Raw genomic sequence first — 57,671 nt, forward strand, 5'->3', positions numbered from 1 at the left:
AGTTATAGGATTCCCTTTAGGTGCAAATACTTCAAAGGTTAAAGCATTTGAAACAGAAGATGCAATAGCAAATGGTGCTCATGAAGTGGATATGGTTATAAACATAGGAAAGTTAAAAGATAAGGACTATGACTACGTTAGAGAAGATATAAAAGCAGTTGTAAATGCAGCTAAAGGTAAAGCGCTTACAAAAGTTATAATAGAAACTTGCTTACTTACAGATGAAGAGAAAGTAAAAGCTTGTGAACTTGCAAAAGAAGCTGGAGCAGATTTTGTAAAAACTTCTACAGGATTTTCTACAGGTGGAGCAACACCTGCTGATATAAAGCTTATGAGAGAAACAGTAGGACCAGAGATGGGAGTTAAAGCATCAGGTGGAGTTAGAAATATAGATGATGCAGAAGCTGTTATAAAAAATGGTGCTACAAGAATAGGGGCATCATCATCAATTGATATAGTTGAAGGAAGAACATCAAAAACCAATTACTAAAATAAAAGAAGTACTCTTAAAGAATATGCATCTTTAGAGTACTTTTTTATTATTTTAATTGAAAAAAACTATTCCTAAAATTGGCTAATAAGAATATTTATATATTAAACAATTAATTAAGGAGGAAACTACTCTACCTTAAGAAGAGTGGTAAATTTTATGAAAAGAGAGTTAACTCCAAAAGAAGTAATTTACAATATTGATTTAAATCAAGCCTTTCCCTTTAATAATAGGAATAATGTACAACAATACTCAGATGTTTATAAAAAAATTCAGTTAGCCTTTGGAATTAATAAGGAAGGATATAATGTTTATGTTGTAGATACTTTTTCAAAAGATAAAATAGATGATATAACAAACTTTATTAAAGATATTCTAAAGAAAAGAGAAAAACCTAAGGATATTTGTTACGTGATTTATGAAGATCCTAGATATCCAACAGGTTTATTTTTAAGTAATGGCAATGGATTAAAAATGAAAAAGGTAGTTGAAGAGATAAAAGAATTATATTATGATTCTATAATTGATTTTTATAACTCATCTAATAATAAAGATAAAGAGGATATATTAGATGAGGTATACAAAAAAAGAAGCGAGCATATTGGAACTTTAGTAGATATGGCTAAGGAGGAAGGTTTTGATTTAAAGGCAACCACTCAAGGATTTGTGTTTATCCCACTTAAAGAGGGGGAGGCCATGAGTGAGAAGGACTATGACAATCTTATACAAAATGATAAAGATAATATTATTACAAGAGCAAGTAAACTCAAGACTGGGGCAGAAGAAATTCTAGAAGAACTTAAAGAGCTAGAACTAGATTCTATAGAAAAGATCAGAGATATTTTAGGAAAATATCTAGAAGATGTTATGAAAAATAACAGAGAAAGGTATTGTAATATATTTAAAGAAGATGAAGCTGCCTTAGAGTATTTAGAGTTTATTTATAAACATGTAGAAGAATCTATAATAAATAGCTATACAATTAACTTAGAAGATGATGAGGGAAAGATAGGAGAAATTCTTAATAAGTTTCAAGTAAATGTTATAGTTGATAACAGCGAAAATGAATATCCACAAGTAATATTTGAAGAAGATCCAACCGTAAATAATCTTCTAGGAAATATAGAGTATGAAAACCATAATGGTGTATATTCTACCGATGTATCATTAATAACTTCAGGTTCTATTTTAAGAGCAAATGAAGGTTGCCTTATAATAAGGATGAGTTCATTAATTAATAGTCCAGGTAGTTATTTTTATCTTAAAAAAGCACTTCTAAATAAAAAGGTATCCTATGATTATAACAGAGGATACTTTGAATTTCTTTCATTAAATGGATTAAAGCCACTACCAATAAATATGAATTTAAAGGTGATATTAATAGGGGATTTTGAAATCTATGATTTGTTATATTCAAATGATGAAGATTTTAAAAATATATTTCCTATAAGAGCTCATATGAAATCAACAATAGATGTTGATAATGATGTAATAGCTCAAGTTGTAAATTTAATATTTAAAATAGTAGATAACAACAAACTGCTTAAGATAACTGAAGATGGTATAAAGGAAATATTTAAGTTTTTAGCTAGAAAAGCATCTTCGAAATCAGAAGTCTTGGTAGATGAGTTGGAAATAGAAAAACTTTTGTTTTTGGCAAATAATTCAGCAGTTTTAGATGGGGAGATTAATGCTAAACATATAATAAAAGCTTATTATAATGAAGAGCATATAGAAGAAGAGATTTTTAAGATGTATAAAAGTAAAAAGATGATAATAAACGTAAAAGATAAGATTGTAGGTTCAATTAATGGGCTTGCAGTAATAGATTTAGGATATTTGAGTTTTGGAAAACCTATGAGGATTACTTGTGTATGTACAAAAGGTGAAGGCAGAATCATTGACGCTCAAAGAGAAAGTAATTTAAGTGGTAAAATTCATGGTAAATCTTTAGGAATACTGAAGGCGGTTTTAAATAAATTTTTCTCACCTTATGAAAGAATACCTGTAAATTTTCACTTGAGTTTTGAGCAAACTTATGGAATGGTTGAGGGAGATTCGGCATCGGTAGCTGAGATAATAGCTATAATATCATCACTAAGCAAAAGAGGAATAAAACAATCTATAGCTGTTACAGGCTCTATAAATCAATTTGGAGAGATTCAGCCTATTGGCGGTGTAAATGAAAAGATAGAAGGATTTTTTAAGGTATGTGAGATTCTAGATACTGTAAAAGGTAAGGGTGTTGTTATACCAGCTGCTAATAAAGATGAACTAGTTTTAAGTCCTAAAGTTGAAGAAGCTGTAACTCGGGGAGAGTTTAAAATTTATACAATGGATGATTTAACGGATGCTATAAAAATCCTTATTCAAGAAGAAGGAGAAACATTAGAAGAGTTATTAGCATTTATGAAACAGGAATTGAATAAGTATGGAAAGTAATGATTTAGAGGGCGTAAGGCCCTCTATTTTTATAAAAGAGTAAAAAAAATAATAAATTTATGTAAAACCTTTGACTATTCAAGTAAATTTATGGTAATATTATGGAAAAAGAAGGAAATATTCCTGCTGCTAGAGTAGAGGAGGTGAAGTACTCTAAGGTGATTGCTTTAGAGTAATGATTATGTACTTAAAATTTAACAGGGATGAAGATAAATTAATAGTAACATTAAACGGGGAATTAGATCATCATAGCGCTGAGGAAGTGCGTGTGAAAATTGATGACAGACTTGATAGAGATAATGTTAGAAAGCTAATATTAAATTTTTCAGGTGTGACATTTATGGACAGCTCTGGAATAGGTGTGGTTATTGGAAGGTATAAAAAGCTTATAACTAAAGATGGAAAGGTAGTTATAGCGGAACCAAAAGGAAGTGTTAAAAGAGTATTTGAACTTTCAGGCTTATTTAAAATTGTTAAGGCGTATGATAGTATAGAGGAAGCTATAAACTGCCATTAATAGGGGGATAGAGGTATGGTTGATAATAAGATTAAATTAGAATTTTTAAGTAAATCAAAAAATGAGGGTTTTGCTAGAGTAGCTGTGGCAGCCTTTATTTCTCAGTTAGATCCAACTGTAGAGGAACTTACTGATGTAAAAACTGCGGTATCTGAGGCAGTTACAAATTCTATTATACATGGATATGAGAACAGAGAAGATAAAATGGTTAAAATTGAAGCGTCTATAGAGAAAACTGAAGTAACTATAGTAATAGCTGATGAGGGTTTAGGAATTGAGGATGTTGATCAAGCTATGGAACCTTTATATACTTCTAGACCAGATTTAGAAAGAAGCGGTATGGGTTTTACCGTTATGGAAAGTTTTATGGACTCTCTTCAAGTTGAAAGTGAAAAAGGTAAGGGTACAAGAATTATTTTAAAGAAAAAATTCAACTCAATATAGGCCAGGTGATGAATTTATATGGATAAAGGGAATTTGAGAAGAGAGGAATATAATTATGAGGATAACTCAGAATTAATTAGAAGAGTCAAAGCCGGAGATAAAGAAGCCATGAATAGGCTTATAGAATTAAATACACCTCTGGTTTCTTCATTAAGCAAAAAGTTTATAAATAGAGGATATGATTATGAAGATATAATGCAGATAGGTTCTATTGGACTAGTTAAAGCGATTAATAACTTTGATGATTCATATAATGTAAAATTTTCTACCTATGCTGTACCGATGATAGTAGGTGAAATAAAAAGGTTTTTAAGAGATGATGGAATGATAAAGGTTAGTAGAAATACTAAAACTTTAGCTAAAAAGCTCCATTATTTCAGGGAAGAACTAACAAAAAAGCTAAATAGAGATCCAACTATAGATGAACTTGCAGAATACTCAGGGTTTAATAAGGAAGATATAGTTTTTGCCTTAGAGTCAGCATCATCTATGCAGTATCTATATGACACCATACATCAAGATGATGGAGCACCTGTTTTGTTAATAGATAAGCTCAGTGAAACTGGTGAAGAAGATACAAGTATGATAGATAAAATTGCATTAAAAGAAGCCCTTAGGGCACTTGACATAAAGGCAAGGCAGATTATAGTACTTAGATATTTTAAGGATAAAACACAGGTTCAAGTTGCAAAACTTTTGGGAATATCTCAAGTACAGGTATCTAGGATAGAGAAGAAAGTTCTTCTAGAAATGAGAAAAAGACTTAGTGATTAATACCTAAGTTCTATGAAAAATTCATAGAACTTATTTTTTTTGGAATAATATAAGTAAATAACTATGAAAAGGTGATGAATAGATGAAAAAAAAGGAAGAACAAATAAAGCAAAAGTTTAATACTTTATCAAAAGAAATAGAGCCTAAACCTAAACTTTTAAAAAATTGCATACATGCTTTTTGGGTTGGTGGATTAATTTGTGTAATAGGTCAGATGATATATAACTTTTTTACATCTTATGGATTACCAGAAGAACAGGTATCAGGTATTACTAGTATAATATTAATTTTCCTAGGAGCACTGCTTACTGGGTTAGGGATATACGATAAGATTGCATCCTTTGCTGGAGCTGGTACTGTTGTGCCTATTACAGGTTTCTCTAATGCCATAGTTTCTCCAGCTATAGAATTTAAAAAAGAAGGGTTTGTATTTGGAGTTGCGGCAAAAATGTTCACTATAGCAGGACCTGTTTTAGTTTATGGAATTGGAACATCTGTAATAATTGGAGTTATACATTATATTGTAATTATGATTTGGTAGAATTGGAGGATTATTTATGTATTTACATGACAAAAGAAGAGGGGAACAAACAGTTGAGTTTACAAATCCCCCAAAAATAATTGCTACAACTTCTGTGGTAGGGCCAAAGGAAGGACAGGGTCCACTGATGGATTATTTCGACATTATTTTAGAGGATGATATAAATGGAAAAGATAGTTTTGAAAAAGCAGAAAGTTCTATGATGTATACTGCAATAACAGAAACTATAAAGAAAGCTAAACTTAAAGAAGAGGATATACATTACTTATTTGCTGGAGATCTATTAAATCAGCTTACTTCTTCAAGCTTTGTAGCTAGAGACTTGAATATACCTTTCTATGGGCTTTTTGGTGCATGTTCTACTATGACAGAGTCCTTATCTTTAGCATCTTTACTTATGGATGGAGGTTTTGGTGACTATATAGTTGCAAGTACATCTTCACATTTTTCAGCGGCGGAAAGGCAGTTTAGATTTCCCTTAGAATATGGCTCTCAGAGAAAAGAAACTGCTCAGTGGACAGTTACAGGATCTGGAGCTATGCTTCTTGCAAAAGAGGGGAATTTCCCTAAGGTTACTCACGTAACTACAGGTATAGTAAAAGATTATGGGATATTAAGTGCAGATAATATGGGAGCAGCTATGGCTCCAGCAGCAGTAGATACAATATATAGGCATTTTAAAGATTTAAATAGAAGACCAGATGATTATGATTTAATTGTTACAGGAGATTTAGGGAAGGTAGGAAGAGAACTTACTCAAAAACTTCTTTTAGAATATGGATATGACGTAAGTAAATGTTATATAGATTGTGGTGAAATTATTTTTGATAATGAAAAGCAAAAAACCAATTCAGGTGGAAGCGGATGTGGATGTTCAGCAGTGGTGTCTTGTGGATATCTATATAAGAGGATGATGGCAGGAGAATTACATAGAATACTGTTGGTTTCAACTGGTGCTTTAATGAGTACAACTTCTTCACTTCAAGGGGAAAGCATACCAGGAATAGCACATGGAGTAGTAATTGAATTTAATAAAGAAGGAGATAAATAAATGGGTGATTATATAAGTTCATTTATAGTAGGAGGAATTTTTTGTGTAATAGCACAAATACTTATGGATAAAACCAAACTTACTCCTGCTCGTATATTAGTAATTTATGTAACAGCAGGTGCGATATTAACATACTTTAACATATATCAAAAGATAGTTGACATAGGGCATGCAGGAGCTACAGTGCCATTACCAGGCTTTGGTTATTCATTAGCTAAGTCTACAATAAAGGAAGTAACAGAAAAAGGTCTTATAGGTGCTTTTACTGGAGGAATTAAAGGAACTGCAGGTGGTATAGAAGCTGCTATATTTTTTGGATATGTAATGGCTCTAATATTTAATCCTAAAACAAAATCCTAAAGCTGGGGCTTTAGGATTTCTTTGTTTTATGCGATAATATATATTATTGATTTATATTTAGCAAGAATTGTGAATTCTTTAGAGGAGATATTAGTGTGATTAATTGGTATTTAAACACTTGGAGTAAAGTTGTTGAATTTTTAGAAAGTAATAGTGAAGAAGGTTTATCACCAAATGAAATAGATGAAAGAAGAAAAAAATGGGGAGAAAATAAAATAAGGATTCTTTATGATACAAAAGTTCTTAATACTTCTTTAAAGTATTTTTTGAATCGTTGGTTTTTGTTGCCTCTAATCTTGTTCTTATATGGAGTGTACATAGGTAGATATTTTTCTTCCATAATACTTATAATAGTTCCCTTAGCTGTTGTTTATTTTAAAATAAACAAATTACAGTTAAAGAAAAAAGAGCTTAAGGCACTTTCAGACATTAGTTATGGACAGGCGGTTGTAATAAGAGATGGATTTCCTTCAAGAATTAATTCGGAGGAATTAGTTATAGGAGACATTGTTGATATTAGACCAGGGGTTACGGTTCCGGCCGATATAAGATTAATAAAGTCTGAAAATCTTAAGGTTAATGAAAAAAGTTTAACTGGGGAAGATTTTATATCTGATAAGTATGAAACTAAGCTAGATTATGAGGTTTCAAATTTAGCAGAAATAAAAAACGTAGTATTTAAAGGAACAGTAACTGTTTCTGGAAGAGCAAAAGGAATAGTTGTATCTACAGGAAACTATACTCAACTTGGTAGAATTATGAACATGCTTACATCAACTAATATTAGAAAAGAAACCATTGATGAGAAAGCAGAGCTTTATTGGAACAAAACTTTATCATATAGTTTTTTAGTGGGAGCTGTTTTGTCCTTAACAGGAGTAATTATAAAAGGAGTAAACTATGAATTTATATATAATGTACTTCTAAGCTCATTATCTTTTGGCGGAATAATTATTTTCCTATTATTCTTTAGACATATAAAGAAGATAACCTTACAGAATGATGTGCATATATTAAATCATTCTTGGTTTGATGAGGTTAATGAGATAGAGATTTTATTTATAGATAAAACAGGGTCCATATCTAAAAATGAAATGCACGCAAAAAAGATATACACCGATGAAAAGCTGTACGATATAGATGACATTCATAAAGAAAACCTAAACTTTAATAGAATGATGGAGATAGGTCTTATAGCAAATAATGCAACCTATAATACTTCAGAGGATAAAGGAACAGGGGATATACGTGAAATAGCATTGTTAAAACTTGCAGCTATAAAGAAGGTTTATAAAGGGAGTATTGATTCACAAAATAGAAGAATATTCGATATGCCCATGGACTTTAATAAAAGAATATATACATCTGTAAATAAGATGCCCAAAGGGTATAGAGCTAATGTAACAGGTAATGTAGACGAACTTTTAGATTATTGTACTTTTATAATGAAAGATGGCATAGAAGTAGAATTTTCAGAAGAAGATAAGACACTAATAAGAGAAAGAGACTATGAGTTATCTAAAGATGGATTAGTAACTATGGGAATAGGTTATAGAAGTTTTAACTATGAACCATCAGCTAAGGAAAATATAGAAAGTAACATGGTTTTTGTAGGAATAATTGGTCTTGAAAATCCTATTGTAGACGGTATAGAGGAACTTATTACTAGACTTAGAAAGGAAAAAATTCTTCCTATATTAATAACAGAAGATAATAAGATTGCAGCAACCACTGTAGCTAAAAAAGTTGGAATCATAGATGATGATTCAGAAGTTATTTCAGGAATTGAACTTCTGAATGCTACCAAAGAAGAAAAGATAGAGGTACTTTCTAAAACTAGAGTATTCTCTAAAATTGCACCTGAACTTAAGAATTTTATTTTTACAATATTTAAAGAGGATAACTACAAAATCTCTTCAACAGGAGAGGAGATAGTTGATCTACCTTTACTTACATTATCAAACTTATCAATAGCTAAAGGCAAGGCTTCATCTTTAGTAAAGAAGGTAGCAGATTTATATATAAAAGAAGATTGTTTAGAGAAGTTAATATACTTAAAAAACTTAAGTAGAACTATTAATCTATTAGTAGATAGAGGAATCGGTTTATATTGGATGTTTATATTATCACAAGGAATATCATTAAGTTTAGGATATATAATTTTTAATCGAATTTTATTAGATGAGTTTAGTTTGTTAATATTAAATATAATCATATTGCCTCTTATAGTATTTTATTCAATAGTAAAGAGTGAGACTAGAGAGTTAACACAAGAATCAATAGCAGTTAGAATAAGTATAGTTGTTTTTGTACTTTTAGTTAGCAGTTTTGTTATTGGAGATATGGAGTATAACTCTGTTATATTAGCACTAATTTCAGCTGTGACTATGTTTTTAGTTTCTTTGGAATATACTATTCCTAAAATTTTCATTAGAAAGTGAATTAACAGCACCTCCCAGGGTAAGAATTCTATAGGGAGGTGCTATTTTTATGAAAAATGAACAAATATTATTAAAGAAACCTCTAGTAATTATATTTTTATCTGTTTTATTAGGAAGTGTTTTATATTATTTAGGATTTAATGTGTATAGCTTGATTTTAGTTGGGTTATTTATTTCGAGTTTATATGTTTTTGGAGGAAGAAAAGAGATTTTACTTTTCTCATTTTTTATAGTAATGAGTTTAGGAATAAATCATTTATATTATAAAGTTCAAACTAAAGATATTAGTAATTTTAAGGTTAGGATAAGAGAAAGTTATTACAATGAATATCTAGCTACCTATAAGGGTAGAAAAATATATATTAAAGGAAGCAAGCTTAAGTTAGATAAGGGAAGAGAGTATGTTATAAATGGTTATTTTAAACCAGAAGTTGATAAAAATAAAGGAATAGTTGGTACCCTTGAAGGAAAATATGTTTATGGAGAAAAAGAAGATGTAGTAACTAAGTTATATGAATATAGAGAATATCTATATAACAGAATGAAGTCGGTTTTAAGCGAAGAAAATGCTGCTCTTGTTTCTGCAACCTCCTTTGGATATGTTGAAGGACTTACTTCGGAGCAAAAAGACTATATGAAGTATTATGGACTAATACACATAATTTCAGTATCAGGCTTTCATATGGCACTTATATATAAGATTTTAAACAAGATCTTTGACTACAGAATAACTTTATTGATTTGTGTAGTTTATGCAGTTTTTACAGGAGCTTCAGCAGCGACTTTAAGATCTCTTTTTATGATTATTGTATTAAAGCTTGGAGAAGCATTATATAAGGAGTATGATGCCTTATCGGCTCTTTGCTTTTCAGGTATAATTCTTTGTTTAATAAGTCCCTATAATGCTTTGGATTTAGGATTTCAGTTATCATATTTAGCAACCTTAGGGATAATATTATTTAATAGTAAATTAGATAGATTTTTTTATAAATTCCCTAAATATCTGAGAGAAGCAGTGGCTATAAGTATATCTCCGCAGATTTTAACTTATCCAATTTTAGGAGTAACTATTGGATACTTTTCTTTAAATGTAGTAGTAAGTAATATAATATTGATGCCCTTCTTTACACTTATAGTTATACTTGGAAATCTTCTGCTTTTATTAAGTGTTTGGGATAAATTATTTATAATAACTTTAAAAGTTTGCGAATTCATAAGTGTAATAATAGATGGACTAATAAATCTATTAAACCATGTTTCTATTCCTCTTATTCCATTAGAGAGAGAAGTGATGTTTTATTATATAATATGTTTTGGGAGTTTTATATTTGTTAAAAAAGGAATAAAGGCATTTAGAAAAATTCCTTTAGTTTTTTTTATTCCTGTTGCTATAAGTATTTACTCTCCTTTTCCAAAGATAGATATAGATAAAAATAAGGAAATAAGAGTAAGTTATAGAGGAGAAATTTCTAAATATATAGTTGAAGATAATAAGATAAAAGAAAAAGATGCATTAACTGGGATAAACAAAAGATACATAGATAAAATACCCTTAGCTAAAGGAGAAAGTTATATAATATTATCAAAAGGATTACTTGGAATAAAGACTCCATCTAAAGAAATATATTGCTTTTCAATAAATCAAAATAATCCTAACTATGATATAATACAATTGAATAACAATGAGAGATTTTTAGTAGTTAAGAATAAAATTATAAGATTTTGATAGTTAAGGAGATATATAGAGTTGATAAAACTTCAAGAGTTAGAGAAACAGATAAAAGATGGCAAACTTAATAATTCTTATTTATTAGCTGGAACAGATGAAGCTTTAATGAAGAGTTTAATAGATAATATTACTGATAAAGTTCTTCCAAAGGATTTGAGAGATTTAAATTATATAAAACTAGATGGATTTAAAGTGAGTTATGAAGATATAGTTAATGCTTGTGAAACTCTGCCCTTTATGAGTGAAGTAAAGGTAGTTGTAATTTATAGAGCAAACTTCTTTAAAAGTCAGAAAGAGTTTTCTGAAAGTGAATTTAAAAAGGTATTAGATTACTACAACAACACACCTTCTCACATAGTATTACTTTCTTATGTACTTTTAGATGATAAAAGAGATAAACCTCTTAAGCATAAAGGGATTTTAAATATAGATAAAAAAGCTACTGTAGTACATATAGATAGACAAAAAGAAGATAGATTAATAAGGGAAGCTGAAAATATATTTAAAACTTATAATAAAGAAATAGGAAAAGTAGAACTTAGATATTTTATAAATAAAGTTGAGAAAAACTTTGAAATAATAAGAAATGAAATAGGGAAGTTAGTTAACTACACAGAAGGTAGAGAAATAAAAAGAGAAGATATAGATGCACTTCTTCCTAGTAAAAGTGAAGAAGATATATTTGATTTAATAGACTTTATTTCAGATAAGAAACCTGAAAAAGCAATAGTTCTTATGAATGACTTAGTTTTTAAAGGTGAGAACTTAAACAAACTACTTACACTTATAGAAGGTCAGTTTAAGAAATTATATGAAATCAAGTTTCAAGCAGAAAAAAACTTAAACCCGCAAGTTATTGCAGGGAACTTAAAGTTACATCCTTTTGTAGTTGAGAAACTAATAAAACAAGGAAAGAAGTTCTCTTTTAGACAACTTGAAGATTGTATGAGACTTTGTGTTAATACAGAAAAAAGAATGAAGAGTTTATCTACAAATGTACTTACTGAGATGGAGTTTCTACTTATATCTACAGTTAGAACATCATCAAGGTAGTAGTTTATAGTTGTCATTACTAGTTAATGGCAACTTTTTTAACTCTACCATGTAGATTTAGAGTTTCTCAAACTTAGTTAAAGTTCTTCTAAGTTTATACAAGTAGTGTGACTTTCTGCAATCTTTAATAGAGTTTTTAGAAAGTTATACAGACTTTAACAGAGTTTAGTTAAAGTTTGTAAGAGTTTTAACAAGTTGTAGATTTAACTTACTGAGTTTGTCAAAGTAACTTGATACTTTAACAAAAAAGCTTCATAAAAGTAAATTAACCGACCCAAACTAATTGGATCGGTTTATAAAATTAAGCCATAGCGTTTAATTTTGCAGCTAATCTTGATTTTTTTCTAGCAGCCATGTTTTTATGTACTACTCCTTTTGAAGTAGCCATATCTAAAGCTTTAACTGCACCAGCAAAAGTAACTTTTGCTTCATCAGCGTTGCTAGCAGCAACAGCAACTTCGAATTTCTTTATAGCTGTTTTTAAAGCTGATTTAATCATTCTATTTCTTAAAGTTTTAGTTTCAGCAACTTTAATTCTCTTTTGAGCTGATTTAATGTTTGCCATTCCTTTTCACCCCCTTCATTTTATTAGGGCCTCAGCACAGTTTTGGGGAAATCTGCGTTCGAGTTCACATTCAACAAACCATATTATAGCATTGAATATTTTTTTATTCAAGAAAAAAATTAAAATGCCACTAAAAATTATATGTAATATGAAATAATTTATCAATATATTGGGAAAATATAATATTACAATATATTTCTAGGAGGGTGTTTTAATGTTTAATGTACGTACGGATTTAGCTATTGAAGCTAGAGAGATTTATGCTAAAGAACATAAAAATAAAAGTGAAATAGATGGAGTAATAGTAAAGGAAGAAAATAAAAATAGAGTTAAGGTTACTAAGGTTGAGGTAACTAGTGAATCAGGAGCACAAAAAATAGGTAAACCAGTAGGTAACTATATAACAATAGATATGCCAGAGCTTACAAGTTATGACGGTGAAGTGATAGATGATATTTCAGAAGTGTTAGCAGATAACATCTCTGAGTTAGTAGATACTTCTAAAACCAGTAGCACCTTAGTAGTAGGACTAGGAAACTGGAATGTTACTCCAGACTCTTTAGGACCTAAAGTTGCAGAAAAAATAATGATAACCAGACATTTAAAAACTATGATGCCTGACTCTATAGATGATGCGGTAAGATCAGTTTGTGCTATAGCTCCAGGAGTTTTAGGGACAACAGGAATTGAGACTGGTGAAATAATTAAATCCTTAGTAGATAAGATAAAACCATCTTTAGTTATTTGTATAGATGCATTAGCTTCTAGAAGACTTGAGAGGGTAAATAGAACTATACAACTTGGAGATACAGGAATCGCTCCAGGTGCTGGAGTTGGTAATCATAGAATGCAGATAAATAAAGAAAACTTAGGAGTGCCAGTTTTAGCTATAGGAGTACCTACAGTTGTTGATGCAGCAACTATAGCTAATGATACTATAGACTTACTTCTTGATGAAATGATAGAAAACTCCGATAAAGGTGGAGAGTTTTATAGTATGCTTAAAACTATAGATAAAAAAGAAAAAAGCAAACTTATTAAAGAGGTTTTGAATCCATATGTAGGAAGTTTGATGGTTACACCTAAAGATGTTGATACTATTATAGAAGCGGTGTCTAGAATAATATCAAATGGAATAAACTTAGCACTTCAACCAGACTTAGAAATTGAAGATATAAACAAGTTTATGAATTAATACAATATTTAATATATAAATAAATAGTAAAGTAATAAAAAATTAATAATAATTATGTAAATTCTCCCATATAAATTTATAGAGATAAAATTTAAGGGGGAATTTACTTTGATATATAGAAAATTTGCTAATAAAAAAGGTAATAATATAGATATAAAAAAAATAGTATTAATTTTTTTGGCGGGAATTTTTTTAATTAGATTTGGATATGTTGCTCTTTCTACAAAGAAAGATAACTCTAAAGCATACATTTCATTACTTAATAAAGGATTACCCTATGCAGAGGCTGTTAATTCTACTGAGGAGACAAACAATCTTTCTATAAAAGATATAATTATAGAAACTGTGGGACTAAATAAACTAAGTGTATATAGTTTAATAAAATCTGAAGTTCCTTATTTTAATAATATCTCTACTGAATCAATAAATCACGAAGATAATTCTATAGCAACTCTAAATCCTTTTGAATTAGATAATAATAGCCTTATAAAGTATACACCTGAGCAAGCTCCAGATCCGAATGCTGTTGCATCAAAAGCTTATGAACCTAGTTTGAAACAAACTTTAGATATAAACAAACCAAGAGTATTAATTTATCACTCTCATACTATGGAATACTATAATCCTGCCACTAAGGAAACTGCAAATGAAAATGATAGTGTAGTTGGAGTGGGAAATGCTTTAGCAAAGGAATTAGAACAAAACTATGGAATAGCAACATTACATGATAAAACTAATCACTCTGTATCCTATGATGACAGCTATAAAAGATCAGGTGAAACTTTACAAAAGTATTTAAATCAGTATAAAAGCTTTGATATAATCATAGATCTTCATAGAGATGCGGTAAATGACAAGGTACTCACAGCAAATATAAATGGAGAAGAGCTTGCACCAATAATGTTTGTAACAGCAAAAAATAATCCTCATTATGCAGAAAATCAAGCTTTAACTGATAAACTAAATGGGTTATCAAGAAATCTATTTCCTGGACTTAGTAGAGGTATAACGACTTATACAAGAGGTAAAGACTCTTTTAACCAAAGCAAAAATCCTAATGTTATCTTAATAGAAGTTGGATTTAATACTAATACAAACACTCAGGCTCAAGCCAGTGCAAAATATATAGCTAGACTAATAGCAGAAGCCCTAAAGAAAAACTAGAAGTATAAAATTGGAAAAAATGAGCATCCTTATAGATAATATACCTAGGGGGTGCCTTTTTTGAAAAAATTAAAAATTTTAATACCTTTAGTAGTTTTTTTAGTTGTTACTTTTACAGGGGTAGTTAAGATAAATATGATTAATACTAAAGCGCTAAGTGAAAGAACAACTGAAACTCAAGGGATGGATTTACAAAAAATAAAAGACGAGTTTGGAGAAGAGTTTTCTAGCTTTATTGTAGATAGCTCAAACATTAAAATACATCAAAGAAATAATAATAAATATTTACTTGAAGTTAATGGAGATGACTATGAAGTTAGTGGAATCTTTAAGATTTTTAACAAAGTACAGAATTCAATTGAGTACTTAAACAATCAAATAAGAAACTTATTTATGTAGAAGTTTATTCAAGCTTCATTAAGATTCTTAAAAAAGCTTAGAAGAAACTTAAGAGCATAGCAACATTGGCAAATTTTATTGACAGTTTGAAGGTTGTTTGTGTTATAATTTATCAGAACCTAAATTAAGTTCTATTTATGATTTATTTTTACACGGGGGTGAGTACTATTCTGAGAATTTTAATTCTCAAGAATAGATGATGATATGAATAAGAATAGAAGGCAGTACATTAGAAACTTTTCAATAGTTGCACATATAGACCACGGTAAGTCTACACTTGCAGACAGACTCTTAGAGCAAACCGGAACCTTGACTCAAAGAGAGATGGAAGAGCAAGTTTTAGATAACATGGAACTTGAGAAAGAAAGAGGAATAACAATAAAATCTCAAGCAGCTAGATTAATTTACAAAAGAGACAATGGCGAAGAATATATTTTAAATTTAATAGATACTCCAGGGCATGTAGACTTTAACTACGAGGTATCTAGAAGTTTAGCAGCTTGTGAAGGTGCTATTTTAGTTGTAGATGCTACTCAAGGAATACAAGCTCAAACTTTAGCAAACTGTTATTTAGCATTAGATAATAACCTAGAGATAGTTCCAGTAATAAATAAGGTAGATCTTCCGAGTGCTAGACCAGAGGAGATAAAAACAGAGATTGAAGATATAATAGGTATAGAAGCTCATGATGCACCTTTGATTTCTGCAAAAACAGGATTAAACATAAAAGATGTTTTAGAAGCTGTAGTTGAGAAAGTACCTGCTCCAGAAGGAGATGAAGAAGCACCTTTAAGAGCACTTATATTTGATTCATATTATGATAGTTACAAAGGTGTTGTTTCGTACGTAAGAGTAAAAGACGGTATAGTTAAACCAGGAACTGAAATAAAATTAATGTCTACAAACAAGGTTTATGAAGTAACTGAGGTTGGAGTATTTACACCAGCATTTTTACCTATAGATCAATTAAGCGCTGGAGATGTTGGATACATAACAGCATCTATAAAGAATGTTAGAGATGCTAGAGTTGGTGATACCATAACAGAAAAAGGAAGAGAAACTAAAGAAGCTCTTGCAGGTTATAAACCAGCAGTTCCTATGGTTTTCTCAGGTATATATCCTGTAGATGGTGCAAAGTATGGTGAACTTAGAGAAGCTTTAGAAAAGTTGCAGATAAATGATGCTGCATTAAACTTTGAACCTGAAACTTCTATAGCATTAGGTTTTGGATTTAGATGTGGCTTCCTTGGATTATTACATATGGAGATAATTCAAGAAAGAATAGAAAGAGAGTTTAACTTAGATATCATAACTACAGCTCCATCAGTTATATATAAGGTTTATAAAACAGATGGAACAATGATAGAGTTGACAAACCCTACTAATCTTCCACCAATGACTGAGATAGATTATATGGAAGAGCCTATGGTTAAGGCATCTATAATAACTCCAACAGACTATACAGGAGCAGTTATGGAGCTTTGCCAAGAGAAGAGGGGAAGCTTTATAGATATGGAGTATCTTGAAGCTACTAGAGTAGTTATTCATTATGATATTCCACTAAATGAAATTGTTTATGACTTCTTTGATACTTTAAAATCAAGAACTAAAGGATATGCATCTTTAGACTACGAGTTAACTGGATATATACAAACTGAGTTAGTTAAGTTAGACATACTTCTAAATGGAGAGTCAGTAGATGCACTTTCAATGATAGTACCTAAGGAAAGATCATATGCTAGAGGAAAAGCTATAACAGAGAAACTTAAAGAAATAATACCAAGACAGATGTTTGAGATACCTATACAGGCATCAGTAGGTTCTAAAATCATAGCAAGAGAAACTGTTAAAGCTATGAGGAAAGATGTATTAGCTAAATGTTATGGTGGAGATATATCAAGAAAGAAGAAACTTTTAGAAAAGCAAAAAGAAGGAAAGAAGAGAATGAGACAGGTTGGATCTGTAGAAGTTCCACAAGAAGCATTTATGGCAGTTTTAAAAGTAGATTAGTTAATAAAGGGGATTGCAATTTAAATTGTGATGCCCTTTATTTAGTTGAGAATTGTTAGTTTATAGTGATGTATAAAGTTATTATTAACTTTCAATTCTCAAATTTCCACTCTCAACTAATTAAAGGAGGATTTTATGAAGAAGATATCATTATACATACATATACCTTTTTGTAAGCAAAAGTGTAAGTACTGTGACTTTTCATCTTATAGTGGGAAAGAAGATGTTATGAGTGAGTATGTAGATGCTTTAAATATAGAAATTAATAGCACCTCAAAGGAGTATACTTTTAAGACTATATTTATAGGTGGCGGAACTCCGAGTTATTTACCTTATGAGGAGTTAGAGAAACTACTTAAGAATGTAAGTAGTTTAAACTTAGAGGAAGATGTAGAGTTTACAGTAGAGTGTAATCCAGGAACCTTAACTAGAGACAAGTTAGAACTTATGAAGAAGTACAAAGTTAACCGACTTAGCTTAGGTCTGCAGAGTTCAAATGAAAGTTTGCTTAAAAGTTTAGGAAGAATTCATAGTTTTACAGAGTTTAAAGAAAACTATGACTTAGTTAGACAAGTTGGTTTTAAAAACGTAAATGTTGATTTAATGTTTGGTTTACCTAGTCAAACTCTGAAAGACTTTGAAGAAACTCTAAGTTCAGTAGTTGAACTTAGTCCAGAACATATATCAGCTTATTCTTTAATAGTAGAAGAAGGTACTCCATTTTACAAACTATATGAAAAAGGAAAACTTAAGCTACCATCTGAGGAAGAAGAAAGAGCCATGTATGAGTATGCAGTAGAGTATCTAGATTCTAAAGGGTATAAACAATATGAAATATCTAATTTCTCAAAAGATGATAAAGAATGCAGACATAATTTAGTTTATTGGGAACTTGGAGAATATTTAGGATGTGGAGTATCTGCTGCATCACTACTCAATGAAACTAGAACTAAAAATTATGATAAAATTGAAGATTATATTTTGTCAGTAGAAAAAAATTCAAATGGTATTGAAGAAACTAATCATTTATCAAAAGAAGAACTTATGGAAGAGTTTATGTTTTTGGGACTTAGAAAAACATCAGGAGTAAGTGAAAAAGATTTTTTTGAAAGATTTAATGTATCTATGGAAAGCATTTATAAAGATGTAATTAATAATCACATAAAAAAAGGATTATTAAATAAAGATAATGGGAAAATATATTTAAATAAAGAAGGCATTCAACTAAGTAATTACGTTATGAGTGATTTTTTGTTAAGTTAATAATTAGGAAAATATAAACAATAGTAATATAGAGAAAATAGCAGAAATTTTAAGCAATATATAGATTATTTCTCTAAATTAAGTCATAGCATAGTTAATTAATATTTCTGTTTATTGACAAAAAAACTTATAAATAATATATTAAATACGTAGTCGTTAGCACTCGATGATAGTGAGTGCTAATAAAAGAGGTGATACTATGGCAATAGATGAAAGAAAAATTAAGATTCTACAAGCCATAATTAGTGATTTTATAAACACAGGAGAGCCAGTAGGATCTAGAACTTTAGCTAAGAAATACGAATTGGGAATAAGTTCTGCAACAATTAGAAATGAAATGGCAGACTTAGAGGAGTTAGGCTACTTGGAACAACCTCATACATCTGCCGGAAGAGTACCCTCTAGTAAAGGCTATAGACTTTATGTGGATAAACTTATGTCTTACGAGAAACTAAGTTTAGACGAAGAATTAATGATTAAAAAGTATATTATTGATACTGCTTTATTTGAGGTGGATAGTATATTAAAGCAAGTCTCTTCACTTTTATCTGAACTAACTAGATTAACTTGTGTGGTTAAGGCCCCATCAGTTAGAAAAAGTTCAATGAAATCTGCACAATTAATACCTATAGATATAATAAATATTTTATGTGTAATTGTTACTGATAGTGGAGTAGTTAAAAATAGGCTGCTTAAGATAAATAAACCTTTAAGTATAGAGACGGTAACAAAAATAAATAATATACTGAATGATAGGCTTGTTAATTTGAGTATAGAAGAAATTAACCTTGAAGTCATAAACAGGCTTACTCATGAATTAAAAGGGTTTGATGAAATATTAAATGGAGTTTTAGCTCTTTTATATGAAACATTAAAATCATCGGATTCTTCTGAGGTATTTATGGAAGGAACCACCAATATATTCAATTACTCTGAATATAACGATATTGATAGAGCTAAAGAGATTTTACAGCTTCTTTATAACAAGGATACTGTAAATCAATTAATAAGTACAGATCATGGAATATCAATAAAGATAGGTGATGAGAATTTCTTACCTCAAGCAAAAGACTGTAGTATTATTTCTGCTGAATACATTTTAGGAGAAACAGCTCTTGGAACAGTTGGATTAATTGGACCTAAGAGAATAAACTATTCTAAAGTTATTTCTATAATGGCAGAGGTAATGAAGGAGCTTAATAATGTTCTTAACAATCAGAGCTTAAAATAATACTAGAGAGAAGGGGTGTAAGGATTTTGGAAAAAGAGAATATTAACACTGAAGATTTAAAAAATGAAAACTTAGAAGGAGAGCAGATTACTGAAACAGAAGATACTTCTAAAGACGTAGAAGAAAATGTTGAAGAAACTGCTGAAGAAGCAGAAGTTTTAGAAGATAAAGAATTTGAAGAAGTAATCTCTATTGAAGATGTGCTTAAAGGAAAAAATTCTAAATTAAAAGAAGAAAATACAAAACTTAATAACGAAGTTGAGGCATTAAAGGAAAGACTAGTAAGATTAAGTGCTGAGTATGAAAACTTTAGAAAAAGATCTCAAAAAGAAAAAGAAGGTATATACACTGATGCATGTTACGATGTAATAAAAGAAGTGCTTCCTACTCTTGATAACTTAGAGAGAGCAGTGGCAGTTGATGGATCGGTTGATGACCTTAAAAAAGGAATAGAAATGACTATAAGAGGTTTCAAAGGTTCTCTTGAGAAGTTAGGCGTTGAAGAAATAGATGCTTCAGAAGATTTTGATCCTAATCTTCATCAAGCTGTAATGCATGATCAAGATGAAAATTTTGGACCTAACAAGGTATCAGAAGTATTCCAAAAAGGATACAAAAAAGGTGAAAAAGTAATAAGATATTCAATGGTTAAAGTTGTAAACTAATTTAACTGAATTTAAGGAGGAAATTTAACATGGCAAAAGTAATAGGAATTGACTTAGGAACTACAAACTCATGCGTAGCAGTAATGGAAGGTGGAGATCCAGTTGTTATTGCAAACGCAGAAGGTGCAAGAACAACTCCTTCAGTAGTATCTTTTCAAGCAAATGGAGATAGATTAGTAGGTCAAGTAGCAAAGAGACAATCAATAACAAATCCAGATAAAACAATAATATCAATAAAGAGACATATGGGAACTAGCCATAAAACTAACATAGATGGCAAGGACTATACCCCACAAGAAATTTCAGCTATGGTTTTACAAAAAATTAAAGCTGATGCAGAAAGTTATTTAGGAGAAACTGTAACTCAAGCAGTTATAACTGTTCCAGCTTACTTTAATGACTCTCAAAGACAAGCAACAAAAGATGCTGGAAAAATAGCAGGATTAGAAGTATTAAGAATAATAAATGAACCAACAGCAGCTGCACTTGCTTATGGTTTAGATAAAATGGATACTAACCAAAAAATATTTGTATATGACTTAGGTGGCGGTACTTTCGACGTATCTATACTTGAACTTGGAGATGGAGTTTTCGAAGTTAAAGCTACTAACGGAGATACAAAACTAGGTGGAGATGACTTCGACCAAAAAATTATAGACTTTATAGCTGAAAGCTTTAGAGCTGAAAATGGTATAGATTTAAGAAATGATAAGATGGCGCTTCAAAGATTAAAAGAAGCTGCAGAAAAAGCTAAGATAGAATTATCTTCATCAACTCAAACAATAATAAACTTACCATTTATAACAGCTGATGCTACAGGTCCAAAGCATATAGATTTAACATTAACTAGAGCTAAATTCAACGAATTAACTCATGACTTAGTTCAAAGAACTATAGAACCAATGAGAAAGGCTTTAAATGATGCAGGTCTTAGCATAGGAGAAATAGATAAGGTATTACTTGTTGGAGGATCTACAAGAATACCAGCTGTTCAAGAAGCTGTTAAAAACTTTACTGGAAAAGATCCATCAAAGGGAGTTAACCCAGATGAATGTGTTGCTGTAGGAGCAGCTATTCAAGGTGGAGTATTAACAGGAGATGTTAAGGATGTATTATTACTAGATGTTACGCCTTTAACTTTAGGGATTGAAACATTAGGTGGAGTTGCTACACCATTAATAGAAAGAAATACAACTATACCAACTAGAAAGAGCCAAGTGTTCTCAACAGCAGCTGATAGCCAAACTAGCGTTGAAATTCACGTAGTTCAAGGTGAAAGACAAATGGCGCCTGACAATAAAACTTTAGGTAGATTTACTTTATCAGGAATAGCTCCAGCACCAAGAGGAATTCCTCAAATCGAAGTTACTTTTGATATAGATGCTAACGGAATCGTTAAGGTTTCTGCAACAGATAAAGGAACTGGTAAAGAAGCTAATATAACAATAACTGCATCAACTAATCTTTCAGATGATGAAATAGATAAGGCAGTAAAAGAAGCAGAAAAATTTGCTGAAGAAGATAAGAAGAGAAAAGATTCTATAGAAATAAAGAATAATGCAGAACAAGTAGTTTATCAAACAGAAAAGGCTTTAACTGATTTAGGAGATAAAGTATCAGCTGAAGATAAGAGCAAGATACAAGCTAAATTAGAAGAAGTTAAGAAAATCAAGGATGGAGAAGACTTAGAAGCTATAAAGAAAGCTACAGATGAGTTAACTCAAGAATTCTATGCTGTTTCTTCAAAAATTTATCAAGATGCTAATGCTCAAGGACAAGGATTTGACCCAAATAACATGGGAGCAAACCAAGGAGCAGCTCAAGATGATAATGTTGTAGATGCTGATTTTAAGGTAGAAGACGATAAATAGTTGAAACCATAGTGATAAATAGCATATAATATTTTGATAGGGAAGGGAGAACGACTCTTCCCTTTTAATTAAGTTTAATAGGTGGTGGATTTATGGCGTCAAAGGATTTATATGAAGTTTTAGGGCTTCAAAAAGGGGCCTCAGATGATGAAATTAAAAAAGCCTTTAGAAAGCTAGCAATTCAATATCACCCTGACAAAAATCAAGGAAATGCAGAAGCCGAGGAGAAATTTAAGGAAATAAATGAAGCATATCAAGTTTTAAGTGATCCTCAGAAAAAGGCTCAATATGATCAGTTTGGTACAACTGACGGATCAGGTGGATTTGGTCAAGGTGGTTTTGATTTCTCTGATATGGGAGGCTTTGGAGATATATTTGAAAGCTTCTTTGGAGGAGGCTTTGGGGGCGGCGGTGGCTCAAGAAGAAATGCCCCAAGGGAAGGTTCAGATCTTGAATATACTCTTCACTTAAGTTTTGAAGAAGCTATATTTGGAGTAGAAAAGGAAATTTCAATAACAAGAACGGAAAATTGTGAAACTTGTCATGGAACAGGAGCAAAAGTTGGAACTTCACCAAAGACTTGTTCTAAGTGTGGAGGCTCTGGTCAAGTAAGAGTTGAGAGAAGAACTCCACTAGGAAACTTTGTTAGTTCTTCAACTTGTGATGTTTGTGGTGGAACAGGTAAAGTAGTAGAAGCACCTTGTGATACTTGCAGAGGTAAAGGAAGAGTAAGAAAAAATAGAAAGATTAAAGTTAATATTCCTGCAGGAGTTGATACAGGAAATGTTATGCCTTTAAGGGGACAAGGAGACCATGGTGTAAATGGAGGTCCTCCAGGAGATTTATATGTTAAGATATCAGTAGCTCCATCAAAGATTTACACAAGAAAAGGCTTTGATTTATATATTGATGAACATATCTCTATGGCAAAAGCAGCACTAGGAGTAGATATTAAGGTTCCTACAATTGATGGTGAGGTTAAATATAGCATACCGTCAGGAACTCAATCTGGAACATTGTTTAGACTTAAAGGTAAGGGTGTTCAAAGAGTTAACTCATCAGCTCGTGGAGATCAATATGTTAAAGTTATAGTTGATATTCCAAAAGCTTTAAATGAAAAACAAAAAGAAGCATTAAGAATGTTTATGGAAGCTTCAGGGGAACTTCAAAATCAGGAAGTATCTCATGAAAAACATAAAGATTCAAAAAATAAAAAGAGCTTTATGGATAAAATATTCGGAGAATAAAAATAAAACCTAGTTTTATAGCTAGGTTTTTATTTTTTATTCTTTAGGAAATTATATTATTTCAAAGTTGTGGATAACTTTAATTAGATATGAATATAAGAAGGCTACATGAACTCCTAAAGAATAAAAAACAAGAAAATTGAGCGCCTGCCAGTTTTTCCTCACATGCGTTTGGAAAGGCAGATGCGCAAAAAAAGTCGACGGCTCATAATCGCCTTGGCGACTTTTTTATAAAGTTTTATCATGATAGAAAAAGACTGCACAGTATCAGAGTGCTGCACAGTCTTTTTAAGTTAGAATTTTTCGGAAAACTTTACAAAAGCAGATACAAAGGATTTAAGAAATTCTTTAGTGCCTTCATTTGATAGATTGCCGCTTTCATCTAATAATGCCATAACATTTCCTATATAAGCTTCTGGTTGTTGTAATGTATAAACATCTAAAAAAGTAAGTACTTGTCTTAAATGATGATTAGCACCAAAGCCTGAAATTGCACCAAGTGAAACACTCACAATTCCTGCTGGTTTACCTCCCCATACACTTTGACCATATGGTCTTGAAGCAACATCAAGAGCATTTTTTAAAACTGCAGGGACAGAACGATTATATTCTGGAGTAAAGAATAGGAAACCATCAGAAGAAGCAACTTCTTCTCTAAGTTTTGTCCAGGATGTTGGTGGATTATCCTCAAGATCTTGATTAAACATATCAACATTACTTATATCTATAAATTTAACTTCATAATCTTCTGGAAATACCGATGACACATAATTAGCTATAGATTTATTAAAGGAGTCCTTTCTAAGACTACCCACAATTATACCGATTGTTTTTTTACTCATAAATAAATACCTCCTAAAATGCTTTATATTATGCTTTAATTATAAAATTACTGAGAATAATTGTCAATAATTGTTAATATATTAACTATTGGTTGTGTAAAATTAAATTTAGTAGAAGTTTAATTTGTAGAAATTTTTAATAATTGAAATTAAACTATCTATTTGTTTTAATAGATTTATAGATAAAGAATAAAAAGAATGAGAGGACAAAATATGATATACATAGTTTCACCAGCAAAATCATTAAATTTTAGTGATAAATCAAATGTAGTTAGTGATAGAACTCCTAATTTCATAAATGAATCAGAAAAGCTTATAAAAGAATTGAAAAAGTTTAGTCCAGAAGATATTTGTTCATTGATGAAAATTTCTGAGAAACTTGGGGAACTTAATTTTTATAGATTTCAGCAGTATGAATTAAACCCTGTTAAAGGAGCTGTATTTGCATTTCATGGAGATGTTTATAGGGGATTAGATATAAACTCTTTAAAAGATGAATCAGTTTTGTATGGAGATAAACATTTAAGAATATTATCTGGTCTTTATGGGGTTTTAAGACCGCTAGACAGAATTAAAGAACATAGACTAGAGATGGGGACAAAACTTATGAATAAAGCTGGAAAAGATTTATATGAGTTTTGGGGAGATAAGATACTTGAGTTTTTAGATAATGAATTAAGTAAAGAAAAAACTAAAGTTCTAGTAAACCTAGCATCAGAAGAATATTCAAAGGCAGCAAGGCTTGAGGAATTAAAGAAAAAGTATAAGGTTATTACACCTGTATTTAAAGATTATAAAAATGGAAGCTACAAGATAATAAGTATATATGCTAAAAGAGCTAGAGGTCTTATGGCAAGATATTTAATTGAAAATGAGATAGAAAGTATTGAAGGTATTAAATATTTTGAGAGTGAAGGATATAAATATTCAGAAGAAAAATCTAACGAAGATTTTTTAGTTTTTATAAGAAATTAATCGCCAGTTGACATTGTAAAAGCCTTATTATATCATGATTAAGTCAGTCAAAAAGTACAAGCCCATATATATCTGATAATATGGTTCAGATGTTTCTACGAAATTCCGTAAAAATTTCGCTATGGGTAAATCAATGGTGATGTTAAGTATTTACTGTACCAGTTTGGTTTACCTATTCCAAGCGGGTACTTTTTTTACTCTTTAGGAATTATACATATTATAGTTGCAGAAGTGTTATGCAACTTCATAAAATTCATTTATTTTAAATACTAAGTCTAAAGAGTAAAAAATAAAACTGAGCGCCTGCCAGATTTTCCTCACATGCGTTTGGAAAGGCAGATGCGCAAAAAAAATCAACGGCTCAAAATCGCCTTGGTGATTTTTTTATTGCATTACTTATGAGGAGGCTTTTTATGAAAACTAAAGAAAATAACATTTTAGAAAAAATCTTTAAGTTAAAAGAAAACAAAACAGATGTAAAGACAGAAATATTAGGAGGACTTACTACCTTTGTAACTATAGCTTATGCTTTACTAGTTGTTCCTAATATTTTAAAGCTTGGAGGGATGAACTCTTTAGGTTTAAAGGGTGATGAGGCTGCAGTTTTAACTATAGCAAATGATCCTGTGGTTGGTTCTGCATTTGCATCAGTATGTATTGCAGCAGCAGTAGGTACACTTATTATGGCTTTTTATGCTAATATGCCTTTTGTATTGGCTCCAGGTCTTGGACTTGTTAGTTTCTTTGCTTTTAATATTTGTTTGAAATTAGGATATACATGGCAGCAAGGATTAGCAGCTGTATCTATATCAGGTATATTATTTATAATCATAACTTTGACATCCATAAGAGAAAAAATAGTTTATGCTATGCCACATAATTTGAAGCTTGCTATAACAGCCGGGATTGGATTGTTTATATCATTAATAGGTTTAAAAAGTGGAGGAATAGTAGTAGCTAATCCTGCAACTTTAGTTGCTTTTGGAGATTTTAAGAATAGCTCAGTTATACTAACAATAGTAGGTTTAGTTATTATGGCTGTATTAATGGCTAGAAATGTTAAAGGAGCCATGCTTATAGGAATTATAATAACTACTATAATAGGAATTCCAATGGGAATAACTAAGCTCGATAATGTACATGTATTTTCACTTCCACCAATAGGAAATACTTTCTTAGCTTTAGACTTTAAAGGACTATTGTCTCATAATGGAGGAGGACTAGTAGGAGCTATACTTACTATATTTATGGTTGTAATAACTTTGAGCTTAGTTGATTTATTTGATTCTTTAGGAACTTTAGTTGGAACTGCCCAAACTTCAGGAATGATAGATGAAAATGGAGAAGCTAAAAACTTAAGAAAATCTCTATTTGCAGATGCTATGGCAACAACTTTAGGTGGATTTTTAGGTACGACAACTTTAGCAACAGTTGTAGAATCAGCAGCAGGTATAGCAGCAGGTGCTAGAACAGGACTATCTAATGTAGTTGTAAGTATATTATTTATATGTTCATTATTCTTTAGCAGTCTTATAGGGGTGGTTCCTTCAAGCGCTACAGCGCCAGCTCTTATAATAGTTGGAGTACTTATGCTAAGTGCTGTTAAGGAAATAGACTTCTCAGACTTTACAGAAGCTGTACCAGCTTTCTTCACAATAGCTATGATGCCATTTACGTATTCAATAGCTAATGGAATAGCTGTAGGAATGATATTCTACCCACTGATGAAGGTATTTACAGGTAAAAGAAAAGATGTTCATCCAATTATGTACATAATGGCATTCTTATTTATATTAAGATTTATATTAATGCCAGATTAATATAAGCAATAAAGGGGACAGTTAATGATTATTTTCATTAACTGTCCCCAATTTTATTTAACTGATAGTTCTATTTGTTTATCATATTCAGGAATAATATGGTTTTGATTAACAACTTTAAGTTTAAAATCATCTAAGTTAGGGATTTCGTAGGTTAGGGTTCCTTCGTCAGCTCTTATTAAATTAGGGTTAAAGCCATATTTTTGATTAACATAGGTATCATCATTATACTTTAATGAAACTATATTAGGATCAAAGCAAACACCATCGAATTTATATTTAATTTCTAAATTGTTATTTTTATAAGAAGTTTCAAGAATATTTAAGACTAAGTCTTCAGATATTCTGATAACATAAGGTTTAGGAAGATTTATTAAATCTTTTGCGGGGATTTCCTTAACTAACAAACTTGGAACATCATAATTGGTTTTATAAGGTATAATCCAGATTTTATCTGGTCTTTCTTTTATAGATGAAAAATAATCTTCACCTGTTGAGGATCCATCTATTGAGGCTGAGGATCCTCTATAATTAAACAGTGTTTCATTTTTATCAGTTTTTATTATATAATGGAGGAATTTAAAGTCTTTACTAGCATTACTTATACTGTAAAAAGCTTTTGTATAAAATTGTCCTAAAGAAATTTCATCAAAATTAATATCTCCATATGGAGTTTTTAAAGGTTTATTGGTATCGGCATAATAAACTTTATCATATAATTTATCTTTAGGAAGGTTTAAAGATAAGTTCCATTTTCCATCAACACCATCAAAGTTTTTAATAGTATACTTTAGTTTTATATTATCATTTTCACTTATGTTTTTTATATCTAAAATATCTATTATTGAAACCATGTCGTAAGTATATCCATTATCTTCTGAGATTAAGGTTCCATAGTCTTCAGTTAATGGATCTTCAACTTTCTTACCATTTACATTTACATCTGAGTCCCATATACCAGGAAGTGAATTAGGTTTATAGGGAGTAGTTGCTTCGTAACTTAGTATAATAGAATCACCACTTATAACTAAATTCTTAAAATTAAAAGTTACATCAGAGTCCTTAGCAGTTATATTTAAGCTATTAATATAATCATCACTGTTATCTTTGTTAAAAATATCTAAAGATTTAAAAGAATCAAATACGCTTGTAAGCTTGGCATAAACAGGGGATAAGAAGATAAATAAAAATATTAAAACAAAAGAAGCTACCATAGGAAGTCTTCGGAATCTGTTTATCTTAGTTGGTTGTGATTTAGGTTCTAAGGAATCGAGAATACTATCAGTAAAAACTATAAAGTCTTCAGGTACTTCAACTTTTGAAGTTATATTTTTTATTCTTTTATCAAAATTATTATTTACCATTTACAAAACTCCCTTCTTTATTAGCATTCAAAATTAAATATAATTTATCTCTACCTCTGGATAACCTAGATTTAATAGTACCTTCTTTTATATTTGTGATTTTTGATATTTCACTTATTGATAAATCATTAAAATAGTAAAGAATAACTAAGATTTTTATATCATCATTTAAGGTGTTAATAGCTTCATATAAATCTAGATATTCATTAGGATCTTTATCATAGGTAATTTCATCAATTTCATTATTTAAGAAAATAATTTTAGAGTTTTTTCTTAAAATGTCATTACATTTGTTTATAAGTATACGTATTATCCAAGTTTTAAATAGTTTTTCATTTTCTAAGGTGTCTATCTTCTGATAAGCGGTTAATATAGTTTCGCTTACAGCATCTTTTATGTCTTCTTCATTTTTAAAGAAGCCTTTAGATATCTTGTACAAATCAATTCTTATGTCTTTGATTATTTGAGAAAAGGCTTCTTTATCACCTTTTTTAGCTTTTTTGACTAATAAAAACAATCTCATCCCTCCTTCTTTCAACCATTAGACGGATTGAAAAGGCTAACGGTTCCATTATAATACAATAAAAATAAAATACATATTGAAATTAACTAATAATAACTATTGACAAGTATAAATTATTTGGTAAAATATAGTTGTATAGGAAAAGTAGTAAGTGTATATAATGAATATAGATAAAATTAATAATTGAATATAATATAGATAAACTGAGAGGAGATAGGATTATGCAAGTAAATTTTAAAGGAAATCCAGTAACATTAGTAGGAAAAGAAGTTAAGGTAGGAGATACATTTAGAGACTTTGTTGTTTCAAAAAATGATTTATCTCCATTAACATTAAAAGATACAAAGGGAGTAAGAATTTTTTTGGCAGTCCCATCTGTAGATACATCTGTTTGTGATTTAGAGGTTAGAACCTTTAATGAAAAAGTATCTGAACTTAAAGGGGTTACAGTTTACACTGTATCAATGGATTTGCCTTTTGCTCAAGCAAGATGGTGTGCAGCAGAAGGAATTGAAAATGTAGTAACTGTTTCTGACTATAAAGATAGAGCTTTTGGAGAAGCTACTGGAACATATGTTAAAGAGTTGGGTCTTTTAACTAGAGCAGCTTTTGTAGTTGATTCAGATAATAAGGTAACTCATGTAGAATATTTAGGTGAAATAGCAGAGCAACCTAAGTTTGAAGAAATAATAAATGCAGCGAAGGCAGCAAAATAATTAAATAAGTTTATAAGGGCTATGTAGTAAGGCTTTAGAAGATCCTTATTACATAGCCTTCTTTTTGGTTTTATGTGGTAAAATAGAATTGCTAATAAAATTCAAATTGACCATTTATTAGATTTTAACATGGCTTTTAAAAGGTGAGGTAAAGAAATGAAGAAGGATAAAAAGATAATAGTACAATTTACGGTTTTAACATTTTTTATAGCCTATATTGTAGCAGGTATATTGATTGTTCTTGAACAATTTGGATATTCGGTTCATAATTGGGTTAACTCGTTAGGGGAATTCGTAATGAATATTCCTTTTGCCATATATATTTTATCGCCTGCTATTGCATCATATATAGTTCTTAAGAAAAATAATAAAATAACAGGTCTTAAAGAATGGCTCAAAACTGTTTTTTACGTCAAGAATAAAATATCTCTCTATTTGTTCGTTATTGGAGGGCTTGCGCTTTATTTTTTGACTCATATGGTAGTTACAGGAACCACTAAAATGGTCCTTCCATTTTATATGATTTTTCTTTCTTTGCCTGGTAATCTTATTATTGGTGGTTTAGAGGAATCTGGTTGGATGTACGTATTGCAGCCTAGACTTGATAAAAAATATGGTTTTATTATATCTTCTATTTTGGCTGGCCTCATTTGGATTCCATGGCATATCCCACTTTTCTTTATTCCAGGGACGAATCATGGAGATGGACTAATTAACTTTTGGATGTTTTCGGTTCAACTCATAGCGTTTCGTTTTTTCAACGGAGCAATTTACAAGATATCAGGAAAAGGCCGTGTGTTTATGTGTGTATTATTTCACACCATGTTTAACGCAGCATCCCCTCTCTTTGGTACAATGACTATGACTTGGACAGGGACTATTGCCGCGAATTCTGTTATTGTTCTTGTGTCGATTATAACAGTTGTAATATACAACAAAAAGAGTAAACCAATAGTACAAAATAAGGTGATTAAGTAATATTTGATAGTCAATTGTTAATTCTAAAATGCCATAGACATAATTACTCTTTACGTGTAAAATATTATATTAGTCAATGGATGTAGAAAGGAATGAATTTAATGCAAGGAACTTGGATGGAAGTTAAGGTAATAACAAAAAGCGAGGCTCTTGAACTAGTATCAGCTATTTTTTACTCGTTAGATTGTAAGGGGGTAGCTATAGAGGATCCTAATGATATATTAGATAGAGAGCAAGGACCTTTAACTTGGGATTTTGCAGATTTAAATATATTAGAATATAAAGGAAAAGCAGCTTGTGTAAAAGGGTATTTTGCAGAAGAAGATAAGATAGAAGAAGTAGTTACTTATATTAAAGAGAAAGTTGAAGAGCTAAAAGAAATGGGCTTCGATTTGGGAGATGCAGAAGTTATCTCTACAAAGATGAAAGAAGAAGATTGGGCAAACAACTGGAAGCAGTACTACAAACCAACTAAGATAGGTAAAAAGATTGTAATTAAACCTATATGGGAAGACTATAAGGCAGAAGGCGAGGATTTAATAGTTGAACTAGATCCAGGTATGGCTTTTGGCACAGGAACTCATGAAACTACTAGAATGTGTGTTGCGGCTTTAGAAAGATACACAAAAGAAGATACTGTAGTTTTTGATATAGGAACTGGTTCAGGAATTCTTGCAATAGTTGCAGCTAAACTTGGAGCTAAGCATGTAGTTGGTGTTGACTTAGACCCCGTAGCAGTAGACTCTGCAAAAGAGAATTTAACATTTAATGATGTTAACAATATAGAAATACTAGAAGGTAATCTTTTAGATGTAGTTGATGGAAAAGCAGATTTAGTTGTTGCAAACATCATAGCAGAAATAATCTGTATTTTAACCCCAGATGTTAAAAAGGCACTTAATAAAGATGGAATCTTTATAACATCAGGAATAATTCATGATAGAAGAGAAATGGTTATAGCTAATCTTGAAGAAAATGGTTTTGAAGTTATAGAAGTTAATAAAGATGGCGAGTGGAATTGTATAATTGCAAAGTTGAAATAAGGAGAGAAGAGAATGCATAAGTTTTTTACTCCTAAAGAACTGTTTTATGAGAATGAGGCTAGAATACTAGGTGAAGATGTTAAACATATATATAGAGTTCTAAGACTTGAAGAAGGCGAAAAAGTAGTTATAAACAATCTTCAAGGAGAAGAGTTTTTAGGAAGAATATCAGAAATAACTAAGACTGAAGTTAAAGTAGTTATAGATGAAAAGTTAGAAGTTAATAATGAAAGCCCACTTGAAGTATATCTTTATCAAGGACTTCCTAAAGCTGCAAAGATGGACTTAATTGTTCAAAAAGGAACAGAACTTGGATTTAAAGAAATAACTCCAATAATAACCGAGCGAGTTGACGTTAAGTTAAAGGGTGAGTTTAAGAAGTTAGACAGACTTGAGAGAATAGCTTTAGAAGCTTCAAAACAAAGTAAGAGAACTTTTATACCTAAGATAAACTCTCCTATTTCTTTTAAAGAGTTAGAGGAAGAGTTAAAACTTATGGACTTAGTTGTAGTTCCTTATGAAAATGCTGAAAACTTTGGAGTTAAGTCTTTAGTTAAAAATTTAGATAAAAGTGTAAACAAACTTGGGATTATAATAGGTCCTGAAGGTGGGTTTGAAGAAGAAGAAATAAACAAACTTAAAGATAATGGAGCTTATATTGTAACTTTAGGACCAAGGATTCTAAGAACTGAAACAGCTGGTTTTGTTTGTGGATCATTGCTTCAATATGAGCTTGGAGATTTAGGAGGAAATGAGTAATGAAAGTGGCATTTGCGACATTAGGTTGCAGGGTTAATGTATATGAATCAGAAGCTATGATGGAAAAGTTTATAAGAGAAGGATATGAAGTTGTAGACTTTAGCGAAGTTGCAGATGTTTATGTTATAAATACCTGCTCAGTTACTAACATGGGAGATAAAAAATCTAGACAGATGATTTCTAGAGGAAGAAGACAAAATCCAGATGCTGTTATTGCGGCGGTAGGATGTTACTCTCAGATAGCTCCTAATGAGGTTAGTAGCATAGAAGGCATAGATGTAGTACTAGGTTCAAGAAACAAGGGAGAAGTGGTCTATTGGGTTAATAAAGCTAAAGATGAAGGTAAGATGCAGGTTCAAGTTTCAGAAGTTCTTAGAAATAAGGAATTTGAAGATTTGAGAATCGAAGAGTATCAAGATAAAACTAGAGCTTTCTTAAAAATACAAGATGGGTGTAATAGGTTTTGTGCCTATTGTTTAATACCATATACTAGAGGTGCAGTTTGCTCTAAGGATCCTAAAAAGGTTATAGAAGAAGTTAAAGTTTTAGCTGAAAATGGATTTAAGGAAATAATCCTTTCAGGAATACATATAGCTTCCTATGGAGTAGAATTAGATGAGAAGATAACTCTTATAGATATAATAGAGGAAATTGAAAATATAGATGGGATTGAAAGAGTTAGAATAGGATCTATTGATCCAACTTTCTTTACTGAAGAAGTAGTTGAAAGAATTACAAAGTTTAAAAAACTTTGCCCTCACTTCCATCTTTCATTACAAAGTGCTTCTAATGGAACTCTTAAAAGAATGAATAGAAGATATAACATAGAAGAATATGAGAGTATAGTTAATATTTTAAGGGGAAAGATAAAAGATGTGTCTTTAACTACAGACATAATAGTTGGATTCCCAGGCGAAACAGAAGAAGAGTTTAATGAAACTTATAAGACTTTAAGTAAAATAAAGTTATCTAAGATGCATATATTTAAATATTCCCCTAGAAAAGGTACTAGAGCTGCTGACATGGAAAATCAGATAGATGGAAATGTCAAAGAGGAAAGAAGTAAAAAACTAATAGAGTTAGATCTGAAAAATGAAAAAGAATTTATAGAAAAATATATAGAAACAGAAATTCCTGTTTTATTTGAGCAAAAGGTAAAAAATGAACAGGACTTATATGAAGGATATACTCATAACTACATAAAGGTTATAGTTTGTTCTAAAGAAAAAAACTTAATAGGTAAAATTATTAAAGTAAAAATAAATGATGCAGGAAATGGAGTAGCCTATGGAGAAATAATAGATTAAGGGGGTGAAAACATGAATGATTGTATTTTTTGTAAAATAGCAAAAGGAGAAATTCCGTCAAAAAAAGTCTATGAAGATGATAAAGTGTTTGTTTTTCACGATATAAACCCGGAAGCTTCAGTACATGTATTAGTTATTCCTAAAGAACATATAGCGAGTGCTAATGATATAGATGAAAGTAAAAGTGATATAATAGCACATATATACTTAGTTATCCATAAGATAGTAAGAGAACTAGGTATATCAGAGACTGGCTACAGAATAGTTAATAATTGTGGTGAAGATGGTGGTCAAACTGTAAATCATCTACATTTTCATATTCTAGGAGGAAGAAGTCTTAAATGGCCTCCAGGCTAACAATAATTATATGAAGTTCTTGACATTGTAAAATATAGTATTGTATAATATAGCGTGTGTTGTTTAAAGCCCACGGCTGTGCATTATAACATATTAGCTAGCGGAGGGAGGGATAGTAGATGTCAGAAATTAGAGTTGGAGAAAATGAAACACTAGAAAGTGCTTTAAGAAGATTCAAAAGAAAATGCGCTAGAGCAGGTGTTCTTTCAGAAGTAAGAAAAAGAGAACATTATGAAAAACCAAGCGTTAAGAGAAAGAAAAAATCAGAAGCTGCTAGAAAGAGAAAGTTTAAATAATAGCAGAGTTCTATAAAAGAATTTCTTTGAAAGAAGGTATTATATTGCCAACAATAAAAGAAAGACTTCAAGAGGACTGGAAACAGGCTTTAAAGGCAAGAGAAAAATTTAAGGCTGAAGTTTTAAGCATGGCTAAAGCAGCTGTACTTTTAGTTGAAAAAACTAACAATGTCAAAATTGAAGATGAGCAAGTTATAGAAATTTTAGCAAGAGAAATCAAGCAAAGAAAAGAAGCTATGCTTGAGTTTGAAAAGGGAAATAGACAGGATCTTGTAGATAAGTCTAAGACTGAGATTGAGATTTTGCTAAATTACCTTCCTCAACAGTTAAACGAGAATGAAATTCTTGAAATTGTAAAACAAGCTGCGCTTGAAGTTGGTGCCAACTCTCCTAAGGAGATGGGAAAAGTTATGGCGAAAGTCAGACCTTTAACTGTAGGCCGTGCTGATGGTAAACTTGTAAGTTCAATTGTTAAAGAATATTTAAGTAAATAATTTTACGTTATAAAAGGAGTTCACTTTGTGAGCTCCTTTTTTACATACCATGAAATATCAATATAAATGATATTTTAAAATTTGTAATTTAATAAACCACATCATCATAAATTAATATGAAATGATTTTTTTTTGAGGGGTTTTATGGAGTCTAAGTGGAATAGAGCAAAAATGAAGTTAGCTGAAAACCTAGAAATACCAAATGATGTCATATTAAGTACGCCGAAAATAACTATCTCAAGTAATAATGAAATATCTATAGAGAATCATAAAGGGATAATAGCCTTTGAAAGAGAGTATATAAAGATAAATTCTAAAATAGGGACTATAACCATAAATGGAAAAGACTTTGAGATAGCTTTTATTGGAGGTCAGACTATAGTAATTCAAGGAGAGTTCAAATCAGTAATTTATGAGGGGATGGGGTAAATGGAGATATTAAAAAAACTTAAAAAGGGAACAATAACTATAGAGGTAAGAGCTATGATTCCAGAGAAATTTATCAATTTACTTTGGAGTCATGGCATTTATTCTAAAAATATTAGAAAAGTTGATTTAACAACATTTCTTGTGGAGATAAACTTAGTAGACCTTAAAGAAGTTCAAACTATAGCCAAAAGAATAAATGCAAAAGTAAAGGTTGTTGGGAAAAAAGGTTTAGCTTTTTATCTTATAAAAGCTAAAAGGCAAGTTTCTTTATGTGTAGCTGGAATAATATTTTTGGGGGTTATGTTCTACTTGTCTACATATATTTGGAGTATAGAGATTAACACTAAAAAAATATTGTCACCTTTTGAGATTAGAAGACAATTAAATTCATTAAATGTAAAACCTGGTGTTAAGAAAACATCTTTAGATGTTTATGCTTTAGAAAAGCAGCTAGAAGACACTAATAGCGATATAATGTGGGTAAAAGCAAGAATAGAAGGCTCTACCTTGAAGGTAGATATTGAAGAGAAGGTAAACCCACCAGAGATTAAAGAAAAAGAAGACAATGAAGGTGTAATTGCTAAGATAGACGGGGTTATAAAAAGGATTTATACAATTTCAGGAACTGCTGTTGTTAAGCCTGGTGATATAGTTAAGGCTGGAGATTTGCTTATAAAGCCATATCAAGGAAAAGAAGGGATTGAATATCCAACTAAAGCAGAAGGTAAGGTTATGGCAAGTACGGCCTATGAAAAGATATTAGAGGTACAAATAAGCGGTAAGTCAAAAGAGAGAACAGGAGAAAAAGATAAAGCTATATATGTCGAAGTTCTAGGAAAGAAAATTTATCTAAAAAAGCCTATAAAAACATATAAGGACTATGATAAAATAGAAGTCAAAGATAACTTTATAAAAAGTGAAGTTTATTATGAGGTTTCAGAGAAAGAGCTAAACTTAAACGAAGATGAGGTTAAGCTTAATGTGCTAAATAAGTCAAGAGAGGCAGTTTTAAAAGAGATTGATAAGAAAGATACCATAGTACAAGAAATTCAAGATGTTGAAAACATAGGGGATGGAAAAATCATAATAAAAAATAAGTTTATAGTAGAGCAAGATATATCACAAATGAACAATTAACTTTAATAATAAAAAGTAGGTGAAACTATGGCTAAGAAATTGGATAACCAAAGAAATATACAACTAAAAAGAATTTTAACTTTCTTCTTCACCTTCTTATTAGCTTTTTTGATTTTAATGACTGCTATTGTCACTAAGAAATATAATTTAAATCCAGGGGATATAGCTAATGCGGATATAAAGGCCCCTAGAGATACAATAGATCAGATGGCTACAAAGGCTAAGGAAGATGAAGTTGTCCAGCAAATAGATAAACAGTATACATTGAAGACAGATGTATCAAAAACAGCAGAGGATAACGTAAAGAACTTTTTTCAAAAGATAATAGCACTTAAAGATTCCACAGTACAAGAGAATGACAAAATAGCTGCTATAAAAACCTTAAATGTAGTTAAGTTAGATGATGAAGACTATAAATATTTACTTTCAGTATCTAAAGAAGACATCACTTTATTTCAAAATAAGTCCTTAGAGATAATAGGACTTGTTTACAAGAAGAACATAGAAGAAGATAAGGCAGAAGATATACAAGCTGCAAAAAATGAAGTTGAAAACAACTTAAACAACAGTAGCTTTAATAGAAGACCTAGAGATATATTGAATCTTCTTATAACTTCTCAAATAAAACCTAACTTCTTTTATGATAAAGAAAAAACTGATGAAAAAATTCAAGAAGCACAGAAAAATGTCCCTAAGATAGTAATAAAGAAAAATCAAACTATAGTAAAAGAGGGAGAGCCTGTTACGGAGTCTCAGATAGAGCTTTTAAATGAATTAGGACTTCTTAAAAATTCTGCAGCTGGAGATAGTCTATATGTATATTTTGTATTAGGTATATTTGTAGCTGTAATATTAACTATTGAATATTTTTATATTTATAAATATTACAGAAAGATTTTTGATAATACAAATAATCTAATACTTATAAGCATAATTAACATAATATCTTTAGTTTTAGCAAGAAGTACGGCGCTTATATCACCTTATTTAGTGCCAATGATATTTGGACCAATAATGCTTACTTTGTTATTAAACTATAAAATAAGTTTAGTAGTTAGTTTGTTAAACTGTGTACTAATAAGTGGAGTTATAAGCTTTAAACCAGAAGTTATGATTTTAGCTTTTGTTTCTAGTGTTTTAGGGTCAACTTCTCTAAGAAAAATGCAACAAAGAAATGATATTCTTTTATCAACTGCATATATAGCACTTATGTGTGCAGTGCTTACATTTTCAACAGGTACATTATTATCAAATGACATGATGGAAGTGCTTGAAAGTACAGCTATGGGGGGAGTCGGGATACTTTTATCGGGAATACTTGCTATAGGATTTTTACCCGTATTTGAAACTACATTTGATATAGTAACTACTGTTAAGTTACTAGAACTATCTAATCCTAATAGTCCGCTGCTTAAGAAACTTTTAATGGAAGCACCAGGTACTTATCATCACTCAGTTTTAGTATCTAACTTAGCAGAGCTTGCAGCAGAAGAGATAGGTGGTAACTCAGTATTAGCTAGAATAGGTTCTTTTTATCATGATATAGGAAAAACAAAAAGACCTTATTTCTTCAAAGAAAACCAAATAGGGAAAGACAATCCTCACGATAAAATAACTCCGAACTTAAGTACATTGATTATAACATCACATGTTAAAGATGGACTTGAGATGGCTAAAGAATACAATTTGCCAAAGGTAATAAGAGATATTATAGCTCAACATCATGGTACAACCTTGGTTAAGTATTTTTATTATAAGATGAAAAACTCACCAGAGGGTGGAGAAGAAGTTAAGGAAGCTGATTTTAGATATCCAGGACCAATACCAGAAAGTAAAGAAGCGGGAATAATAATGTTAGCTGATTCTGTAGAAGCTGCGGTAAGGAGTATAAGTGAACCAACAAAGGGGAAAATAGAGGAAATGGTTAATAATATAATTAAAGATAAGTTGCATTCAGGTCAGTTAGACAACTGTGATTTAACTTTAAAAGACTTAACCAAAATAAGACAATGTTTTTTAAAAGTTTTAAGTGGAATATATCATGAGAGGATTGAATATCCCACAGAAGAAAAAGGAGTAAAATAAATTGGTATATACTGATAATAGACAATCTAAATTAGAAGTGACTAAGGAATTTCAAGAGTTTATAGAAAGTACTATAGAGTTTGCACTAAAAGAAGAAGAGGTAAAGTGTGAAACTCAGATATCTTTAATATTTGTTGATAATGATGAGATAAAAGATATAAATAGAGAAACAAGATCTATAGATAAGGAAACAGATGTATTAAGTTTCCCAATGATAGACTATGAAAAGGGAAAAGTATTTAAAGAGCAATATAGTAATTATGAGTTTGATGAAACTTATTTTGATGGTGAAGAGTTAGTACTTGGGGATATAGTAATATCTTTAGAAAAAGCTGTTGAACAGAGAGAAGAGTATAATCATTCCTATGATAGGGAAGCTGCTTATTTAGCAGTTCACTCTGTTTTGCATCTTCTAGGATATGATCATATGGAAGAGGATGAAAAGAAGGTCATGAGAGATAGAGAAGAGGCTATACTTAATAAATTAAATATAACAAGAGGTTAAAGGGGTGATACTATGAAGGTTAAAAATTTGGTGGATAGCTTTAATCATGCTATAAATGGTATAATTCATTCTGTAAGAACTCAAAGAAATATGAAAATTCACATGTTCGCAGCAATATGTGTTTTAGGAGCGTGTTTCTTTTATGATATTTCTAAGGTTGAGTTTCTTATATTGGCAGTAACTATAACAATGGTAATAAGTGCAGAATTAATAAATACTGCTATAGAGTATGCCATAGACTCTACCACAAATTTTTATCACCCTTTAGCTAAAATAGCTAAAAATGCTGCTGCTGGAGGAGTTTTGATAACAGCAGTTAATGCGATACTAGTTGGATATATAATATTTTGGGATAAGTTAAATAGAGCAACATTTGAGGTGGTAAACAAAATAAAAAACTCTCATCCTTATATGATATTTATTGTATTGATTATAGTGTGTATTGCGACAATAATAGTGAAGGCTATATTTGGTGAAGGAACGCCATTAAAAGGTGGTATGCCATCAGGACATAGTGCGTTAGCGTTTTCATTAGCTACAGCTATTTCTTTAATAACAGAGGAGCCTATTATAATAAGCTTAAGCTTCATAATGGCCTTTATAACAGCCCAGAGCAGGGTAGACTCAGAAGTACATTCTGTGGCAGAAGTTATCGTTGGTGCTATTTTTGGAACAGTTATGACTTTCATAATTTTTAAGCTTTTTAGTTAAAATAAGAGGAGGATTACTTATGGAGATAAATGTTGAAGAGCTGGTTTTAGCTGCTATAGAGATTAGAGAGCAAGCTTACGTTCCTTATTCAAAATTTAAGGTAGGAGCAGCTGCTTTATTTGAAGATGGAAACATATATAAAGGATGTAATATAGAGAATGCTTCTTTTGGAGCAACAAATTGTGCTGAAAGAACAGCAATATTTAATGCAGTATCAAAAGGTAATAGAAAATTAAAAGCAATAGCCGTTATAGGTGATACAGAAAAGTATACTGCACCTTGTGGTATATGCAGACAGGTAATGGCTGAATTTGCAGAAAATGAAAATATAAAAGTGATAATAGTAAAAAATTCAAAAGATTATATAATAAAAACATTAGATGAAATGTTACCAGGATCATTTACTAAAAAAGATCTTGAGATTTAGGAGGAAGAATGTTTAAATCAGGTTTTATAACTATAGTGGGAAGACCAAATGTAGGTAAGTCCACTTTAACTAACTATATTATGGGAGAGAAGCTATCAATAGTTTCTAATAAACCCCAAACAACTAGAAATAATATACAAACTATATTGACTGAGGAGGAGTATCAAATAGTGTTTGTTGATACTCCTGGAATACATAAACCAAAACATAAGTTAGGCGAATACATGGTTAACTCAGCGAAGGATTCTATAAAAGATGTAGACGTAGTGTTATTTTTAATAACTCCAGATGTAACAATTGGAAGAGGCGATAGATTCATATTAGAGTCTTTAAAAAATCAAAAAGCCCCTGTTTTTCTTGTAGTTAACAAAGTAGATGAAAACACTCATGATAAGGTTGCTGAAACTTTAGTAAACTATTCAAAAGAATTTGAGTTTGCTGAAATAATACCTATATCTGCCTTAAAGGGTAAAAACGTAGATACACTTAAAGAATTAATAGTTAAGTATTTACCAGAAGGTCCTAAGTACTATCCGGAAGATATGATTACAGATGTACAGGAAAAGTTTGTTGTAGCTGAAATTGTTAGAGAAAAAGCCTTAAAGACCCTTAGAGATGAGGTTCCACATGGTATTGCTGTAGATATAATTCAAATGAAACAAAACGACAAGGGAATGTACACAATAGAAGTAGATTTAATCTGCGAAAAAGACTCTCATAAGGGTATAATTATAGGTAAGAATGGACAGAGTTTAAAGAAGATTGGAGAAACGGCAAGATATGAAATAGAACGTTTCTTAAGAGAAAAAGTAAACTTAAAGATTTGGGTTAAAGTTAGAAAAGAGTGGAGAGATAATCCACTACTACTTAAAGATCTAGGTTATAAGAAGCTTAAGTAAGCGGGTGGAGATATGTCACTTTTTGAAACTCAAGGAGTTATTATAAAAACCCAGGATTTTAAGGAAAATGATAAATTAGTTTGGATTTTTACAGAAAAGTCTGGAAAAATTACTACAATTGCAAAAGGTGCAAAGAAAGCTAAAAGTAGACATTTTTCTATAACACTTCCTTTATGTTATGGAGAGTATATGATGTTTAGAGGTAAAAATCTTTACTCATTATCAGAAGGGAAGATTATTAATTCCTTTCAAGGGTTATTAGGTAATTTAGAAAAACTTACTTATTCATCTTATCTTTGTGAACTTATAGATATATCTTTAATAGATGGAGAAAGTAATCCAAACTTATTTAAGGATTTTGTTACTTGCTTATATTTATTAAATACCGATGCCATAGACTATGAACTTTTAGTAAGAAGCTTTGAACTTAAACTGCTTAAGTCTACAGGATATGGTTTGAACCTTAATAACTGTGCAAACTGTGGCAAAAAGATTAATACTAGTAGTTACATCAGTCTTGCAAATTATGGAGGAATATGTGGAGAATGTACGAAAGAATATAGTATTCGTATTTCTACTGTCGCTTATAATGTATTAAGGTTTCTAAATTCTTCACCAATGGATAAGGTTCATAGGGTTAATGTAAATACAGAAATTAAGGATGAGATATTTAAAGTAACATCAAGTATCTTTTCTTCAAACTATGCTAAAAAACCTAAAAGTTTAGAAATGTTAGAATATATAAAGGAGAGATAGCTGTGAGTGAAATAACATTAGAAAAAGTAGATAAAGTAAGAGAAAGAACTAATACTACTTATGCTGAGGCAAAATATGCTTTAGAACAATGCGACGGAGATGTTTTAGAAGCGATAATATATTTGGAAAATATAAAAACATCAGAAAAAGAATCTCAAAAAGAAGGAAAGTATGAAAGCTTTGAAGAATTTAAAGCTTATATCAAAGAAGTAGTTAGAAAAGGAAACGTTACAAGAATCAAAATAAAAAAAGATGATAGAACTGTGGTAGATATACCTGTAAATGCTGGAGTAGCAGCAGGGGTTATAGCTATAATGCTTCCACAATTATTAGCTATAGGAGTAGTTACGGCTATAGTTACTAAGCTTACTATTGAGATAACTAGAGAAAATGGAGAAGTTGAAGTAGTAAATAAGTATATAAAAGGGGCATATGATGATATAAAAGACAAAGCATCAGATGTTGCAGAAAGTATAAAAAGCAAAGTTTCAGAAGTGAAAAACGGAGCTTATAACAAAAGTAATACCCAAAAAAGCTCAAATGAAGAAGAAACTTTTTATACCTACACTGTTAATTTTGAAGAAGAAGAAAAAGAAACAGATTGATAAGACTGTAAAATAAAGAAAATAGAAGCAAATTAACATTAATGAGATGAAAATTAAAGAATCATGGGAATATTCAGTAAATTTAATTAATTATTCAGAAAATTTAGTATAGTAAAAGTTGTATAACATGTTATAATAATCTTGTAAATATTATAACTAATTTGAATTGTCTGAATATTCCTTGATGAAACGAGGGATAGTATGAAGTTTTCCAATAGACAAGAAGAAATCATTAGGTTGGTGAAAGAAGGACAGCCTATAACATCAGAAGCCTTAGCAGAAAAATTAGGAGTAACAAGAGCGGCAATAAGACCAGATTTATCTGTATTAACAATGATGGGAATATTAGATGCAAGACCTAAGGTAGGATATGTATATTCATCGAAGACTACAAAAAGTCGAGTTTATGATTTTATTTCCAACATAAAAGTTAAAGATATAATGTCAAAGCCAACAATTGTTTCAGAAGAGACTATGGTATATGACGCTATTGTGTATCTTTTCCTTAAGGATGTTGGAACTCTTTTTGTTGAAAACGATGGAAATTTGACGGGAGCTGTTTCTAGAAAAGACTTTCTAAGGATAGCAATTGGAGGTACAGATATACATAAGGTACCTGTAGGCGTCATAATGACAAGGATGCCTAATATAATTTATGCTAGTCCAGAGGATTCGGCGTTTGTTGTGGCAAAGAAAATAATAGAACATGAAATTGATAGCATTCCAATTATAGAAAGAGAAGCACGAGAAGATAGAGAAATAATAAAAATGGTAGGGAAGGTATCCAAAACAAATATTACGAAGCTTTTTGTAAGACTAGGAGATAGTTAATAGTGCAACTTTCGGGAAAGTCCCGTTAGTATATATAACAATAATTTTCGTATCGAACGGAGGAGTATTGAGATGGAAGAAAAGAAGTACGTGTACCTTTTTAGTGAGGGAAATGCATCAATGAAAAACCTTTTAGGGGGAAAGGGTGCTAACTTAGCGGAAATGACAACTCTAGGAATACCAGTACCACAAGGTTTTACAGTAACGACTGAAGCATGTAACAAATATTATGATGATGGTAGAGTTATAGCTAACGAAGTTATAGATGAAATTTATGAGAAAATGCATGAACTTGAAAAAATTACTGGCAAAGAATTTGGAAATGTTGAAAAACCTCTTCTTGTTTCAGTAAGATCTGGAGCAAGAGCATCAATGCCAGGTATGATGGATACAATATTAAATTTAGGGTTAAATGATGAATCTGTTGAAGCGATGGCAAAGCTTACAAACAATCCAAGATTTGCTTATGATTCATACAGAAGATTCATACAAATGTTCTCAGATGTAGTTATGGATGTTGAGAAAAGATTATTTGAAAATCTTATCGATGAGATGAAAGAAGAAAATGATGTTCATCTTGACACTGATTTAACTGCTGATGACTTAAAAGAGTTAGTAAAAAGATATAAAGCTCTTTATAAGAAAGAAAAGGGAGAAGAGTTCCCACAAGATCCTAAAGTACAGTTAATTGAATCAGTTACAGCTGTATTTAGATCATGGGATAATCCTAGAGCTATAGTTTATAGAAGACTTAATGACATTCCAGGAGCATGGGGAACTGCTGTAAATGTTCAAGAAATGGTATTTGGTAATAAAGGGGAAACTTCAGGAACAGGGGTTGCTTTCTCAAGAAACCCAGCAACAGGTGAAAACGCTATATATGGTGAGTACTTAATGAATGCACAAGGTGAAGATGTTGTTGCAGGTATTAGAACACCACTCCCAATTTCTAAATTACAAGTTCAAAATCCAGAAATATATAAACAGTTCGAAGATATTGTTAATACATTAGAAACTCACTACAAAGATATGCAAGATATGGAGATAACTATAGAAGACGGGAAATTATATTTCCTACAAACAAGAAATGGAAAGAGAACAGCTCAGGCTGCACTTAAAATAGCTGTAGATTTAGTTGAAGAAGGAATGCTTACTAAAGAAGAAGCTATATTAAAAGTTGAACCTAAGCAATTAGATTCATTACTTCATCCAAACTTTGATGAAACTGAATTAAAGAACACTGAAGTAATAGCTAAAGGATTACCAGCTTCACCAGGAGCTGCTTCAGGAAAAATAGCATTTACTGCCGAAGAAGCTAAATTAAGAGCTGAAAATGGTGAAAAGGTTATCTTAGTTAGACTAGAAACTTCACCAGAAGACATAGAAGGTATGATTGCAGCACAAGGTATACTTACAGTAAGAGGAGGAATGACTTCTCATGCTGCGGTTGTTGCAAGAGGAATGGGAACTTGCTGTGTTGCAGGTTGTGGAGCTATTAAAGTTAATGAAGCAGCTAAGACAGTAGAAGTTAATGGAAAAGTTTTAACTTCAGAAGATTGGTTGTCTATAGATGGATCAACAGGAAATGTTTATCCTACAGCATTAAAAACTGTTGCACCTGAAATATCAGGATATTTTGCAACTTTCATGGGCTGGGCTGATGAAGTTAGAAAGTTAAAAGTAAGAACTAATGCAGATACACCAAAAGATACTATGCAAGCTGTTGAGTTTGGTGCTGAAGGTGTGGGATTATGTAGAACAGAGCATATGTTCTTTGCAGAAGATAGAATAATGGCTGTTAGAGAGATGATAGTAGCTAAAAATGAAGAGCAAAGAAGAAATGCCTTAGAAAAGCTTCTTCCTATGCAAAAAGGAGACTTTGTTGGAATATATGAAGCCCTAGAAGATAGACCAGCTACTATAAGATTCCTAGATCCACCACTACATGAATTCTTACCACATTCTGATGAAGATATAGAAGCATTGGCAAAAGAAATGGGATTAACTTTTGAAGATTTAAAAGCTACAGTGGAAAGTCTTCATGAATTTAACCCAATGATGGGACATAGAGGATGCCGTTTAGCAGTTTCTTATCCAGAAATAGCTGAAATGCAAACAAGAGCAGTTATAGAAGCTGCAATTGAAGTTAAAAACAATAAGGGATACAATGTAGTTCCTGAAATAATGATTCCTCTTATAGGAGAAATAAAAGAGCTTAAGTTCGTTAAAGATGTTGTAATTAGTACTATCAAAGCAGTACTAGAAGAAACAGGAGCAGAGTTAGAATATAAAGTAGGTACTATGATAGAGATACCTAGAGCTGCAATTACTGCAGACGAAATTGCTAAAGAGGCAGAGTTCTTCTCATTTGGAACAAATGACTTAACTCAAATGACATTTGGATTCTCAAGAGATGACGCAGCTAAGTTCCTAAATGCTTACTATGAAAATAAAATATATGAGCAAGATCCATTTGCTAAGTTAGATCAAAATGGAGTTGGAACATTAGTTAAGATTGCAGTTGAAAAAGGAAGAGCAACTAGACCAGACATTAAACTTGGTATATGTGGAGAACATGGTGGAGATCCATCATCAGTTGAGTTCTGCCATAACATTGGTTTAGACTATGTTAGTTGTTCACCATTTAGAGTTCCACTAGCAAGACTTGCAGCAGCTCAAGCACAAGTTAAAAATCCAAGATAATTAAATATAAAAAGGAGGCTTCAAGTAAAATCTTGAAGCCTTTAAATTTTTATTTTATAATTTTCTTCAATTGCAGCTATTATGTCAGTTGAAAAACTAAGTTGAAAATCTGTTCTATCAACAACTTTAGATAAAAGCAAATTAAACGAATTTTTATTGCACTTTTTTATATTTTTATAGTAGTCACGTGAAAGCTTCCAATACTTTTGTGGAAATATTAGATATGCTAAAATATACTTTATATCATCTTTATTAAGTTTATTAATTGATAAATAGTTATTTATTAAAGATAAAGCTAACTCCACATTCCATTTAGTATTTTCTCTTTTTAATAGTCTTCTCAAAAGATAGGAAATATCTTTTGCTACATAATCATATCTACACTTGTCAAAATCGATAACCCAAACATAACCATCAACATTAAAAATTATATTTTTATTAACATAATCACCGTGACATAGAGATTTTGTAAGATTATCAAAGTTTACAGTAGAAAGAATCTCTAATGATGTTTTAGCTAAATATTCATTAGCATCAAAATGTTTTAAATAGGTCTTAGAAAATTTATCTTTGTATTTAAATGCATAGTTTGAACAATTAAGCATGTGAGAAAAGTGTTTCATTGTAGATATGTATAAATTATCAAAACCCTTTCTAATAGTTGCGCCGTTAATAGGGAAAAAGTTTTCTCCTTCCTTATGCATTGTTGCTAGGTTTCTTATTGAATATATAACATGTTCTAAGTTATCAAAATCACATTTCACTCCATCAACCCAAGGAGTTAATATAAATAACATGTCTTTATAAGATACATATCTTCCTTTATTTATATTTGGTATTAGGTTAGGTACTTTAATACCTTTTTGGTGATACCACTCAATTGCAGAGTACACAAAAAGAAGATCCTGTTCACTATAATAAACTTTTTTTAAACAGAAATCCCCATAAACAGAAGAAATTTTATATACAGCACGTTGTTTTGCAGTATCCTTAAATTTTACTGGAGTAATGTCGCAATCAAAAATATTATATTGTGATAAAATAAATTCCTTAATCTCGTATATACTTAGTAACTCTCTTTTTTTATCTACAGCCTCTTTTGCCATAAATACCTCCTCTTTAAAAGCTCCTATTAATATGATATTAATGAATTTATTTATTTATTCTAATGGATAATAAAATTAAAGGATAAAATAATTATATGAAATAAAATATTAAAAACTTTCATAAATAATATATAGTGATTAAAAAATGAAGGAATTTTATGATTGATATAGAATAATAATTTAAGAGGTGAATTATATGAACATTAGGGAAAAAATTGAAAGAAATGAAGAGTTGACATTGATAAAAGAAGCCTCCTTTTCTAGTAAAACATTAGGTAGGAATACTCCTGAGGAAAAGGATGTTACTAGAACTGATTATATGATAGACAGAGATAGGGTTATACATTCTAAATCTTTTAGACGTTTGAAACATAAAACGCAGGTTTATATAAAAACTTTTGGAGATCATTACAGGACTAGATTAACTCACACTTTAGAAGTAGCACAGATAGGAAGAACAATTGCAGCAGGAATTGGGTTAAATGAAATATTAGTTGAGGCTATAACTTTAGGTCATGATTTAGGTCATGTTGCTTTTGCACATAATGGAGAAGAAGTTCTTAATGAATTTTTACCAGGTGGATTTAGACATAATGAACAAAGCGTTAGAGTGGTTGAAAAATTAGAGAAAAACGGCAAGGGACTTAATTTAACAGCTGAAGTTATAGATGGGATTTTAAATCATAGTGGATTTTCAAATGGAAAAGCAAAAGCAAAAACTCTTGAAGGGCAAGTTGTGAAATATAGTGATAAGATGGCATATATTAATCATGACATAGATGATTCTATAAGAGCTAATCTTTTAAGTGAAGATATGTTGCCTAAAGAAATTATAAAGGTTTTAGGAAATACCCATGGAGAAAGAGTGGATACATTAGTTAATGATTGTATAGAAAACACATTAAAAAACATAAATGATAATAATATTAAGGTTAGTTTAAGTAAAGAAGTTGGAGATGCTATGGCTGAACTTAGGAAGTTTATGTTTAAAAATATTTATTTAGGGGATGTATTAAAGGTTGAAAGAAACAAAGCTAAGTTTGTCTTAGAGAATGTAATAGAACATTTTTATAAAAACCCACAAGAAATGCCAGAAATTTATCAGAACATAGTGAAAGCAGAAGGATTACATAGAGGAGTTGCAGATTATATAGCAGGAATGAGTGACGATTATTGTATCAATATCTTCAATAATCTTTATGTTCCAAAGTTTGTAATTTATTAAAGAATTAAGAATAATAGAAGATAATTTTTGGTAAAATAAGTGAAGCTGGAAAGAATTTTGAAAATTTTACAGGAGTATATGATTGTTTTTAACAAATAATCGTAAAAACTTCTATATTTATTAAATTTCCCAAGAAGGATTTATAAAATTTATGTCGAATATAAATATAATTGTTGAAAAAAATATCAAAGTAAGGAGGGGAACTCCTTGCAGATTCAAGAAGCATTGATAGAAAGGATAAAGCAGGAAAATGATATTGTAGAAATCATTTCTGAAACTGTAAGGCTTAAGAGATCAGGAAGAAATTATATGGGGTTATGTCCATTTCATAATGATAAGACTCCGAGTTTTTCCGTGTCTCAGGACAAACAAATTTATAAGTGTTTTAGTTGTGGAGAAGCTGGAAATGTTATTACTTTCTTAATGAAAAGTAAGAAACTAACCTTTATGGAAGCGATAAAAGTTTTAGCAGATAAAGCTAACATTCCTCTAAATTTAGAAAATGGAGAAAAAAATTCAACTGCAATTAAAAAAGAGTTGATGTATAAGATTAATACAGAGGCAGCTAGATTCTTTTTTTCTAATTTATTTAAAAGTAGAGATGTTATGAGTTACTTCCAAAATAGAGGGCTATCTTCAAAAACAATTAAAAGTTTTGGGTTAGGTTTTGCTAAAAATGATTGGAATAGTTTAAGATTTTATTTAAAATCTAAAGGTTACAATGAGGCAATACTTGAGGAAGTAGGGTTAATAATTAAATCAGAAAAAGGAAACTATTATGATAGATTTAGAAATAGAGTTGTATTTCCGGTTTTTGATTTTAAAGGTAGAGTAATAGGATTTGGAGGTAGAGTACTAGATGATTCTAAGCCCAAATATCTTAATTCTCCAGAAAGTTCAATCTTTGTTAAAGGCACTAATTTATATGGATTAAATTTTGCTATTAAAGATGGGCTTCCAGAAAGATATTTTGTAATAGTTGAAGGTTATATGGATTGTATATCCCTTCACCAACATGGAATTAAAAATGCAGTTGCATCACTAGGTACAGCGCTGACACTAAATCAAGCAAGATTATTAAAGCGATATGCAGATAAGGTTATAATATCTTACGATGCTGATGCTGCAGGACAAAATGCTACTATAAGAGGATTAGAGATTTTAAGAAGTGCAGGTTTTGATGTTAGAGTACTCACAGTTCCTAAAGGAAAAGATCCTGATGAGTATATAAGAAGTAATGGTAAAGAGGCCTTTTTAAAACTTATAGATGAATCTCTTCCACTAATTGAATATAGGTTAAAAAGAGCAAAAGAAGGAATAGATTTTACTAACAATGAGCATGTAATTTTATATGGGCAGAAAGTTACAGAAATATTAGCAGAGTTAAATCCCATAGAAAAAGATGTTTATGTTAAGAAGATTTCAGAAGAAACAGGAATAAGAGAGCAGGCATTATATGACCTACTTTCTAAAAAAGTGACAAAATTCCAAAAAGATGAAAACTTTATGAATAATAAGGAAGAAAATGGAACAAAATCATATATAGAGCCTGCTTACCTTAAGGGAGAGAGGCAACTTCTTAAACTAATGACAAAAGATGAATATTTTCAATTAATAAAAGAAAATATAAGTGAACAGGAGCTAATTTCAAAAGCTCATCAAAATATTTACCGACTCATTATAGAAGGTAAAGAAGAAAAAAAAGACCACTTGGAGGATTTTGTAGAATACAATTGCAAAGATACAAATTCTCAAAGTGAATGGATTAAGATAAGAGAATTAGAAATATTAGAGGGTAATATAGAAGCATCTATCAAAGATTATATTTATAACATAAGAAAATATAGATTAGAGAATAAAATGCATACTATAAAGAAAAAGCTAAAGGAAAGTGAAGATAAAGGGGTTTTTGAGGATTTAATTAATCTAGCGAAAGAATTAAAGAATGTTGATTTAGAACTCAAAAGATTAAAAAGAGGTTAAATGGCGTAGCGGAAGGAGGTATTTTAATGGCTGAAAAAATTACTAAAGGTAAGGATAAGGTTGAAAAGACTGAGGATTTAAAAGATAAAAGTACAAAAATGACAGTTGTTAAGAAGTTAATTGAGAAGGGTAAGAAAAGTGGAAGCATAACATACAAGGAGATAATGGATGAACTTGATGAAATAGATCTAAACCCTGAACAAATAGAAAAGATATATGAAGTATTAGAATCCATGGGAATTGAAGTTTTAGGTGATATTGGAGAAGCAGAAGTCGAAGAAGAACTTGATTTATCAATCCCAGAAGGAATTGCTATAGATGACCCTGTTAGAATGTATTTGAAAGAAATAGGTAAGGTTCCACTGCTATCTTCTGAGGAAGAAATTCAACTTGCTCAGAGAATTGAAAATGGGGATAGTTATGCTAAAAAGAAGTTAGCAGAAGCTAATTTAAGATTGGTTGTATCTATTGCCAAAAGATATGTTGGTAGAGGAATGTTATTTCTAGATTTAATTCAAGAAGGTAATTTAGGACTTATAAAAGCCGTTGAAAAATTTGATTTTACTAAAGGATTTAAGTTTTCAACATATGCTACTTGGTGGATAAGGCAGGCTATAACAAGAGCTATAGCAGACCAAGCAAGAACAATAAGAATACCAGTTCATATGGTTGAAACTATAAATAAACTTATAAGAGTTCAAAGACAACTATTACAAGAACTTGGAAGAGATCCTTTCCCAGAAGAAATATCTAAGGTTATGGATTTGCCTGTAGATAAGGTTAGAGAGATTCAAAAGATAGCTCAAGAACCAGTTTCATTAGAAACTCCTATAGGAGAAGAAGAAGATTCACATCTTGGAGACTTTATTCCAGATGATGATGCTCCAGCACCAGCAGAGCAGGCAGCATTTACAATGCTTAAAGAACAATTGATTAATGTATTAGATACACTAACTCCTAGAGAAGAAAAAGTTTTAAGACTAAGATTTGGTTTAGATGATGGAAGAGCTAGAACTCTAGAGGAAGTTGGAAAAGAGTTTAATGTAACTAGAGAAAGAATAAGACAGATAGAAGCTAAAGCTTTAAGAAAGCTAAGACATCCTAGCAGAAGCAAAAAGTTAAAAGATTATTTAGATTAGTTATTAGCACCTTTTTAGGTGCTAATTTTTATATCCTATGCTATAATGATTTTTGAGGTGATTTTAATGGAAGAATTTAAGCCTAAAAAAGGCTTAGCATTATTGGAAATTATAATGTATATAGTAGTTGCTAATGGGCTGTATTTAGCAGTAAATAGCTTTGTAAATTCTTACATAGAATTAACATTACTGCAGCTTTTAGTTATTTTATTTAATATATATTGTATTTACTATTTATTAATCACACTAACTTTGAAGTATCAGATAGAAAATAATATAGTAATAATAAATTCGTTAATGGGTATAAGAAAAATAAAAATATACTTAGATGATATTGATGGATACAATGTTAGTACAGGTCCTATAAAAGGGTTTAAACTTTCGGGGTTTGGAAGAGATAGGTATGGATTTGGTAATTATGTTGTTGATAAAGTTGGGGTTACCCATATGTTTGCATCCTCTAATAGTGAAGTAATATACTTACATTCATCAGAGATGAGTTATGGAATATCACCAATAGACGCTGAGAAATTTAAGAATATAATAGAAGAAAAAGATATAGAATTACAGGAATTTGAAACTAAAGTAAACAAAAACAGAAGATTATATAAAGATAAAAAGTTATTTGTTCCATTTATATTAACTACAGTAATAATCTTTTATATAATCTTAAATCCATTTATATTATATTTAAAACAAGCATTGCCAGCATCAATGCCACTAAGCTTTGATGGTAAATTTAAACCCATAGTAATGGGAACTGGTAAAAACTTTGCCTTTAAACAAATGTCATATGGAGTTTTAAATATGATTATTCTATTTTGCATGTATTATGCTTCACATTTTAATGCAAAATATGATAAGAGATCTGCATATAAATTTATATATATAGCTTTAGCTATAGCCTTAGCATTTCTCTTGTTTCAAATTAAGATATTAAATGTCTATCTATAGAACGGAGTAATTATGGAGTTAAGCAAAAGATTAATGTGTATAGTGAATAACATGGATAAGTGTGAAAGTGTGATTGATGTTGGAACAGACCATGGATATATTCCTATTTATGCAGTTAAAAATAAAATATGCACTAAAGCGATTGCTTCAGACATAAACAAGGGGCCAAAAGAGAAGGCAGAAAGCAATGTTAGGTTTGAGGGTGTTTCTGATAAGATTCAATGTAGATTAGGTGCAGGTTTGGCCACTGTAAGATTAGGAGAAGTTGAAGCTGCTATTATTGCTGGAATGGGCGGTAATTTAATAAGAGATATTATTGTACAAGACATAAAGAAGGTACAAAAATTTAAATATATGATTCTACAACCAGCTCAAAATGCAGAAATCTTAAGAGAGTTTTTATATAAAGGTCCTTTTGAGATTTTAAAAGAAGATTTAGTTATAGATGAAAATATATTTTATGAGGTTTTTAAAGTAAAGTACAATAAAAATAAAATAGATGAAGTAAAAGTTAAGGAAGATTCCTTTTATTATGAAGTTAGCACAAGACTTATAGAGGATAAACATCCATTGATTAAAGATTTTATAGAAAATAAACTTGATAGATACAAAACTATTCTTTCTTTTATAAAAGATGATACTGAAAGTGCTGTTAAAAGAAAAGAAGAAATAACAGCTAAAATAAAAAGATTAAAGGAGCTAATAATATGAAGTTAGAACAAATAATTAATATTATGGAAAAGATAGCTCCACCTATATTGAAAGAAGACTATGATAATGTTGGGCTTATGGTTGGAGATAAAACATCAGATATTAAGAAGGTGTTAATAGCATTAGATTGTACACTAGATGTAATAGAAGAAGCTAAAGCACATACTGTGGATCTAATTATTACTCATCATCCATTAATTTTTAGAAAACCATCTACCATAACTACAGATACTTTGATGGGTAAAAAAATAATTAATCTTATAAAAAATAATATAAATCTCTATTCAAGTCACACAAACTTTGATTCTGTTAAAGAAGGTTTAAATGATAAAATAGTTGAACTTCTTGGATTTTCAGCTAAGTCCATATTAGAACCAACAAAAGTTAAAGGTTTTGATGAGAGTGGGATAGGAAGATTTGTGGAATTAGAAGAAGTAATAACATTAGATGAGTTAATAGATAGAGTTAAAACCTCTTTAAATATTAGTAATTTGAGATATGTTCCATCTGGAAATGATAGAATTAAAAAGATAGCTATAATAAATGGAAGCGGTCAAGATTTTTTCTCTATAGCTTATAATAATGGGGCAGACTGCGTAATCACAGGTGATACTACTTATCATTATGCAAGTGATTATAAAGAAATGGGATTAAATATTCTTGATATAGGACACTTTGGAAGCGAGTGGCCAGTGTTTATGGAACTATCTAAGAAAATTACAAAAGACATTAAATCAGTTGAAGATGTTGAAATTTTAATATCGAAAAAATCAGAAGATCCATATAGATTTATATAGAGTTGATATAATAAGAGCTAGAGATAGCTTTTATTTTTTTGTAATAGAGTATTTAGTTGAATAAGATTTTTATCATAAAAGGAAACTAAAGCATATATATGTAGTAATATAATAACAATACTTTTAGAGGGAAAAAAATGAGTAAAAAAAGAGAAAGCAAATATAAACCAGGGGTAGGTTATGTTAGCGGTAATAGGGAAAACTTAGCGGAAGATTCTAAAAAAGTTCTTGAAGATATAAAGGATATATATGAAAGTTCTAAATTAAAGAAGAATATAGAGTCAGGAAAAATAGGTAATATGAAAATCGGAAATATGAAGATAGGAAAGTACATTAGTAAGAAGAAATATTCTTCTATTGAGCTAACACCAACTAAACTTGGGATACTTGGAGTCATGTTTTTAGTTTTGTTATTTTCAGGAGTTGGAATGTTTGGTGTGGTTATTATTTTTCTTTTACTTATCGCATTGAGTATTTGTAAGTAATTCACTAAAGTTAGTAAAATAAATAATTTGCAAAATATACTCTTATATGATAAGATAAATCTTGCGAGTAAGCCAGTCAATCGCTGCTGACTTACGTCAGGAGAGGAAAGTCCGAGCTCCGTAGAGCAGGGTGCTGGTTAACTGCCAGTGGAGGCGACTCTAAGGAAAGTGCAACAGAGATATACCGCCCAAGTTTTTGGGTAAGGGTGGAAAGGTGAGGTAAGAGCTCACCAGCATATAGGTGACTATATGGCTATGTAAACCCCACCTGGAGCAAGACCGAATAGAGAGGCAAATGGGGCTGCTCGTCCCGCCTCTGGGTGTGTCGCTTGAGCCTATTGGGAACAATAGGCCTAGATAGATGATTGACTAATACAGAACTCGGCTTATAGACTTATCTCGCAAAAAAACACTAAGTTTTGAACTTAGTGTTTTTTATTTTGCCACCTAAAAGTTTTTATTATATAATGTATTATTAGATGTTTTAAATTAAGAGCTAATAAGTAGGAGTTATATAATGAAGTTTTTGATAAATTCAAGTGTTTTGCTTATTATTAATATTACATATATGAACTTATTGCTTAGTAGGAGAAAGAGCGTTAAGTACTCATCAGCCATACTTGCTATAAACATACTTATTATGGTTCTTGGCTCAGTAGTTTCAGATATACTTCTTATAGATACTGTTTTTTATAAGTATGTTATATTTCTTTTATTGTGTACTTTAATATTTTATATATATCTAGTTTTTGATGAGCCTATTTCAATTAAAATATTTACCTGCATAACGGTATGGCTCTTTTCTGTAATTATACTTATAATATCAAGCTGTATTGTTGGATTATTCAAAATAGAGGATATAGATGTATACAGACATATATCTATGATTTTAAGAACATCAATTCAACTTTCTATAATACCAGTAATATATTTCTCAAGTAAAATATATAAGGAAATGATTAGACTTGTATCAAGTAGATTTATAGCTATAATCTCTTTGTATAGTATAATAATGTTTCTTTTTTTAGCTAAATTTTATGAACTTAATACAAATAAAGCTATAGTTTCTTATGGTGTTTTTAATAGCATAATGTTTGTGGTTGTAATATTATTATCTTATATAATAATATTTATTGCTATCTATTCAGTAAATAAAAATATGGAATTACAATATAAATTTAAGATTATAGATACTCAAATAGAATTACAAAAGCAAAATTATAATGCTTTAAGTGAATCAATAGAGAACTACTACACATTTAAACATGATATAAGATATCATATCCTTGCAATAAAATCTTTGATAGAAGCTGAAAATTATTCTGGAGCAAAAGAATACATTAGTAAGTTTGATAACAGCGAAATATTCCCAAATGTAGGACGAATATGTGAAAACTTTACTATGGATTCATTTCTTAAATATTATCTTGGAATATCAGCAAAGTATGATATTGACTTTAAAATTGATGTAAATATACCCCAAAATATAAGTATAGAGGAACTAGATTTATTGATAGTTTTAGGAAATTGTATTGAAAATTCTGTGGAGGCTTGCAAAAAAGTTAATATTAAAAATAGAAGATATATAGATCTAAAAGTTTATATTAAAGGACTACAGATGGTAATAAAAATACAAAATAGTTTTGATGGACAGGTTTTAGTGGAGAAAAACTCCATAAAAACAACTAAAGATGAAGAGGGTCATGGTATAGGTTTATCAAGTGTAAAGAAAGTAACTGAGAAATATAAGGGTTATTTTAATACAAAATATAATAATCAAGAATTTCAGGTTAATATTATTATTAATTTGAATTAATTAATAAATCAAGATGGTGATATAAATGATAAATATAGCAGTCTGTGATGATATTAAGGAAGAACTGGAGCTAATATCTTCTTATGTATCAAAAATTATTAACAATATAAATATAGAGTTTAAAATTAGTACTTTTAATGACGGGGAAGAGTTTATTGAGCATGTTAGTTCCTCTAAAGAAAGCTATGACATTGTTTTTTTAGATATTTATATGAAATTTTCTAATGGAATAAACACTGCAAAAAAAATTAGGGAGTTTGACAAGGAGTGTAAAATAATATTTATAACTTCTTCAAAGGAGCATGCAATAGAAAGTTATGAAGTGAGAGCACTATATTATATTTTAAAGCCTATTGAGGAAGATAAATTAAAAGATGCTATATTTATAGCTATAGAGGATTTAAATTTAAATGATAAAAATATTGTTATAAAAAATAAAAAAGGAAGCTATAAAATTATTTATAAAGATATTCTGTATGCAGAAAGCAGTGCTAGAGTAGTTATGATACATTTGGTGTCAGGACAAACTATTAGCTTTTATTCTAAACTTAAGGATTTTATTGAACTTATTCAGGATGATAGATTTATTAGATGTCATAAAAGTTTTGTTGTAAATATGCATCATGTCATAAAAATAGAAGGCAATTATATTTTTATGAGTGGAAATCTCAAAATACCAATAAGCAGCGTAAATTCAGGAACAGTAAAAGAAAAATACTTTAATTACTTATTAAACTAAATAATATATTTGAAATACATGTGAAAGGTTGCATGTATTTTTTTTATTAATTTTTACATTTTAAGACGCAGTTTTTACATTAAATGAGTTTAAATTACAAAATATGATATTTTATAGAAAAGGGACTAAAAGTTATAAAAAAAGATAAGTGAGGAGTGAAAATTATGGTTAATAAAATAATTTGCTGTATGTCTGTAAATAAGGTTACTTTAATATATAAATTATTTAAGGTAGGCTTTAAGTTTCATAATGGTAAAGGAGAAGCTTTTATAGAAATATGATTATTAAAGATATACTAAAATTTAATCTAGTAATATTTCTATAAATATTAAGGGCACAGCCCTTGAAATTTATAAAATGGAGGTTAATTTCTATGGGAGAAGTAATTGTAATAACATCGGGTAAAGGTGGGGTTGGAAAAACTACTACTACAGCTAATATAGGTACGGCATTAGCTGCCTTGGGGAAAAGCGTTGTACTAGTAGATGGAGATACTGGACTTAGAAATTTGGATATACTTTTAGGTCTTGAAAATAGAGTTGTTTACAACTTGGTGGATGTCTTAGATGAAAGATGTAGCTTAAGACAAGCTCTAATAAAAGATAAAAGAAGCGATAGGTTATACTTACTTCCAACGGCTCAAACTAATAATAAAAATGACATAGATCCTTTAAAGATGTTAGAGCTAGTTAATCAGCTTAA

At 30.3% G+C, this 57,671-nt stretch carries 56 protein-coding genes, 1 other RNA gene and 1 riboswitch (2 of these 58 only partly in view); of the genes, 52 read left to right on the forward strand and 5 right to left on the reverse strand.

Annotated features, from left to right (window positions below; genetic code table 11):
• The 11 genes from deoC to holA form a co-directional block, all read left to right on the forward strand.
• Positions 1-490, forward strand: the 3' portion of a protein-coding gene (deoC, locus tag BUA92_RS08775) for a deoxyribose-phosphate aldolase (protein ID WP_073018732.1). It extends 185 nt beyond the left edge of the window; 490 of the gene's 675 nt are visible here — the last part of the coding sequence; its start codon lies off the left edge, out of view; its stop codon occupies positions 488-490.
• Positions 491-649: 159 nt separating this feature from the next.
• Positions 650-2,932 carry an AAA family ATPase gene (locus BUA92_RS08780; RefSeq protein WP_073018733.1) on the forward strand — a complete coding sequence of 761 codons (2,283 nt, stop codon included), beginning with the start codon at positions 650-652 and terminating at the stop codon, positions 2,930-2,932.
• 181 nt (positions 2,933-3,113) lie between these two features.
• Positions 3,114-3,449, forward strand: a complete 336-nt coding sequence (gene spoIIAA, locus BUA92_RS08785) for an anti-sigma F factor antagonist (RefSeq protein ID WP_021800984.1) — start codon at positions 3,114-3,116, stop codon at positions 3,447-3,449.
• Positions 3,450-3,464: 15 nt separating this feature from the next.
• Positions 3,465-3,893 (forward strand): anti-sigma F factor, encoded by a 429-nt coding sequence (gene spoIIAB / locus BUA92_RS08790; protein WP_073018734.1) that lies wholly within the window; start codon positions 3,465-3,467, stop codon positions 3,891-3,893.
• Between the two features lie 18 nt (positions 3,894-3,911).
• Complete coding sequence (gene sigF, locus BUA92_RS08795) at positions 3,912-4,667, forward strand: RNA polymerase sporulation sigma factor SigF (RefSeq protein ID WP_021800986.1); 756 nt, start codon at positions 3,912-3,914, stop codon at positions 4,665-4,667.
• A gap of 82 nt (positions 4,668-4,749) precedes the next feature.
• A complete protein-coding gene (gene spoVAC / locus BUA92_RS08800) occupies positions 4,750-5,208 on the forward strand; it encodes a stage V sporulation protein AC (RefSeq protein WP_073018735.1) in 459 nt (152 codons plus the stop codon).
• Positions 5,209-5,224: 16 nt separating this feature from the next.
• Entirely contained in the window at positions 5,225-6,259 is a 1,035-nt protein-coding gene (gene spoVAD / locus BUA92_RS08805; RefSeq protein ID WP_073018736.1) for a stage V sporulation protein AD, read from the forward strand.
• Positions 6,260-6,619: a stage V sporulation protein AE gene (spoVAE, locus tag BUA92_RS08810; protein ID WP_073018737.1), complete on the forward strand. Its 360-nt coding sequence runs from the start codon at positions 6,260-6,262 to the stop codon at positions 6,617-6,619.
• A 95-nt stretch (positions 6,620-6,714) separates the two neighbouring features.
• Positions 6,715-9,060, forward strand: a complete 2,346-nt coding sequence (locus BUA92_RS08815) for a P-type ATPase actuator domain-containing protein (RefSeq protein WP_073018738.1) — start codon at positions 6,715-6,717, stop codon at positions 9,058-9,060.
• A 49-nt stretch (positions 9,061-9,109) separates the two neighbouring features.
• Entirely contained in the window at positions 9,110-10,786 is a 1,677-nt protein-coding gene (locus tag BUA92_RS08820) for a ComEC/Rec2 family competence protein (RefSeq protein WP_073018740.1), read from the forward strand.
• Between the two features lie 21 nt (positions 10,787-10,807).
• Positions 10,808-11,842, forward strand: a complete 1,035-nt coding sequence (gene holA, locus BUA92_RS08825) for a DNA polymerase III subunit delta (protein WP_073018742.1) — start codon at positions 10,808-10,810, stop codon at positions 11,840-11,842.
• 301 nt (positions 11,843-12,143) lie between these two features.
• Here the strand turns inward: holA and rpsT are convergent, their stop codons facing one another.
• Complete coding sequence (gene rpsT / locus BUA92_RS08830) at positions 12,144-12,407, reverse strand: 30S ribosomal protein S20 (protein ID WP_021800992.1); 264 nt, start codon at positions 12,405-12,407, stop codon at positions 12,144-12,146.
• A gap of 214 nt (positions 12,408-12,621) precedes the next feature.
• Here rpsT and gpr point away from each other — a divergent pair, with 214 nt between their 5' ends.
• The 9 genes from gpr to dnaJ all read left to right on the forward strand — a co-directional run bounded on the left by gpr (position 12,622) and on the right by dnaJ (position 23,452).
• The gene (gene gpr / locus BUA92_RS08835; protein WP_073018745.1) at positions 12,622-13,602 is read left to right on the forward strand and encodes a GPR endopeptidase; all 981 of its coding nucleotides are present in this window, start codon (positions 12,622-12,624) and stop codon (positions 13,600-13,602) included.
• A 108-nt stretch (positions 13,603-13,710) separates the two neighbouring features.
• Positions 13,711-14,766, forward strand: coding sequence for a stage II sporulation protein P (locus tag BUA92_RS08840; RefSeq protein WP_175550877.1), 1,056 nt, complete (start codon positions 13,711-13,713; stop codon positions 14,764-14,766).
• A 60-nt stretch (positions 14,767-14,826) separates the two neighbouring features.
• On the forward strand, positions 14,827-15,165 hold the full coding sequence (locus tag BUA92_RS08845) for a hypothetical protein (protein WP_073018747.1): 339 nt from the start codon (positions 14,827-14,829) through the stop codon (positions 15,163-15,165).
• A 204-nt stretch (positions 15,166-15,369) separates the two neighbouring features.
• The gene (gene lepA, locus BUA92_RS08850; RefSeq protein ID WP_073018749.1) at positions 15,370-17,175 is read left to right on the forward strand and encodes a translation elongation factor 4; all 1,806 of its coding nucleotides are present in this window, start codon (positions 15,370-15,372) and stop codon (positions 17,173-17,175) included.
• 135 nt (positions 17,176-17,310) lie between these two features.
• Entirely contained in the window at positions 17,311-18,438 is a 1,128-nt protein-coding gene (hemW, locus tag BUA92_RS08855; protein ID WP_073018751.1) for a radical SAM family heme chaperone HemW, read from the forward strand.
• A 199-nt stretch (positions 18,439-18,637) separates the two neighbouring features.
• On the forward strand, positions 18,638-19,669 hold the full coding sequence (hrcA, locus tag BUA92_RS08860) for a heat-inducible transcriptional repressor HrcA (RefSeq protein ID WP_073018753.1): 1,032 nt from the start codon (positions 18,638-18,640) through the stop codon (positions 19,667-19,669).
• A gap of 26 nt (positions 19,670-19,695) precedes the next feature.
• Positions 19,696-20,334, forward strand: a complete 639-nt coding sequence (grpE, locus tag BUA92_RS08865; protein ID WP_073018756.1) for a nucleotide exchange factor GrpE — start codon at positions 19,696-19,698, stop codon at positions 20,332-20,334.
• Positions 20,335-20,363: 29 nt separating this feature from the next.
• Positions 20,364-22,205, forward strand: a complete 1,842-nt coding sequence (dnaK, locus tag BUA92_RS08870) for a molecular chaperone DnaK (protein WP_073018758.1) — start codon at positions 20,364-20,366, stop codon at positions 22,203-22,205.
• A gap of 92 nt (positions 22,206-22,297) precedes the next feature.
• On the forward strand, positions 22,298-23,452 hold the full coding sequence (gene dnaJ, locus BUA92_RS08875; RefSeq protein ID WP_073018760.1) for a molecular chaperone DnaJ: 1,155 nt from the start codon (positions 22,298-22,300) through the stop codon (positions 23,450-23,452).
• A gap of 293 nt (positions 23,453-23,745) precedes the next feature.
• On the opposite strand, the gene BUA92_RS08880 is transcribed toward dnaJ, so the two are convergent.
• The gene (locus tag BUA92_RS08880; protein ID WP_073018762.1) at positions 23,746-24,294 is read right to left on the reverse strand and encodes an NADPH-dependent FMN reductase; all 549 of its coding nucleotides are present in this window, start codon (positions 24,292-24,294) and stop codon (positions 23,746-23,748) included.
• 213 nt (positions 24,295-24,507) lie between these two features.
• Between BUA92_RS08880 and yaaA the strand changes: the two genes are divergently transcribed.
• Both yaaA and BUA92_RS08890 read left to right on the forward strand, forming a co-directional pair.
• Entirely contained in the window at positions 24,508-25,269 is a 762-nt protein-coding gene (yaaA, locus tag BUA92_RS08885) for a peroxide stress protein YaaA (RefSeq protein WP_073018764.1), read from the forward strand.
• A gap of 42 nt (positions 25,270-25,311) precedes the next feature.
• Positions 25,312-25,411: riboswitch (purine riboswitch) on the forward strand.
• Positions 25,412-25,682: 271 nt separating this feature from the next.
• Positions 25,683-27,089 carry an NCS2 family permease gene (locus tag BUA92_RS08890; RefSeq protein WP_083553457.1) on the forward strand — a complete coding sequence of 469 codons (1,407 nt, stop codon included), beginning with the start codon at positions 25,683-25,685 and terminating at the stop codon, positions 27,087-27,089.
• 53 nt (positions 27,090-27,142) lie between these two features.
• Here the strand turns inward: BUA92_RS08890 and BUA92_RS08895 are convergent, their stop codons facing one another.
• Complete coding sequence (locus BUA92_RS08895; RefSeq protein WP_073018768.1) at positions 27,143-28,453, reverse strand: DUF4179 domain-containing protein; 1,311 nt, start codon at positions 28,451-28,453, stop codon at positions 27,143-27,145.
• Positions 28,443-28,970 (reverse strand): sigma-70 family RNA polymerase sigma factor, encoded by a 528-nt coding sequence (locus tag BUA92_RS08900; protein WP_175550878.1) that lies wholly within the window; start codon positions 28,968-28,970, stop codon positions 28,443-28,445. Before BUA92_RS08900 ends, BUA92_RS08895 begins: the two co-directional genes overlap by 11 nt.
• Before the next feature lie 227 nt (positions 28,971-29,197).
• Between BUA92_RS08900 and tpx the strand changes: the two genes are divergently transcribed.
• The 19 genes from tpx (at position 29,198) to ppdK (ending at position 46,014) form a co-directional block, all read left to right on the forward strand.
• On the forward strand, positions 29,198-29,692 hold the full coding sequence (tpx, locus tag BUA92_RS08905; protein ID WP_073018771.1) for a thiol peroxidase: 495 nt from the start codon (positions 29,198-29,200) through the stop codon (positions 29,690-29,692).
• Positions 29,693-29,848: 156 nt separating this feature from the next.
• A complete protein-coding gene (locus BUA92_RS08910; protein ID WP_073018773.1) occupies positions 29,849-30,670 on the forward strand; it encodes a CPBP family intramembrane glutamic endopeptidase in 822 nt (273 codons plus the stop codon).
• Positions 30,671-30,771: 101 nt separating this feature from the next.
• A complete protein-coding gene (gene prmA / locus BUA92_RS08915; RefSeq protein ID WP_073018930.1) occupies positions 30,772-31,713 on the forward strand; it encodes a 50S ribosomal protein L11 methyltransferase in 942 nt (313 codons plus the stop codon).
• Positions 31,714-31,725: 12 nt separating this feature from the next.
• Positions 31,726-32,472, forward strand: coding sequence for a 16S rRNA (uracil(1498)-N(3))-methyltransferase (locus BUA92_RS08920; RefSeq protein WP_073018775.1), 747 nt, complete (start codon positions 31,726-31,728; stop codon positions 32,470-32,472).
• Entirely contained in the window at positions 32,472-33,779 is a 1,308-nt protein-coding gene (gene mtaB / locus BUA92_RS08925; RefSeq protein ID WP_073018777.1) for a tRNA (N(6)-L-threonylcarbamoyladenosine(37)-C(2))-methylthiotransferase MtaB, read from the forward strand. Before BUA92_RS08920 ends, mtaB begins: the two co-directional genes overlap by 1 nt.
• 12 nt (positions 33,780-33,791) lie before the next feature.
• A complete protein-coding gene (locus BUA92_RS08930) occupies positions 33,792-34,136 on the forward strand; it encodes a histidine triad nucleotide-binding protein (RefSeq protein WP_073018780.1) in 345 nt (114 codons plus the stop codon).
• Between the two features lie 119 nt (positions 34,137-34,255).
• Positions 34,256-34,432: a 30S ribosomal protein S21 gene (gene rpsU, locus BUA92_RS08935; RefSeq protein ID WP_021801013.1), complete on the forward strand. Its 177-nt coding sequence runs from the start codon at positions 34,256-34,258 to the stop codon at positions 34,430-34,432.
• Between the two features lie 44 nt (positions 34,433-34,476).
• Entirely contained in the window at positions 34,477-34,926 is a 450-nt protein-coding gene (locus tag BUA92_RS08940) for a GatB/YqeY domain-containing protein (protein WP_073018782.1), read from the forward strand.
• Between the two features lie 144 nt (positions 34,927-35,070).
• Positions 35,071-35,355, forward strand: coding sequence for a sporulation protein YqfC (gene yqfC / locus BUA92_RS08945; RefSeq protein WP_021801015.1), 285 nt, complete (start codon positions 35,071-35,073; stop codon positions 35,353-35,355).
• Positions 35,356-36,492, forward strand: a complete 1,137-nt coding sequence (gene yqfD / locus BUA92_RS08950; protein WP_073018784.1) for a sporulation protein YqfD — start codon at positions 35,356-35,358, stop codon at positions 36,490-36,492.
• A gap of 27 nt (positions 36,493-36,519) precedes the next feature.
• Positions 36,520-38,577, forward strand: coding sequence for an HD family phosphohydrolase (locus BUA92_RS08955; RefSeq protein ID WP_073018786.1), 2,058 nt, complete (start codon positions 36,520-36,522; stop codon positions 38,575-38,577).
• Between the two features lies 1 nt (position 38,578).
• Entirely contained in the window at positions 38,579-39,082 is a 504-nt protein-coding gene (gene ybeY, locus BUA92_RS08960; protein ID WP_073018788.1) for an rRNA maturation RNase YbeY, read from the forward strand.
• A 12-nt stretch (positions 39,083-39,094) separates the two neighbouring features.
• Entirely contained in the window at positions 39,095-39,793 is a 699-nt protein-coding gene (locus BUA92_RS08965; protein ID WP_073018790.1) for a diacylglycerol kinase, read from the forward strand.
• Positions 39,794-39,812: 19 nt separating this feature from the next.
• Positions 39,813-40,220: a cytidine deaminase gene (locus BUA92_RS08970; RefSeq protein ID WP_073018792.1), complete on the forward strand. Its 408-nt coding sequence runs from the start codon at positions 39,813-39,815 to the stop codon at positions 40,218-40,220.
• A gap of 8 nt (positions 40,221-40,228) precedes the next feature.
• Positions 40,229-41,119 (forward strand): GTPase Era, encoded by an 891-nt coding sequence (gene era, locus BUA92_RS08975; RefSeq protein ID WP_073018794.1) that lies wholly within the window; start codon positions 40,229-40,231, stop codon positions 41,117-41,119.
• A gap of 12 nt (positions 41,120-41,131) precedes the next feature.
• On the forward strand, positions 41,132-41,875 hold the full coding sequence (gene recO / locus BUA92_RS08980) for a DNA repair protein RecO (protein WP_073018796.1): 744 nt from the start codon (positions 41,132-41,134) through the stop codon (positions 41,873-41,875).
• A gap of 2 nt (positions 41,876-41,877) precedes the next feature.
• The gene (locus BUA92_RS08985; RefSeq protein ID WP_073018799.1) at positions 41,878-42,480 is read left to right on the forward strand and encodes a DUF4342 domain-containing protein; all 603 of its coding nucleotides are present in this window, start codon (positions 41,878-41,880) and stop codon (positions 42,478-42,480) included.
• A 201-nt stretch (positions 42,481-42,681) separates the two neighbouring features.
• Positions 42,682-43,311, forward strand: a complete 630-nt coding sequence (gene ccpN / locus BUA92_RS08990; protein ID WP_073018800.1) for a transcriptional regulator CcpN — start codon at positions 42,682-42,684, stop codon at positions 43,309-43,311.
• 72 nt (positions 43,312-43,383) lie between these two features.
• The gene (ppdK, locus tag BUA92_RS08995; protein ID WP_073018802.1) at positions 43,384-46,014 is read left to right on the forward strand and encodes a pyruvate, phosphate dikinase; all 2,631 of its coding nucleotides are present in this window, start codon (positions 43,384-43,386) and stop codon (positions 46,012-46,014) included.
• 41 nt (positions 46,015-46,055) lie between these two features.
• Here the strand turns inward: ppdK and BUA92_RS09000 are convergent, their stop codons facing one another.
• Positions 46,056-47,120 carry a CotS family spore coat protein gene (locus BUA92_RS09000; RefSeq protein ID WP_073018804.1) on the reverse strand — a complete coding sequence of 355 codons (1,065 nt, stop codon included), beginning with the start codon at positions 47,118-47,120 and terminating at the stop codon, positions 46,056-46,058.
• Between the two features lie 196 nt (positions 47,121-47,316).
• On the opposite strand from BUA92_RS09000, the gene BUA92_RS09005 reads away from it, so the two are divergent.
• The 11 genes from BUA92_RS09005 to minD all read left to right on the forward strand — a co-directional run.
• Positions 47,317-48,345, forward strand: a complete 1,029-nt coding sequence (locus BUA92_RS09005; RefSeq protein ID WP_073018816.1) for a deoxyguanosinetriphosphate triphosphohydrolase — start codon at positions 47,317-47,319, stop codon at positions 48,343-48,345.
• Positions 48,346-48,552: 207 nt separating this feature from the next.
• A complete protein-coding gene (gene dnaG / locus BUA92_RS09010; protein ID WP_073018819.1) occupies positions 48,553-50,328 on the forward strand; it encodes a DNA primase in 1,776 nt (591 codons plus the stop codon).
• Positions 50,329-50,354: 26 nt separating this feature from the next.
• A complete protein-coding gene (rpoD, locus tag BUA92_RS09015) occupies positions 50,355-51,467 on the forward strand; it encodes an RNA polymerase sigma factor RpoD (RefSeq protein WP_073018821.1) in 1,113 nt (370 codons plus the stop codon).
• 66 nt (positions 51,468-51,533) lie between these two features.
• Positions 51,534-52,421 (forward strand): PH domain-containing protein, encoded by an 888-nt coding sequence (locus BUA92_RS09020; protein WP_073018823.1) that lies wholly within the window; start codon positions 51,534-51,536, stop codon positions 52,419-52,421.
• 12 nt (positions 52,422-52,433) lie between these two features.
• Positions 52,434-53,132: a tRNA (adenine(22)-N(1))-methyltransferase gene (locus BUA92_RS09025; protein WP_073018825.1), complete on the forward strand. Its 699-nt coding sequence runs from the start codon at positions 52,434-52,436 to the stop codon at positions 53,130-53,132.
• On the forward strand, positions 53,129-53,929 hold the full coding sequence (locus tag BUA92_RS09030) for a Nif3-like dinuclear metal center hexameric protein (RefSeq protein WP_073018827.1): 801 nt from the start codon (positions 53,129-53,131) through the stop codon (positions 53,927-53,929). The genes BUA92_RS09025 and BUA92_RS09030 overlap by 4 nt, the downstream gene beginning before the upstream one ends.
• Positions 53,930-54,066: 137 nt before the next feature.
• Positions 54,067-54,414: a hypothetical protein gene (locus BUA92_RS09035; protein ID WP_073018832.1), complete on the forward strand. Its 348-nt coding sequence runs from the start codon at positions 54,067-54,069 to the stop codon at positions 54,412-54,414.
• 64 nt (positions 54,415-54,478) lie between these two features.
• An RNA gene (rnpB, locus tag BUA92_RS09040) (RNase P RNA component class A) lies at positions 54,479-54,820 on the forward strand.
• 111 nt (positions 54,821-54,931) lie between these two features.
• Positions 54,932-56,230 carry a sensor histidine kinase gene (locus BUA92_RS09045; RefSeq protein WP_073018834.1) on the forward strand — a complete coding sequence of 433 codons (1,299 nt, stop codon included), beginning with the start codon at positions 54,932-54,934 and terminating at the stop codon, positions 56,228-56,230.
• Positions 56,231-56,255: 25 nt separating this feature from the next.
• On the forward strand, positions 56,256-56,969 hold the full coding sequence (locus tag BUA92_RS09050; RefSeq protein WP_073018835.1) for a LytR/AlgR family response regulator transcription factor: 714 nt from the start codon (positions 56,256-56,258) through the stop codon (positions 56,967-56,969).
• 373 nt (positions 56,970-57,342) lie between these two features.
• Positions 57,343-57,671 carry the 5' portion of a septum site-determining protein MinD gene (minD, locus tag BUA92_RS09055; RefSeq protein WP_073018836.1) on the forward strand. 469 nt of this gene lie beyond the right edge of the window, so 329 of the gene's 798 nt are visible here — the first part of the coding sequence; it begins with the start codon at positions 57,343-57,345; the stop codon falls past the right edge of the window.

The sequence above is a fragment of the Clostridium intestinale DSM 6191 genome (genome assembly GCF_900130055.1).
In the GTDB taxonomy this organism is placed as follows: domain Bacteria; phylum Bacillota; class Clostridia; order Clostridiales; family Clostridiaceae; genus Clostridium_T; species Clostridium_T intestinale.

Excerpts from the sequence above, each read along its gene's own strand:
- BUA92_RS08780 (WP_073018733.1), top strand. The coding sequence starts at position 650 with ATGAAAAGAGAGTTAACTCCAAAAGAAGTAATTTACAATATTGATTTA.
- spoIIAA (WP_021800984.1), top strand. The coding sequence starts at position 3,114 with ATGTACTTAAAATTTAACAGGGATGAAGATAAATTAATAGTAACATTA.
- spoIIAB (WP_073018734.1), top strand. The coding sequence starts at position 3,465 with ATGGTTGATAATAAGATTAAATTAGAATTTTTAAGTAAATCAAAAAAT.
- sigF (WP_021800986.1), top strand. The coding sequence starts at position 3,912 with ATGGATAAAGGGAATTTGAGAAGAGAGGAATATAATTATGAGGATAAC.
- spoVAC (WP_073018735.1), top strand. The coding sequence starts at position 4,750 with ATGAAAAAAAAGGAAGAACAAATAAAGCAAAAGTTTAATACTTTATCA.
- spoVAD (WP_073018736.1), top strand. The coding sequence starts at position 5,225 with ATGTATTTACATGACAAAAGAAGAGGGGAACAAACAGTTGAGTTTACA.
- spoVAE (WP_073018737.1), top strand. The coding sequence starts at position 6,260 with ATGGGTGATTATATAAGTTCATTTATAGTAGGAGGAATTTTTTGTGTA.
- BUA92_RS08820 (WP_073018740.1), top strand. The coding sequence starts at position 9,110 with ATGAAAAATGAACAAATATTATTAAAGAAACCTCTAGTAATTATATTT.
- rpsT (WP_021800992.1), bottom strand. The coding sequence starts at position 12,407 with ATGGCAAACATTAAATCAGCTCAAAAGAGAATTAAAGTTGCTGAAACT.
- gpr (WP_073018745.1), top strand. The coding sequence starts at position 12,622 with ATGTTTAATGTACGTACGGATTTAGCTATTGAAGCTAGAGAGATTTAT.
- lepA (WP_073018749.1), top strand. The coding sequence starts at position 15,370 with ATGAATAAGAATAGAAGGCAGTACATTAGAAACTTTTCAATAGTTGCA.
- hemW (WP_073018751.1), top strand. The coding sequence starts at position 17,311 with ATGAAGAAGATATCATTATACATACATATACCTTTTTGTAAGCAAAAG.
- hrcA (WP_073018753.1), top strand. The coding sequence starts at position 18,638 with ATGGCAATAGATGAAAGAAAAATTAAGATTCTACAAGCCATAATTAGT.
- dnaK (WP_073018758.1), top strand. The coding sequence starts at position 20,364 with ATGGCAAAAGTAATAGGAATTGACTTAGGAACTACAAACTCATGCGTA.
- dnaJ (WP_073018760.1), top strand. The coding sequence starts at position 22,298 with ATGGCGTCAAAGGATTTATATGAAGTTTTAGGGCTTCAAAAAGGGGCC.
- BUA92_RS08880 (WP_073018762.1), bottom strand. The coding sequence starts at position 24,294 with ATGAGTAAAAAAACAATCGGTATAATTGTGGGTAGTCTTAGAAAGGAC.
- yaaA (WP_073018764.1), top strand. The coding sequence starts at position 24,508 with ATGATATACATAGTTTCACCAGCAAAATCATTAAATTTTAGTGATAAA.
- BUA92_RS08890 (WP_083553457.1), top strand. The coding sequence starts at position 25,683 with ATGAAAACTAAAGAAAATAACATTTTAGAAAAAATCTTTAAGTTAAAA.
- BUA92_RS08895 (WP_073018768.1), bottom strand. The coding sequence starts at position 28,453 with ATGGTAAATAATAATTTTGATAAAAGAATAAAAAATATAACTTCAAAA.
- tpx (WP_073018771.1), top strand. The coding sequence starts at position 29,198 with ATGCAAGTAAATTTTAAAGGAAATCCAGTAACATTAGTAGGAAAAGAA.
- BUA92_RS08910 (WP_073018773.1), top strand. The coding sequence starts at position 29,849 with ATGAAGAAGGATAAAAAGATAATAGTACAATTTACGGTTTTAACATTT.
- prmA (WP_073018930.1), top strand. The coding sequence starts at position 30,772 with ATGCAAGGAACTTGGATGGAAGTTAAGGTAATAACAAAAAGCGAGGCT.
- BUA92_RS08920 (WP_073018775.1), top strand. The coding sequence starts at position 31,726 with ATGCATAAGTTTTTTACTCCTAAAGAACTGTTTTATGAGAATGAGGCT.
- mtaB (WP_073018777.1), top strand. The coding sequence starts at position 32,472 with ATGAAAGTGGCATTTGCGACATTAGGTTGCAGGGTTAATGTATATGAA.
- BUA92_RS08930 (WP_073018780.1), top strand. The coding sequence starts at position 33,792 with ATGAATGATTGTATTTTTTGTAAAATAGCAAAAGGAGAAATTCCGTCA.
- rpsU (WP_021801013.1), top strand. The coding sequence starts at position 34,256 with ATGTCAGAAATTAGAGTTGGAGAAAATGAAACACTAGAAAGTGCTTTA.
- yqfC (WP_021801015.1), top strand. The coding sequence starts at position 35,071 with ATGGAGTCTAAGTGGAATAGAGCAAAAATGAAGTTAGCTGAAAACCTA.
- yqfD (WP_073018784.1), top strand. The coding sequence starts at position 35,356 with ATGGAGATATTAAAAAAACTTAAAAAGGGAACAATAACTATAGAGGTA.
- BUA92_RS08955 (WP_073018786.1), top strand. The coding sequence starts at position 36,520 with ATGGCTAAGAAATTGGATAACCAAAGAAATATACAACTAAAAAGAATT.
- BUA92_RS08965 (WP_073018790.1), top strand. The coding sequence starts at position 39,095 with ATGAAGGTTAAAAATTTGGTGGATAGCTTTAATCATGCTATAAATGGT.
- BUA92_RS08970 (WP_073018792.1), top strand. The coding sequence starts at position 39,813 with ATGGAGATAAATGTTGAAGAGCTGGTTTTAGCTGCTATAGAGATTAGA.
- era (WP_073018794.1), top strand. The coding sequence starts at position 40,229 with ATGTTTAAATCAGGTTTTATAACTATAGTGGGAAGACCAAATGTAGGT.
- recO (WP_073018796.1), top strand. The coding sequence starts at position 41,132 with ATGTCACTTTTTGAAACTCAAGGAGTTATTATAAAAACCCAGGATTTT.
- ccpN (WP_073018800.1), top strand. The coding sequence starts at position 42,682 with ATGAAGTTTTCCAATAGACAAGAAGAAATCATTAGGTTGGTGAAAGAA.
- ppdK (WP_073018802.1), top strand. The coding sequence starts at position 43,384 with ATGGAAGAAAAGAAGTACGTGTACCTTTTTAGTGAGGGAAATGCATCA.
- BUA92_RS09000 (WP_073018804.1), bottom strand. The coding sequence starts at position 47,120 with ATGGCAAAAGAGGCTGTAGATAAAAAAAGAGAGTTACTAAGTATATAC.
- BUA92_RS09005 (WP_073018816.1), top strand. The coding sequence starts at position 47,317 with ATGAACATTAGGGAAAAAATTGAAAGAAATGAAGAGTTGACATTGATA.
- rpoD (WP_073018821.1), top strand. The coding sequence starts at position 50,355 with ATGGCTGAAAAAATTACTAAAGGTAAGGATAAGGTTGAAAAGACTGAG.
- BUA92_RS09020 (WP_073018823.1), top strand. The coding sequence starts at position 51,534 with ATGGAAGAATTTAAGCCTAAAAAAGGCTTAGCATTATTGGAAATTATA.
- BUA92_RS09025 (WP_073018825.1), top strand. The coding sequence starts at position 52,434 with ATGGAGTTAAGCAAAAGATTAATGTGTATAGTGAATAACATGGATAAG.
- BUA92_RS09030 (WP_073018827.1), top strand. The coding sequence starts at position 53,129 with ATGAAGTTAGAACAAATAATTAATATTATGGAAAAGATAGCTCCACCT.
- BUA92_RS09035 (WP_073018832.1), top strand. The coding sequence starts at position 54,067 with ATGAGTAAAAAAAGAGAAAGCAAATATAAACCAGGGGTAGGTTATGTT.
- BUA92_RS09045 (WP_073018834.1), top strand. The coding sequence starts at position 54,932 with ATGAAGTTTTTGATAAATTCAAGTGTTTTGCTTATTATTAATATTACA.
- BUA92_RS09050 (WP_073018835.1), top strand. The coding sequence starts at position 56,256 with ATGATAAATATAGCAGTCTGTGATGATATTAAGGAAGAACTGGAGCTA.